60 protein-coding genes, 1 tRNA gene and 1 riboswitch are annotated in these 54812 nt (G+C 56.0%); of the genes, 26 read left to right on the forward strand and 35 right to left on the reverse strand.

Annotation, left to right across the window (positions count from 1 at the left end; genetic code table 11):
* Nucleotides 1-163: 163 nt before the first annotated feature.
* Entirely contained in the window at nt 164-952 is a 789-nt protein-coding gene (gene ygiD / locus ACNQ0W_RS18270; RefSeq protein WP_116329981.1) for a 4,5-DOPA dioxygenase extradiol, read from the reverse strand.
* A gap of 130 nt (nt 953-1082) precedes the next feature.
* Between ygiD and zupT the strand changes: the two genes are divergently transcribed.
* From zupT to ACNQ0W_RS18295, 5 genes are all read left to right on the forward strand, one after another.
* Nucleotides 1083-1856, forward strand: a complete 774-nt coding sequence (gene zupT / locus ACNQ0W_RS18275) for a zinc transporter ZupT (RefSeq protein WP_015571892.1) — start codon at nt 1083-1085, stop codon at nt 1854-1856.
* Between the two features lie 266 nt (nt 1857-2122).
* On the forward strand, nt 2123-2683 hold the full coding sequence (locus ACNQ0W_RS18280; RefSeq protein ID WP_062933639.1) for a fimbrial protein: 561 nt from the start codon (nt 2123-2125) through the stop codon (nt 2681-2683).
* 73 nt (nt 2684-2756) lie between these two features.
* Nucleotides 2757-5204, forward strand: a complete 2448-nt coding sequence (locus ACNQ0W_RS18285) for a fimbria/pilus outer membrane usher protein (protein ID WP_074135747.1) — start codon at nt 2757-2759, stop codon at nt 5202-5204.
* A gap of 9 nt (nt 5205-5213) precedes the next feature.
* A complete protein-coding gene (locus ACNQ0W_RS18290) occupies nt 5214-5975 on the forward strand; it encodes a molecular chaperone (RefSeq protein ID WP_062933641.1) in 762 nt (253 codons plus the stop codon).
* On the forward strand, nt 5959-7020 hold the full coding sequence (locus ACNQ0W_RS18295) for a fimbrial protein (RefSeq protein ID WP_062933642.1): 1062 nt from the start codon (nt 5959-5961) through the stop codon (nt 7018-7020). Before ACNQ0W_RS18290 ends, ACNQ0W_RS18295 begins: the two co-directional genes overlap by 17 nt.
* A gap of 44 nt (nt 7021-7064) precedes the next feature.
* On the opposite strand, the gene ribB is transcribed toward ACNQ0W_RS18295, so the two are convergent.
* A complete protein-coding gene (gene ribB / locus ACNQ0W_RS18300) occupies nt 7065-7718 on the reverse strand; it encodes a 3,4-dihydroxy-2-butanone-4-phosphate synthase (protein ID WP_015571897.1) in 654 nt (217 codons plus the stop codon).
* 105 nt (nt 7719-7823) lie between these two features.
* A riboswitch (FMN riboswitch) is annotated at nt 7824-7974 on the reverse strand.
* A 120-nt stretch (nt 7975-8094) separates the two neighbouring features.
* Between ribB and ubiK the strand changes: the two genes are divergently transcribed.
* Complete coding sequence (gene ubiK / locus ACNQ0W_RS18305) at nt 8095-8391, forward strand: ubiquinone biosynthesis accessory factor UbiK (protein ID WP_003862539.1); 297 nt, start codon at nt 8095-8097, stop codon at nt 8389-8391.
* A gap of 77 nt (nt 8392-8468) precedes the next feature.
* On the opposite strand, the gene hldE is transcribed toward ubiK, so the two are convergent.
* From hldE to ACNQ0W_RS18320, 3 genes are read right to left on the reverse strand one after another with little or no spacing between them, the layout of a single operon-like run.
* Entirely contained in the window at nt 8469-9899 is a 1431-nt protein-coding gene (gene hldE, locus ACNQ0W_RS18310) for a bifunctional D-glycero-beta-D-manno-heptose-7-phosphate kinase/D-glycero-beta-D-manno-heptose 1-phosphate adenylyltransferase HldE (RefSeq protein ID WP_032672014.1), read from the reverse strand.
* A gap of 40 nt (nt 9900-9939) precedes the next feature.
* Nucleotides 9940-12795 carry a bifunctional [glutamate--ammonia ligase]-adenylyl-L-tyrosine phosphorylase/[glutamate--ammonia-ligase] adenylyltransferase gene (glnE, locus tag ACNQ0W_RS18315; protein ID WP_062933643.1) on the reverse strand — a complete coding sequence of 952 codons (2856 nt, stop codon included), beginning with the start codon at nt 12793-12795 and terminating at the stop codon, nt 9940-9942.
* A gap of 21 nt (nt 12796-12816) precedes the next feature.
* Nucleotides 12817-14118, reverse strand: coding sequence for an inorganic triphosphatase (locus ACNQ0W_RS18320; RefSeq protein ID WP_039269735.1), 1302 nt, complete (start codon nt 14116-14118; stop codon nt 12817-12819).
* Nucleotides 14119-14355: 237 nt separating this feature from the next.
* Between ACNQ0W_RS18320 and ACNQ0W_RS18325 the strand changes: the two genes are divergently transcribed.
* Both ACNQ0W_RS18325 and ACNQ0W_RS18330 read left to right on the forward strand, forming a co-directional pair.
* Nucleotides 14356-14976: a TIGR04211 family SH3 domain-containing protein gene (locus ACNQ0W_RS18325; RefSeq protein WP_001303390.1), complete on the forward strand. Its 621-nt coding sequence runs from the start codon at nt 14356-14358 to the stop codon at nt 14974-14976.
* Between the two features lie 60 nt (nt 14977-15036).
* The gene (locus ACNQ0W_RS18330) at nt 15037-16278 is read left to right on the forward strand and encodes a multifunctional CCA addition/repair protein (RefSeq protein ID WP_062933644.1); all 1242 of its coding nucleotides are present in this window, start codon (nt 15037-15039) and stop codon (nt 16276-16278) included.
* 13 nt (nt 16279-16291) lie between these two features.
* Here the strand turns inward: ACNQ0W_RS18330 and bacA are convergent, their stop codons facing one another.
* Both bacA and folB read right to left on the reverse strand, forming a co-directional pair.
* Entirely contained in the window at nt 16292-17113 is an 822-nt protein-coding gene (gene bacA, locus ACNQ0W_RS18335) for an undecaprenyl-diphosphate phosphatase (protein WP_003862545.1), read from the reverse strand.
* A gap of 106 nt (nt 17114-17219) precedes the next feature.
* Nucleotides 17220-17588: a bifunctional dihydroneopterin aldolase/7,8-dihydroneopterin epimerase gene (folB, locus tag ACNQ0W_RS18340; RefSeq protein ID WP_003862547.1), complete on the reverse strand. Its 369-nt coding sequence runs from the start codon at nt 17586-17588 to the stop codon at nt 17220-17222.
* A 107-nt stretch (nt 17589-17695) separates the two neighbouring features.
* Here folB and plsY point away from each other — a divergent pair, with 107 nt between their 5' ends.
* The 10 genes from plsY (at nt 17696) to ureG (ending at nt 25512) form a co-directional block, all read left to right on the forward strand.
* Nucleotides 17696-18310, forward strand: coding sequence for a glycerol-3-phosphate 1-O-acyltransferase PlsY (plsY, locus tag ACNQ0W_RS18345; protein ID WP_003862548.1), 615 nt, complete (start codon nt 17696-17698; stop codon nt 18308-18310).
* Nucleotides 18311-18403: 93 nt separating this feature from the next.
* Nucleotides 18404-19870: an MFS transporter gene (locus ACNQ0W_RS18350; protein WP_062933645.1), complete on the forward strand. Its 1467-nt coding sequence runs from the start codon at nt 18404-18406 to the stop codon at nt 19868-19870.
* Nucleotides 19871-20026: 156 nt separating this feature from the next.
* Nucleotides 20027-20854 (forward strand): urease accessory protein UreD, encoded by an 828-nt coding sequence (locus tag ACNQ0W_RS18355; protein ID WP_062933646.1) that lies wholly within the window; start codon nt 20027-20029, stop codon nt 20852-20854.
* Nucleotides 20855-20864: 10 nt separating this feature from the next.
* Entirely contained in the window at nt 20865-21167 is a 303-nt protein-coding gene (locus ACNQ0W_RS18360) for an urease subunit gamma (RefSeq protein WP_003862556.1), read from the forward strand.
* Between the two features lie 10 nt (nt 21168-21177).
* Nucleotides 21178-21492, forward strand: a complete 315-nt coding sequence (locus ACNQ0W_RS18365) for an urease subunit beta (protein WP_116329980.1) — start codon at nt 21178-21180, stop codon at nt 21490-21492.
* Nucleotides 21485-23188 (forward strand): urease subunit alpha, encoded by a 1704-nt coding sequence (ureC, locus tag ACNQ0W_RS18370; protein ID WP_062933647.1) that lies wholly within the window; start codon nt 21485-21487, stop codon nt 23186-23188. The genes ACNQ0W_RS18365 and ureC overlap by 8 nt, the downstream gene beginning before the upstream one ends.
* A gap of 9 nt (nt 23189-23197) precedes the next feature.
* Nucleotides 23198-23662 (forward strand): urease accessory protein UreE, encoded by a 465-nt coding sequence (gene ureE / locus ACNQ0W_RS18375; RefSeq protein ID WP_062933648.1) that lies wholly within the window; start codon nt 23198-23200, stop codon nt 23660-23662.
* 9 nt (nt 23663-23671) lie between these two features.
* Entirely contained in the window at nt 23672-24211 is a 540-nt protein-coding gene (locus tag ACNQ0W_RS18380) for a HupE/UreJ family protein (RefSeq protein ID WP_062933649.1), read from the forward strand.
* Nucleotides 24211-24885, forward strand: coding sequence for an urease accessory protein UreF (locus ACNQ0W_RS18385; RefSeq protein ID WP_062933650.1), 675 nt, complete (start codon nt 24211-24213; stop codon nt 24883-24885). Before ACNQ0W_RS18380 ends, ACNQ0W_RS18385 begins: the two co-directional genes overlap by 1 nt.
* Nucleotides 24886-24894: 9 nt before the next feature.
* The gene (gene ureG, locus ACNQ0W_RS18390) at nt 24895-25512 is read left to right on the forward strand and encodes an urease accessory protein UreG (protein WP_014071813.1); all 618 of its coding nucleotides are present in this window, start codon (nt 24895-24897) and stop codon (nt 25510-25512) included.
* 72 nt (nt 25513-25584) lie between these two features.
* Here ureG and tsaD read toward each other — a convergent pair whose 3' ends face one another.
* Nucleotides 25585-26598, reverse strand: a complete 1014-nt coding sequence (tsaD, locus tag ACNQ0W_RS18395) for a tRNA (adenosine(37)-N6)-threonylcarbamoyltransferase complex transferase subunit TsaD (RefSeq protein WP_015571911.1) — start codon at nt 26596-26598, stop codon at nt 25585-25587.
* Nucleotides 26599-26834: 236 nt separating this feature from the next.
* Here tsaD and rpsU point away from each other — a divergent pair, with 236 nt between their 5' ends.
* The 3 genes from rpsU to rpoD all read left to right on the forward strand — a co-directional run bounded on the left by rpsU (nt 26835) and on the right by rpoD (nt 30908).
* Nucleotides 26835-27050, forward strand: coding sequence for a 30S ribosomal protein S21 (rpsU, locus tag ACNQ0W_RS18400; protein WP_001144069.1), 216 nt, complete (start codon nt 26835-26837; stop codon nt 27048-27050).
* A 115-nt stretch (nt 27051-27165) separates the two neighbouring features.
* Nucleotides 27166-28911: a DNA primase gene (gene dnaG, locus ACNQ0W_RS18405; RefSeq protein WP_003862574.1), complete on the forward strand. Its 1746-nt coding sequence runs from the start codon at nt 27166-27168 to the stop codon at nt 28909-28911.
* A 152-nt stretch (nt 28912-29063) separates the two neighbouring features.
* Nucleotides 29064-30908 carry an RNA polymerase sigma factor RpoD gene (rpoD, locus tag ACNQ0W_RS18410; protein WP_006812010.1) on the forward strand — a complete coding sequence of 615 codons (1845 nt, stop codon included), beginning with the start codon at nt 29064-29066 and terminating at the stop codon, nt 30906-30908.
* A 90-nt stretch (nt 30909-30998) separates the two neighbouring features.
* Here the strand turns inward: rpoD and mug are convergent, their stop codons facing one another.
* The gene (gene mug / locus ACNQ0W_RS18415; protein ID WP_032649590.1) at nt 30999-31505 is read right to left on the reverse strand and encodes a G/U mismatch-specific DNA glycosylase; all 507 of its coding nucleotides are present in this window, start codon (nt 31503-31505) and stop codon (nt 30999-31001) included.
* A 124-nt stretch (nt 31506-31629) separates the two neighbouring features.
* Here mug and ACNQ0W_RS18420 point away from each other — a divergent pair.
* A tRNA-Ile gene (locus ACNQ0W_RS18420) sits at nt 31630-31705 on the forward strand.
* A 136-nt stretch (nt 31706-31841) separates the two neighbouring features.
* Here the strand turns inward: ACNQ0W_RS18420 and ACNQ0W_RS18425 are convergent.
* From ACNQ0W_RS18425 to ACNQ0W_RS18490, 14 genes are all read right to left on the reverse strand, one after another.
* Entirely contained in the window at nt 31842-32060 is a 219-nt protein-coding gene (locus tag ACNQ0W_RS18425; RefSeq protein WP_015386379.1) for a DNA-binding transcriptional regulator, read from the reverse strand.
* A gap of 69 nt (nt 32061-32129) precedes the next feature.
* Nucleotides 32130-33230, reverse strand: coding sequence for a phage late control D family protein (locus tag ACNQ0W_RS18430; protein ID WP_116329978.1), 1101 nt, complete (start codon nt 33228-33230; stop codon nt 32130-32132).
* Nucleotides 33227-33712: a phage tail protein gene (locus ACNQ0W_RS18435; protein WP_116329977.1), complete on the reverse strand. Its 486-nt coding sequence runs from the start codon at nt 33710-33712 to the stop codon at nt 33227-33229. The genes ACNQ0W_RS18430 and ACNQ0W_RS18435 overlap by 4 nt, the downstream gene beginning before the upstream one ends.
* Complete coding sequence (locus ACNQ0W_RS18440) at nt 33712-37155, reverse strand: phage tail tape measure protein (protein WP_116329976.1); 3444 nt, start codon at nt 37153-37155, stop codon at nt 33712-33714. Before ACNQ0W_RS18440 ends, ACNQ0W_RS18435 begins: the two co-directional genes overlap by 1 nt.
* Nucleotides 37148-37267, reverse strand: a complete 120-nt coding sequence (locus ACNQ0W_RS18445; RefSeq protein ID WP_007848878.1) for a GpE family phage tail protein — start codon at nt 37265-37267, stop codon at nt 37148-37150. The genes ACNQ0W_RS18440 and ACNQ0W_RS18445 overlap by 8 nt, the downstream gene beginning before the upstream one ends.
* Nucleotides 37268-37281: 14 nt before the next feature.
* On the reverse strand, nt 37282-37584 hold the full coding sequence (locus ACNQ0W_RS18450; protein ID WP_014884889.1) for a phage tail assembly protein: 303 nt from the start codon (nt 37582-37584) through the stop codon (nt 37282-37284).
* Nucleotides 37585-37638: 54 nt separating this feature from the next.
* Entirely contained in the window at nt 37639-38154 is a 516-nt protein-coding gene (locus ACNQ0W_RS18455; protein ID WP_007848874.1) for a phage major tail tube protein, read from the reverse strand.
* Between the two features lie 9 nt (nt 38155-38163).
* Nucleotides 38164-39336: a phage tail sheath protein gene (locus tag ACNQ0W_RS18460; RefSeq protein WP_116329975.1), complete on the reverse strand. Its 1173-nt coding sequence runs from the start codon at nt 39334-39336 to the stop codon at nt 38164-38166.
* 133 nt (nt 39337-39469) lie between these two features.
* Nucleotides 39470-40066 carry a tail fiber assembly protein gene (locus ACNQ0W_RS18465; RefSeq protein WP_116329974.1) on the reverse strand — a complete coding sequence of 199 codons (597 nt, stop codon included), beginning with the start codon at nt 40064-40066 and terminating at the stop codon, nt 39470-39472.
* A complete protein-coding gene (locus ACNQ0W_RS18470; RefSeq protein WP_116329973.1) occupies nt 40066-41352 on the reverse strand; it encodes a phage tail protein in 1287 nt (428 codons plus the stop codon). Before ACNQ0W_RS18470 ends, ACNQ0W_RS18465 begins: the two co-directional genes overlap by 1 nt.
* Nucleotides 41349-41954: a phage tail protein I gene (locus ACNQ0W_RS18475; RefSeq protein WP_116329972.1), complete on the reverse strand. Its 606-nt coding sequence runs from the start codon at nt 41952-41954 to the stop codon at nt 41349-41351. Before ACNQ0W_RS18475 ends, ACNQ0W_RS18470 begins: the two co-directional genes overlap by 4 nt.
* Nucleotides 41947-42855 (reverse strand): baseplate assembly protein, encoded by a 909-nt coding sequence (locus tag ACNQ0W_RS18480; RefSeq protein ID WP_116329971.1) that lies wholly within the window; start codon nt 42853-42855, stop codon nt 41947-41949. The genes ACNQ0W_RS18475 and ACNQ0W_RS18480 overlap by 8 nt, the downstream gene beginning before the upstream one ends.
* Nucleotides 42842-43201, reverse strand: a complete 360-nt coding sequence (locus ACNQ0W_RS18485) for a GPW/gp25 family protein (protein ID WP_116329970.1) — start codon at nt 43199-43201, stop codon at nt 42842-42844. The genes ACNQ0W_RS18480 and ACNQ0W_RS18485 overlap by 14 nt, the downstream gene beginning before the upstream one ends.
* Complete coding sequence (locus ACNQ0W_RS18490; RefSeq protein WP_014884896.1) at nt 43198-43776, reverse strand: phage baseplate assembly protein V; 579 nt, start codon at nt 43774-43776, stop codon at nt 43198-43200. Before ACNQ0W_RS18490 ends, ACNQ0W_RS18485 begins: the two co-directional genes overlap by 4 nt.
* Nucleotides 43777-43858: 82 nt before the next feature.
* On the opposite strand from ACNQ0W_RS18490, the gene ACNQ0W_RS18495 reads away from it, so the two are divergent.
* Nucleotides 43859-45064, forward strand: a complete 1206-nt coding sequence (locus tag ACNQ0W_RS18495; RefSeq protein WP_116329969.1) for a hypothetical protein — start codon at nt 43859-43861, stop codon at nt 45062-45064.
* Between the two features lie 24 nt (nt 45065-45088).
* Here ACNQ0W_RS18495 and ACNQ0W_RS18500 read toward each other — a convergent pair whose 3' ends face one another.
* The 11 genes from ACNQ0W_RS18500 to ACNQ0W_RS18550 all read right to left on the reverse strand — a co-directional run bounded on the left by ACNQ0W_RS18500 (nt 45089) and on the right by ACNQ0W_RS18550 (nt 50612).
* Complete coding sequence (locus ACNQ0W_RS18500) at nt 45089-45535, reverse strand: phage virion morphogenesis protein (RefSeq protein WP_116329968.1); 447 nt, start codon at nt 45533-45535, stop codon at nt 45089-45091.
* On the reverse strand, nt 45528-45959 hold the full coding sequence (locus ACNQ0W_RS18505; RefSeq protein WP_063930717.1) for a phage tail protein: 432 nt from the start codon (nt 45957-45959) through the stop codon (nt 45528-45530). Before ACNQ0W_RS18505 ends, ACNQ0W_RS18500 begins: the two co-directional genes overlap by 8 nt.
* Complete coding sequence (lysC, locus tag ACNQ0W_RS18510; protein ID WP_240324870.1) at nt 45922-46170, reverse strand: Rz1-like lysis system protein LysC; 249 nt, start codon at nt 46168-46170, stop codon at nt 45922-45924. Before lysC ends, ACNQ0W_RS18505 begins: the two co-directional genes overlap by 38 nt.
* Complete coding sequence (gene lysB / locus ACNQ0W_RS18515) at nt 46055-46483, reverse strand: Rz-like lysis system protein LysB (RefSeq protein ID WP_116329966.1); 429 nt, start codon at nt 46481-46483, stop codon at nt 46055-46057. Before lysB ends, lysC begins: the two co-directional genes overlap by 116 nt.
* The gene (locus tag ACNQ0W_RS18520) at nt 46480-46995 is read right to left on the reverse strand and encodes a lysozyme (protein ID WP_116329965.1); all 516 of its coding nucleotides are present in this window, start codon (nt 46993-46995) and stop codon (nt 46480-46482) included. Before ACNQ0W_RS18520 ends, lysB begins: the two co-directional genes overlap by 4 nt.
* Nucleotides 46976-47191 (reverse strand): hypothetical protein, encoded by a 216-nt coding sequence (locus tag ACNQ0W_RS18525; protein WP_110108668.1) that lies wholly within the window; start codon nt 47189-47191, stop codon nt 46976-46978. Before ACNQ0W_RS18525 ends, ACNQ0W_RS18520 begins: the two co-directional genes overlap by 20 nt.
* A gap of 3 nt (nt 47192-47194) precedes the next feature.
* Nucleotides 47195-47398: a tail protein X gene (locus ACNQ0W_RS18530; RefSeq protein ID WP_000868184.1), complete on the reverse strand. Its 204-nt coding sequence runs from the start codon at nt 47396-47398 to the stop codon at nt 47195-47197.
* Nucleotides 47398-47865, reverse strand: coding sequence for a head completion/stabilization protein (locus ACNQ0W_RS18535; protein ID WP_116329964.1), 468 nt, complete (start codon nt 47863-47865; stop codon nt 47398-47400). The genes ACNQ0W_RS18530 and ACNQ0W_RS18535 overlap by 1 nt, the downstream gene beginning before the upstream one ends.
* A 98-nt stretch (nt 47866-47963) precedes the next feature.
* On the reverse strand, nt 47964-48617 hold the full coding sequence (gpM, locus tag ACNQ0W_RS18540; RefSeq protein ID WP_116329963.1) for a phage terminase small subunit: 654 nt from the start codon (nt 48615-48617) through the stop codon (nt 47964-47966).
* A gap of 3 nt (nt 48618-48620) precedes the next feature.
* Nucleotides 48621-49769: a phage major capsid protein, P2 family gene (locus ACNQ0W_RS18545; RefSeq protein ID WP_116329962.1), complete on the reverse strand. Its 1149-nt coding sequence runs from the start codon at nt 49767-49769 to the stop codon at nt 48621-48623.
* A gap of 15 nt (nt 49770-49784) precedes the next feature.
* Entirely contained in the window at nt 49785-50612 is an 828-nt protein-coding gene (locus ACNQ0W_RS18550; RefSeq protein ID WP_116329961.1) for a GPO family capsid scaffolding protein, read from the reverse strand.
* A 149-nt stretch (nt 50613-50761) separates the two neighbouring features.
* Here ACNQ0W_RS18550 and ACNQ0W_RS18555 point away from each other — a divergent pair, with 149 nt between their 5' ends.
* Both ACNQ0W_RS18555 and ACNQ0W_RS18560 read left to right on the forward strand, forming a co-directional pair.
* Complete coding sequence (locus ACNQ0W_RS18555; RefSeq protein ID WP_023307000.1) at nt 50762-52525, forward strand: terminase ATPase subunit family protein; 1764 nt, start codon at nt 50762-50764, stop codon at nt 52523-52525.
* Nucleotides 52525-53574, forward strand: coding sequence for a phage portal protein (locus tag ACNQ0W_RS18560; RefSeq protein WP_116329960.1), 1050 nt, complete (start codon nt 52525-52527; stop codon nt 53572-53574). The genes ACNQ0W_RS18555 and ACNQ0W_RS18560 overlap by 1 nt, the downstream gene beginning before the upstream one ends.
* Nucleotides 53575-53660: 86 nt before the next feature.
* Here ACNQ0W_RS18560 and ACNQ0W_RS18565 read toward each other — a convergent pair whose 3' ends face one another.
* A complete protein-coding gene (locus tag ACNQ0W_RS18565) occupies nt 53661-53948 on the reverse strand; it encodes a hypothetical protein (RefSeq protein WP_116329959.1) in 288 nt (95 codons plus the stop codon).
* Nucleotides 53949-54048: 100 nt separating this feature from the next.
* Between ACNQ0W_RS18565 and ACNQ0W_RS18570 the strand changes: the two genes are divergently transcribed.
* Nucleotides 54049-54812: SIR2 family protein (locus ACNQ0W_RS18570; RefSeq protein WP_417933224.1), on the forward strand; the 764-nt coding region annotated here is incomplete at its 3' end.

Genomic DNA, 54812 nt, shown 5'->3' on the forward strand with positions numbered 1-54812 from the left:
CTCAGTCCAGGGCATAGCGAGTCTCCTCTTCTATGCCAGTTATAACTGTTACCCATGTATCCGGTCTAAAGTGTTACCCATGTTTCCGGTTCATACCCTACGCTTACCGGGCCTACGCTCAATATGTAGGTCGGGTAAGGCGAAGCCGCCACCCGACATGTGTTTACCCCACCTGCACCGACAGCATACTCAAACTCCCCATCTCAATGCCGTCGACCGGGATTGTAATAACCTCCTGACCATCCCATGCGCCTAATACATACAGCAATGGCAAGAAGTGTTCCGGCGTCGGGTTAGAGAGCGAACCGCCGTCGTGATCCAGATAGTTCACCAAAGGGTGCCGTTCGACCGGCCCTTGCCAGGTCAGGTTGTCTTTTACATAGTCATTAAAAGCTGTTGCCCAGGGGTACGGCGTATTTTCACCGTGCCAGCGTACCGTACGCAGATTGTGTACCACGTTGCCACTGGCAATCAGCATGATGCCCTCATCACGAAGCGAAGCCAGCTTACGCCCCATCTCCATGTGCCAGGCAGCCGGTTTGGTACTGTCGATACTCAGTTGCACCATCGGAATATCGGCATCCGGATACATTTTGATCAACACCCCCCATGAGCCGTGGTCAAAGCCCCAGGCTTCTTTGTCCAGCGCAACCGGAACAGGGGCGAGCAGATCAACCAGCCGCTGCGCCAGCTCAGGGGAGCCCGGCGCAGGATAATGCGTGTCATACAGCGCCTGCGGAAAGCCGCCAAAATCATGAATCGTTTTTGGCGCTTCCATGACCGTCACGCCGGTACCCCGGGTAAACCAGTGCGCAGAGACCACCACAATTGCCTTCGGACGCGGTAACGTCTCACCCAGTTCACGCCAGGCGCGGGTATAGACGTTATCTTCCAGGACGTTCATTGGGCTGCCATGGCCTAAAAACAGTGCTGGCATACGAGAAGAAGACATGGTGATATCCTTAGAGGAGGTGTCAATGTGATGGGCCTACATTACGCGCATTCAGGTGAAGATGAACGCAGATAACCGTGAAGATCATCATCAGGAAATTTGAATGTCAGATATCGCTTAAGGAGAATGCATGTCAGTACCGTTGATTTTGACCTTACTTGCGGGCGCCGCGACCTTTATCGGTGCGTTCCTCGGGGTACTCGGGCAAAAACCCTCTAATCGCCTTCTGGCCTTCTCGCTGGGTTTCGCCGCCGGGATCATGCTGCTTATCTCGCTGATGGAGATGCTGCCCGCCGCGCTTCACACCGAAGGCATGTCGCCTGTTCTGGGCTATGGCATGTTTATCATTGGTCTGCTGGGTTATTTTGCGCTCGACCGTATTCTTCCTCACGCGCACCCGCAGGATTTAATGCAAAAAAGCGTTACTCCCATTCCGGGCAATATCAAACGCACGGCCATTCTGCTGACGCTGGGTATCAGCCTGCATAACTTTCCGGAAGGTATCGCTACCTATGTCACGGCCAGCAGCAACCTGGAAATGGGTTTTGGTGTAGCGCTGGCCGTGGCATTGCACAATATTCCTGAAGGACTTGCCGTTGCCGGACCCGTTTATGCCGCCACGGGCTCAAAACGTACGGCTGTCTTTTGGGCGGGTATCTCCGGGATGGCTGAAATTCTCGGCGGCGTGCTGGCGTGGCTGATCCTCGGTAGCCTCGTCTCCCCGATCGTGATGGCTGCGATTATGGCTGCCGTGGCCGGGATTATGGTCGCGCTCTCTGTCGATGAACTGATGCCGCTGGCGAAAGAGATCGATCCCAACAATAACCCCAGCTACGGCGTACTGTGTGGAATGTCAGTGATGGGGATGAGTCTGGTACTGCTGCAAACGGCAGGTATTGGCTAACAATTTATGCCTCCGTTTTATACGGAGGCTTTATATTATTCAAAAAAACAATCCTATATATTTCACCTATAATAACCCACAAAACTTAAACCTATTAAAATTTCGAAAAACAACGCCTCTTAAGATAGCCTGAAAATATTAATTAAACCCATCTAAAAATATATTTAAGTCACGTTAATCGCGTCACCCTTCCCCAATCCGTATACTTTGCGAGCATTCTGAAATTAATATTCACATTACGAATCACTCTGAAAAAGGATATTTTCATGTATATGGGTAAGAAATTATTGTTAGCGGCAGCTATGGCTGCCATTGTATCGGGTTCTGCGTTTGCTGATGATCAAGGCTCAGGCAAAATCAAATTCAAAGGCGTGGTTATTGACGCACCGTGCAGCATCGCTCCAGACAGCGTTGATAAAGAAGTCGACCTGGGTGAAGTGACTACGGCCGTTATCAACGCCAACAAAAAATCCACGCCAGTTCCGGTCGATATCAATCTGGAAAACTGCCAGCTTGACGATCCGGCAGACGAAACCGACACGCCAATTACCAAAGTGGATGTGACCTTCACCAGCGCAGCGACAGATGCGACGGATACCAGCCTGATGAGCAACACCTTTGCAAACGGTGCGCAGAACGTGGGCGTCCGTCTGCTGGATAACGCGGAAAGTAACATCACGCTTGGGCAGCAACAAGAGCTTGATCTGCTGGCGGGTTCAACCACCCAGACGCTGCATTTCAAAGCGGTTATGGAAGTCCCTACAGGTAAAACTGCGACGGCAGGCCAGGTTGAAGCCACGGCTAACTACGTCCTGATGTACAAATAATTCCGTTACGTCACGGTATCAGCCGACTGGCAATCCAAGCCGGTCGGCACTCTTTATTTATTCGAGTAACAGGATGATGACATACAAATTACAATGGATAATCATCATTGCGTCCCTGTTAATGACGAAAATTGCCTCTGCCACTGAATTTAATATAAACGCCATCGATAAAGATCAGCGCGGCAGCGTCGATTTATCACTTTTTAAAGATCAAATATCGGTTACGCCGGGGAGCTATTTCGTTACGGTTGCCGTCAATGATATTCCGCTGGCAAATGGCTGGCAGCTTCGCTGGCGAGAAATAAATAACGCAGTTCAGGTCTGTATTCCCCCCGAGCTGGCCGATACATTCGCATTGCAGGATGACGTTCGTCAGGCTTTGCCGGAAAAAGAGGGATGCGTTGATTTCGCCGCCAGACCCGACATCAAATTTACTTTTGAGCAAGGCAGCCAGACCCTGAAAGTAACGCTCCCCCAGGCGTGGCTGCAATACCGTGCGGTTGACTGGATGCCGTCATCCACCTGGGACAACGGCGTGCCGGGCGTGCTGCTGGATTACAATCTTTTTGCCAGCCATTATCAGCCCAATAGCGGCGGCAGCAATGACAACGCCAATACCTATGGCACCGCCGGTGCGAACATGGGCGCGTGGCGGCTACGCAGCGATTATCAGTACACGCAAAGCCATACGGACGCAGGCTCGGAGCATGATGGACGTTTTTCACGCGTGTATATGTTCCGCCCTCTGCCCTCGCTCGGTGCGAAACTGACGCTGGGTGAAACGGATTTCCAGTCCGCCATTTTTGACGCCTTCACATACACCGGCGCATCGCTCATCAGCGATGAACGTATGCTGCCATGGTCGCTGCGCGGCTATGCCCCGCAGATTACCGGGATAGCGCAAACCAACGCCACGGTGACCGTAAGCCTTGCCGAACGCGTGATTTACCAGAGTAAAGTGCCGCCAGGTCCTTTTGTTATTCAGGATCTTAACCAGTCGGTTCAGGGCACGCTGGACGTCAAAGTCACGGAAGAGGACGGACGCGTCAGCACCTTCCAGGTCTCGGCTGAATCCGTGCCGTTTTTAACGCGCAAGGGCCAGGTGCGCTACAAGCTCGCGGCGGGTAAAGCGCGCCAGGGCGCCTCCCATGACGTTGAAGACCACGCCTTCATGAGCGGCGAATTTTCCTGGGGCATGCTGTCGCACACCTCCCTGTATGGCGGCACGCTGGCCGATGGCGACCGCTATCGTTCCGTCGCTGCCGGGATCGGCCAGAATATGGCCTGGCTGGGGGCGCTCTCTTTTGACGTCACGCAGGCCACCAGCCAGCTGCCACACCAGCGCAGCCAGACGGGTTACAGCTATCGCATTAACTACAGCAAGCGTTTCGATACCACCGGCAGTCAGCTTACGCTCGCCAGCTACCGCTACTCAGACCCACAGTTTTTGAGCTACGCCCGCTACCTTGATTATGACGACGGTGACCTCCAGTCGGAAAAACAAACCCTGAGCGTGACGGCAAGCCAGTACATTTCGGCGTTATCCCTGAACCTGTACGTCAATATGCTGCGTCAGACATGGTGGAATGATTCACCCTCCACGACCGGCAGCATCACGGCGGGCTACAACTTTGATATGGGTCGCTGGAAGAACCTTGGCGTAACCCTGTCCTGGAGTAAAACGCATTACGACGAGGAAGACGAAAATGACGATACTCAGTTTTATCTCTCACTCAGCGTACCGCTCGATCCCGATCATCGACTTAACTATGACCTGCGTAACAGCGACACGCTGAGCCATAACGTGTCGTGGTATGACACGTCGGATCGCAATAATACCTGGGGCGTTTCCGCAGGCGCGGAGAGCGGGAAGCCAGACTCCGGCGCGCAGGTCAGCGGGAATTATCAGCATTATTCTGCGTACGGCGATCTCAATCTCTCCGGCAGCTATAAAGCTGACGAATATAGCTCCCTTAGCGCGAGCTGGAGCGGTTCCTTCACCTCAACGGCGAAAGGCGCCGCGCTGCACCGGCGCAGCTACGGTAATGAACCCCGCGTAATGGTCAGCACCGACGGGGTAGGCAATATCCCGCTGAACATGTCGCGCGATGAAACCAACCGTTTTGGCATCGGCGTTTTACCGTCATTTTCCAGCTATTCCCCCTCCAGCGTGCAGGTCAATATGAACAACCTTCCGGATGGCGTGGACGTGGACAGCCGCGTCGTGACCTCAACCTGGACTGAGGGGGCCATTGGTTATCGTCAGATTGCCACGCGCGCAGGTAAGGACGTGGCAGGCGTTCTGCGGATGCCATCAGGAACGCCACCGCTCGGGGCGATTGTTCGCCTGGAAGAAAGCGATTTGCAGGTTGGGATGGTGGCCGATGAAGGCCACGTCTGGCTCGGCGCCGTTGAGCCAGAACAGCAGTTTCGCGTGACATGGGGCGACAACCAACAGTGTCGCTTCTCGTTACCTTCTCACTTAGAAAACAGCATGCAGTTGATACTGCCGTGTCAGTAAGAAATCATCATGAAATTAACGCCGATTAAAAGCCTGTGCCTGATGCTAATCAGCACAGCATTTACCGCCCACGCGGCCATTAACCTGGACCGCACGCGCATTGTTTTTCCTGAAAGCGACAAGGCCAGTAGCCTGAGAGTGGACAATCAGAGCAAGGCGCTGCCTTATCTGGCGCTCTCCTGGATTGAAGATGAAAAGGGGCAAAAAGAAGATGCGCACTTTATGGCGCTTCCCCCCATTCAACGTATCGAAGCGGGCGCCTCGTCGCAGGTAAGAATTGTTAAACAAGCCGCTACCCGCCAGCTGCCAAAAGACAGGGAATCGCTGTTTTATTTCAACCTGCGTGAAGTACCGCCAAAAAGCACCAGCGCCAGCGAGGAGCGCAGCGTGATGCAGGTTGCCATGCAGAGCCGAATTAAGCTGTTCTGGCGTCCGGAAGCGATTCGCAAAAAATCTGGCGAACTGACTGAAATGCGAATGGAAATTACCGCCAGCGCGAAAGGACTCACGATCCACAACCCTACGCCGTACTACATCACGCTGGCGTGGCTGAGCAAAAATGCCAAAACCATGCTGCCGGGTTTCGACAGTCTGATGATTGCGCCTTTCGCCACGGCAACCGCCTCTACCGGCGATTACCACGGTAGTTATTACAGCATCGGCTATATCGACGATTACGGCGCCCTAAAAAAAGTCGACGTGCAGTGCACCGGAACGGCGCTATGTAAACTTACCGAACGGAAAATCGATAAAGATGCGAAAGCTCGCTAGTTTGCTGGTTACCCTGCTGCTTTCAGCGCTGCCTTTGAAAGACGCGCTGGCCCTCAACTGCTATCTGGGTGGATCTGGCGGCCCCGTCGAGGAGACAAAAACGATCACCCCTTTTGCCATACCCAGCAACGCTCAGGTTGGCCAAAAAATATGGGAGTCTGATGACATTAAAATTCCGGTGACCTGCGACAACAACGTCACGAGCAATTTTCAGCCGGAAGATGTCTTTGCGTGGGTAAACCCTTATCCTGCCGCAACCGATCCCTATTATGAACTGGGCGTCACCTATGAAGGCATAGATTACGATGCCACGGGCCAGCCCAACGGCGTGGATACCCGCCAGTGCCTGGACAACGATAACATCAACATTTACACCCCGGATCAAATCCGCCAGATGGGTTGGGAAAATCGTATCTGCTCCGGCAATCCGGATGATATCCACATTACGCGCACGTTCGTTGCCCGGTTGCGTCTTTTCGTGAGAATTAAGGCTATGCCGCCGCATGGTTATGTCAGCTCGCTCAGCGATTACATCGTTGTGCAGTTTGACGGTAAGGGCGGCGTTAATCAGATGGCCGACGCGAAGAACCTCAAGTATCACATCAACGGGCTGCAAAACATTACCGTGCTTGATTGCGGGGCGACGTTTAGCATTTTCCCTGAAAATCAGGAGATCGACTTCGGCACCTTCAGCGCGCGCGACATTGTGAATCAGCAGACGCGTATGCGCACGTTTTCAATACGAACCACCAAAGTGCAGGATGCCCAGTGCTCGGACGGATTTAAGATGGACTCGTCGTTTTACACAACCGAAACGCTCAGTGCAGACGACACCGCAGTACTGATAGGGAATGGGTTAAAGCTGCGTATTCTTAACGGAACGGAGCCTTACACCTTTAACCAGTACAAGGAGTACGCCGATTTTACGGGCGATACTATGAATGTTGAGCAAAACTACACGGCTGAGCTTTCACGGGAGGAAGGGAAAGCGATTCAGTCCGGGCCGTTTGAAACCGTGGTACTGTTCAAAATTAACTACCACTAGAAACAACAAAGCCGGGTTTCCCCGGCTTTTTCACATCAGCATGTTCAGCTGGCTTTGCGCTCGTGCGCGCGGCGGTACTCAACCAGATCTTCAATCGTCACCACTGGCATATTGTGCAGACGCGCAAAGGTGATGCACTCCGGCGCGCGCGCCATGGTGCCATCATCGTTGGTCAGTTCGCACAGCACGCCTGCGGGTTTGAAGCCAGCCAGCGTCACCAGATCGATGGTCGCTTCGGTATGACCACCACGGGTCAGCACGCCGCCCGGCTGCGCGCGCAGCGGGAAGACGTGACCAGGGCGGTGCAGATCGGATGGTTTCGCACCATCAGCAATCGCTGCACGCACGGTAGTCAAGCGGTCAGCCGCCGACACACCGGTGGTTACGCCATGCGCCGCTTCAATGGTCACGGTGAAGCCGGTACCAAAGGCGCTGGTGTTGTTTTCAACCATCATCGGCAGATCAAGCTGCTTGCGACGGTCTTCGGTGATGCACAGGCATACGATGCCGCTACCGTGACGGATGGTCAGCGCCATCTGCTCAACGGTCATGTTCTCGGCGGCAAAAATCATGTCGCCTTCGTTTTCACGGTTTTCATCGTCAAGCACCATCACACCGCGGCCTTCGCGCAGTGCATCCAGTGCATGTTCAACACGTTGAGTTGAAGTGCCAAAAGAGGAAAGTAGCGTCTGATTCATGGTAAAAAAACCTCATTAACTTTATGGTTACCAGAATCAGGGCAGTCTTAGGAGCGCCGTACTAGCGGCAAAAAAATAACGTGAGCGGGCCATGCCCGACTGGATCGTTACTCTCTCCCATCCGGACTCTAACCGTCGGCCCCGGAATTACACCGGATCTGCTGACCTTTGAGAATTCACCCAAAGCGCTCGCGGGCTTTCAGCGTTATGCTGATTTACCGCCGGTGGGGAATTTCGCCCCGCCCTGAGAATAAGCGAGATAACTATAACGCTATTGATTACCCTGGGCAATGCATAAGCTTCAAACAATTTTGTTTAACCCGCGGCATGACACGCTACAATAGGCACTAACACCTTTTCATCAAGGGAAACGACAATGATTGACCCAAAGAAAATTGAGCAGATCGCGCGTCAGGTTCATGAGTCCATGCCGAAAGGTATTCGTGAGTTTGGTGATGACGTTGAGAAGAAAATCCGCCAGACGTTGCAGGCACAGTTGGTTCGCCTTGATTTAGTCAGCCGCGAAGAGTTTGACGTGCAGACGCAGGTGCTGCTGCGCACCCGCGAGAAGCTGGCGCTGCTGGAGCAACGTTTGACCGAGCTGGAAAACCGCAATGCGCCGGAAGAAGTGAAGCCAGCGCCAGCTATTCCACCGGTGGATGACCAGGCATAAGTGCGGCCTGATGCCCTCACCCCAGCCCTCTCCCACAGGGAGAGGGTGAAAAACGAACGGGCCAACAGGCCCGTTTTTTACTGACTGTCTTTCTGGATCTTCTTAATGATGTTGGTGGTTGAACACCCGTCCTCAAAGTTGAGCACCATCACTTCACCGCCATTCGCCCAGACCTCTTCGCTACCTGCGATTTGCTCTGGTTTGTAATCGCCGCCCTTCACCAGCAGGTCAGGCAGAATTCCGGCAATCAGGCGCTGCGGGGTGTCTTCTTCAAATGAGACCACCCAGTCCACCGCTTCCAGCGCGCCGAGCACGATCATGCGCTGCTCCAGCGGGTTCACCGGACGCGTTTCACCCTTCAGACGTTTGGTTGAGGCATCGCTGTTGACCGCCACAATCAGGCGATCGCCCAGCTTGCGCGCGTTCGCCAGATACGAGACATGACCCGCATGCAGGATGTCGAACACGCCGTTGGTCATCACCACTTTTTCACCGCGTTTGCGCGCGGCGGCGACGGCCACTTTCAGCTCCTCTTCGGTCATGACGCCAAAGCCGGTATCCGCACGCCCGCGCACCGCGTTTTCCAGCTCGATTGGCGAAACGGTGGAGGTCCCGAGTTTACCAACGACCACGCCCGCCGCGGCGTTTGCGAAGTAGCACGCTTCTTCCAGGGAATTCCCCGCCGCCAGCGTCGCCGCCAGCACGCCAATCACCGTATCACCGGCACCGGTCACGTCGTACACTTCCTGCGCCTGAGTTGGCATATGCAGCGGCGCCTTGCCCGGTTGCAGCAGCGTCATGCCCTGCTCGGAACGGGTCACCAGCAGCGCAGACAGCTCGAAATCAGCGATGATTTTCATGCCGCGCTCAACCAGCTCTTCTTCAGTTTTGCACTTGCCCGCCACCGCTTCGAACTCAGAGAGGTTTGGCGTCAGCAGGGTTGCGCCGCGATAGCGCTCGAAATCGGTGCCTTTCGGATCGATCAGCACCGGTACGCTGGCTTTACGCGCCAGCTGGATCATGGTCTGCACGCTCGCCAGCGCGCCTTTGGCATAATCAGACAGCACCAGCGCGCCGATATTGCCCAGCGCCTGGCTAATACGCTCGTGCAGCGGCTCAGGATCAACGCCTTCGAATCCTTCTTCGAAATCGAGGCGGATCAGCTGCTGGTTACGCGACAGGACGCGCAGCTTGGTGATGGTTGGGTGGGTCGGAACAGAAACGAAGTCGCACTTCACGTTCACGTCCGCCAGCGACTGACTCAGGGCACGCGCCGCATCGTCAATGCCGGTCAGGCCCACCAGACGCGAATGCGCGCCCAGCGAGGCTATGTTCATCGCCACGTTTGCCGCGCCGCCTGGACGCTCTTCAATGGTGTCGACCTTAACTACCGGCACCGGCGCTTCCGGAGAGATACGGCTGGTCGGCCCATACCAGTAGCGATCCAGCATCACATCACCGACAACCATAACTCCAGCACGTTCAAACTCTGGCAGTGTTACTTTCATTCCTGACTCCAGAAAGATTCACAATTTGCGCGCGATAATATCACACTTGTTTTGTTACGCACGGTTCCACCAGCCACTTCTGCCAGCTTGTGGTCACTTGCGCGCGTTCATCGATGAAACAGTCCAGCGCCACATGGCCCGGCTGTTCCTGTAAGGCCAGATGGTGCAACTCATCACGCAGCGTGGTGTAGGCGCGAGTTAATGCCTGCGCCTCCTGCTCGTCCATAATGTCGTTCTGCGCCAGCAGTTCGAGTATGCGCACGTTATCCGACCAGCGGGTCAGCTTCGGCTTATCGTGTGCGTGCAGCAGCACCAGGTACTGAGTGATAAACTCAATATCGGTAATGCCGCCTTCATCGGCTTTGATATCAAAGCGATCGCGATGTTTGTTGCCAAGGTGCGCGCGCATTTTTTCCCGCATTTCCCGCACTTCGGTTTGCAGCGTACTGCCTTCGCGCGGGGTCGTCATGACCGCCTTGCGGATCGCATCGAACTGCGTTTTGAGCTGCGGATCGCCATACACCACGCGGGCGCGCACCAGCGCCTGATGCTCCCACGTCCAGGCTTCGTTCTTCTGATAGTCGGCGAAAGCCTCCGTGGAGGTGACCAGCATGCCTGCCGCACCGGACGGGCGCAGACGCGCATCCACTTCATACAGAATGCCGGATGAGGTGCGGGTGCTGAACAGGTGCATGATGCGCTGGGCCAGGCGCAGGTAGAACTGCCGCCCGTCAATTTCACGCTCGCCGTCGGTCATGACGTCTGCCGGACAGTCGTGGAGGAAAATCAGATCCAGATCGGAGCTGTAGCCCAGCTCCCAGCCGCCCAGCTTGCCGTACCCCACCACCGCGAAACCGCGCCCTTCGCGTTCTGCAAGGTGTTTCGGCTGCCCGTAGCGGGCCACCATCTGCACCCACGCCTGATGGACAACCGCGTCGATGATCGCTTCCGCCAGCCAGGTTAAGTGATCGCTCACTTTCATTACCGGCAGGGTACCGGCGATATCTGCCGCCGCCACGCGCAGCATCTGCGCCTGCTTAAACTGACGCAGCGCCTCAAGCTGTTGCTCTTCGTCCTCTTCCGGTACGCGCAGCAGATACTGACGCAGCTCGTCACGGTAGGCATCCGTCGCCGTCGGCTGATAGAGCGTGTTCGGGTCGAGTAGTTCGTCCAGCAGCAGTGGGTATCGCGCCAGCTTGTTGGCTACCATCGGCGACGCGGCGCAGAGGGAAATCAGGTGCTTCAGCGCGCCGGGAAACTCGCTTAACAGCTCAAGGTAAGTAGTACGCGTGACGATCCCGCTCAGCAGCGGCATCATGCGCGACAGCGGCACCGGCGCATCCTCGCGGGAGCAGACATCGCTCAGCAGATGCGGCATCAGATGATCCAGCACCTGACGACCACGTGGGCCAATGGCGCGTTTGTTCAGTTCGAAGCGGAAATCGGCAATCAGCGCCACCACGCGATGGCGGGCATCGTCGCTTAAGTGCGCCAGCACCGGCGTGGTGTCATCTTCCTGGAGCGCGTCCTGCCACAGCTCGCGCCAGTGCTCGGAGAGCGCATCGTCCTGCGATTCGCTTTCGTCGTCGCCGATCAGATCGTTAAAGATGCGGCGCACGCCCGCCATATGCGCTTCCAGCCGTTGCGTCAGCGCCGCCCAGTCATCCACCCGCATCCCCCAGGCCAGACGCGCCCGGTTCAGCTCATCGCCCGGTAACGTCTGGGTCTGTTCGTCGTTGATACTTTGCAGCAAATTTTCCAGACGACGCAGGAAAAGATAAGAGTCACGCAGCGTTTGCGCATCGCCTTCCGGCAGCAGATGCAGCTGCTCGATAGCACTCAGCGTCGGCAGCAGCGAGCGGGATTGCAGAGAAGGTTCACGCCCGCCGCGTATCAGCTGGAAGACCTGGACGATAAATTCGATCTCACGAATACCGCCCGCGCCGAGCTTGATGTTGTCCTTCAGGCCACGGCGACGCACCTCACGGGCAATCATCCCTTTCATATTTCGCAGGGACTGGATCACGCTGAAGTCGATGTAGCGGCGGAACACGAACGGGCGCAGCATGGCGCGCAGCTCGTTGGCCCAGGCATCGTCGCTGTCACCCATGATCCGCGCTTTGACCATCGCGTAACGCTCCCAGTCGCGACCCTGCTCCTGGTAATAATCTTCCAGCGCGGCAAAGCTCAGCACCAGCGGACCGCTGTCGCCAAACGGACGCAAACGCATGTCCACGCGGTAGACAAAACCATCCTGGGTGGGCTGATCCAGCGCCTTAATCAGCCGCTGCCCCAGGCGCGTAAAGAACTGTGCGTTGTCCAGCTCGCGACGACCGCCGCGCGTGGAGCCGTTCTCCGGCCAGGCAAAAATCAGATCGATGTCTGAGGAGAAATTAAGCTCGCAGCCGCCCAGCTTGCCCATCCCCAGAATCAACAGCGGTTGCGGAACCCCTTCGTCGTTGCACGGCGTGCCCCACTCTTTACAGCAGGCGGCGTAGAGCCAGTCCCGCGCGGCGACAATCAGCGTCTGCGCCAGTTCGCTCAACTGCTGCAAGGTGCTCTCTTCGCTCACCAGCTCCAGCGCCTGCGCCCAGGCAATGCGTACCATCACCCGGCGGCGGAACTGACGCAGAACGCGCATCAGCGTGGCTTCGTCTGCCACCTCTGCCAGCGCGGTTTGCAGCCAGCCAGCATAATGCCGCCACTCGTCAGCCTGCGGCGGCGCGCTTTCCAGCTCTGCCAGCCAGTCCGGGTTGGCGCTGACGCTCTCCTGCACAAAATCACTGAACGTGAGCACGCTTTTCGCCTGCTCGCTTAACGATGACGCGGGTAACGACTCAGGCAGGCGTTCGCAAACGGTCTGCCAGTGCTGCTGTAACTGCGAAGAAAGCGGCATATCAGGGGTTCCTTGCCAGAATTAACGTTTTCCGCTGTGCAGCCAGTACGGATCCTGCGAAATGGCCTCGTTGCGGAAATGCTCGATCTCGATCTGCTGACGGGTCTCGATGGCATGCTTCAGCCCCTGCCAGTTCTCCAGCCAGGCCTGGGCCTTCACGCCCTCATACGCACCCGACAGCAGCAACATGCTGTCGATGTTACGCGCCAGGCGGGGAAGCTGATCGCCATACTGGTCGCCCAGCGGATGCGCAAAGGTGGTTCTCAGCTCGGCCGCGTGACGGGAGAGGTGGATATCCGCAAAACGTTTGAAGTTTTCCGCGATTTTGGTCTGCCCTTTCGCATCGAGGAAAATACGCCAGCCGCGCGTCACCAGAAACTCGGTCAGCGCCAGTTTCGCGCTGGCGTTTTGCGGGCTGTAGATCGCCGTTTGTGCCGACACGTCGGAAAGCATCAGCGTTTCGGTTTGAGTGAGCAAATCACGTAAGTGAGTGCTGGCTTTACGCGGTACAATGCCGCCAAAGAGCGTCAGGGTATGACGCACCAGCCCCATAGCGGCCAGCACCTGTTTTTTGGCATTTTTCACGTTACGCGCCCACAGCTCCTCGTGGTACTGCCACTGAGAGAGCGCCAGCTCCAGCGCCGCTTCCATGCCCTGCTCAACGGAGGCTTTCGGCACAACGCGCAGAATCGGGGTTTCTCGCAGCACGCGCGGCGCATTCCCGGCGGCCAGGTGATAGCCGCGCGCCGCTTTACTCAGGCTGCCCTGACGCAGGCCAGGCTGGTTCACCAGCTTGTGCGCCAGCTTCAGCACGTCGCTCGCCTCGCCTTCCAGCAGTTCGAGTTCCAGTTCGCAGATCGGCTCCTGCTCTTCACCCGCCTTAATTTCACCCCGATCAAAGGCGATCTCAATGCGGCTCTTGCCTTCCGTCACCAGCCATTTTTCGCGCCAGAAATCGGTGCTGAACAGCGGTTGCGCCTCTGCCGACAGCGTTGCGGGCAGCGTCCCTTCCGGCCACACTTCCGCCGGAAAACGATCCAGCTCAAGTTCTGGCTTACTGATGTCGATATTGTATTCCGGACGCTGGTGCAAACCGCCCACCACGCGACCGGCGATTTTCATCGTCATCTCGTAGCGCCCGTTCGCACCCCGGATGCGCAGACCCATATCGTGGTTGCGCAGCCAGTTGTCCGGCGTTTCGTAATAGATGTTGAGCAGCTGTACGGGTTCATGGTGCTCGCCGGACAGCGTATTCAGATGCTGGCGGAGCGCGTCAGCGCTGTCTTTTTCGACGATAAACTTTAATTCGATCTCTTGTGCCATAGCCTTGTACTTTTGCGTGCGTCACAGACGCGTCGATGAAGGCGAACTTCCTCGCCATTTGTTTGTCAGTACATAGTATTTTGCGCCAAATTGCCACGCAATGAGCAATTTGACGGGCGTAAAAGTTTAAAGCGGTGGAAATCATGACACAGATGATTCCGATTGATGATGAATCCTTTGCGTAGCGACACTGATACCACTACTATCGTTCCACTTTTTATGAAAATAACGACTGATATGCTTAAATTACGCCTGATTGGACTTACTTTACTCGCTTTTAGCGCCGCAACCGCGGTCCACGCTGAAGAGAAACGTTACGTTTCTGATGAACTGAATACCTGGGTACGCAGCGGCCCTGGAGACAATTATCGCCTCGTGGGTACGGTAAATGCCGGCGAGGAAGTGACTCTGCTGCAAACCAATGCAGACACCAATTACGGTCAGGTTCGTGACAGCTCTGGCCGCACCTCATGGATCCCGCTGAAAGAGCTGAGCACGGTGCCAAGCCTGCGCACCCGCGTGCCGGATCTGGAAAATCAGGTGAAAACCCTGACCGACAAGCTGAACAACATTGACGGCACCTGGAACCAGCGCACCGCAGAGATGCAGCAGAAAGTGGCGCAAAGCGACAGCGTGATCGCCGGTCTGAAAGATGAAAATCAGAAGCTGAAAAATGAGCTCATCGTCGCGCAGAAGAAAGTGAACGCCGCGAATCTCCAGCTGGATGACAAACAACGCACCATCATCATGCAGTGGTTTATGTATGGCGGCGGGGTGCTGGGCGTTGGTCTGGTGCTGGGTCTGGTGCTTCCTCACCTTATCCCAAGCCGTAAACGTAAAGACCGCTGGATGAACTAACTCGTCTTCTCTGCCACACTTACGTATCATCTTGCGAAAAGAGAAAACGGGAGTGTTGGCGTGAAGAGTTATCTGGTCGGTGGTGCGGTACGTGATGCGTTATTAGGTCTGCCGGTCAAAGATAAAGACTGGGTCGTGGTCGGTGCCACGCCCGAAGCGATGATTGACGCGGGCTACCAGCAGGTAGGCCGCGATTTTCCTGTGTTCCTCCATCCGAAAAGCCGGGAAGAGTACGCCCTGGCGCGTACCGAACGGAAATCCGGTTCCGGTTATACCGGCTTCACCTGCTATGCCGCGCCGGATGTGACGCTGGAGCAGGACTTACTGCGCCGCGATCTCACCATTAATGCCCTGGCGCAGGACGAAAACGGCCATATTATCGACGTCTACGGCGGCCAGAACGATCTGCGTGACCGTCTTTTACGCCATATCTCCCCCGCCTTTTCTGAAGATCCGTTACGCGTACTGCGCGTGGCGCGTTTTGCCGCCCGTTATGCCCATCTCAGCTTCCGCATTGCCGACGAGACGATGGCGCTGATGACCGCCATGACCGACGCGGGCGAGCTGGAACACCTGACGCCAGAACGCGTCTGGAAAGAGACCGAAAACGCCCTGACTACCCGTAATCCGCAGATCTTTTTCCAGGTACTGCGCGACTGCGGGGCGCTGAAAGTGCTGTTCCCGGAAATAGATGCGTTGTTTGGTGTGCCCGCCCCGGCGAAATGGCACCCGGAAATTGATACCGGCATTCACACCCTGATGACGCTGAGCATGGCCGCCATGCTCAGCCCGGAGGTGGACGTGCGCTTTTCCACCCTCTGCCATGACCTCGGCAAGGGGTTAACGCCAAAGGCGTTGTGGCCACGCCACCACGGGCACGGTCCGGCTGGCGTGAAGCTGGTTGAAGGGCTTTGCCAGCGCCTGCGCGTGCCGAATGACATTCGCGATCTGGCAAAACTGGTGGCCGAGTTCCACGACCTGATCCACACCTTCCCGATCCTGAAACCCGCCACCATCGTCAGGCTGTTCGATAACATCGACGCCTGGCGCAAGCCGCAGCGTGTGGAGCAAATTGCGCTGACCAGCGAAGCCGACGTGCGCGGCCGCACCGGGTTTGAAGCGTCCGATTATCCGCAGGGGCGTTTGCTGCGTGAGGCGTGGGACGTGGCGAAAGCGGTGCCAACGAAAGAGGTGGTGGAAGCAGGGTTTAAAGGCCCGGCGATCCGCGAAGAGCTGACGAAGCGGCGGATTGATGCAGTTGCAGCCTGGAAGGAAAAACGTTGCCCTCAGCCGAAAGACTGAGGGCGGTCGGTCATCAGAAGAAGACCACGTACACGGCAGCCGCGACGATAAAGCGGTAAATCGCGAACGGAATAAACGAGATACGCTTAATCAGTTGCAGGAAGGTTTTGATGGCGATCAGCGCCACAATAAAGGCGGTGATAAAGCCCACGGCGAACATCGGAATGTCGCCGACGGTCAGGAAGCCGATGCTTTTGTAGAGATCCAGCGCGGTGGCGCCCATCATCATCGGCACCGCCAGCAGGAACGAGAACTCAGACGCCGCGTAACGGCTCACGCCCATCAGCATCCCGCCGGAAATGGTTGCCCCTGAACGGGAGAAGCCCGGCCACAGCGCCAGACACTGGAAGCAGCCAATCATAAACGCCTGGCGATACGTCATATCGTCCAGACCTTCCGCACGCGGGGTTTTTGGCTTCAGCACTTCGGCGGCAATCAGCAGGAAGCCGCCGACAACCAGCGCGTACATCACGTTAATCGGGTTGAAGAGCGATTTAATGGTGTCGTGGAACACCAGCCCCAGCACCACTGCCGGGATCATCCCCAGCAGAATATGAATCAGCGTCAGGCGCCCTTTGCCCTCTCCTTCACGCTGCGGCAAACGCCCGAAGTGGATACCGATCAGACCAAACAGACGACGCCAGAACATCACGACCACCGCCAGGATAGAGCCCAACTGAATAACCACCTCAAACGTCTTTGCGGTATCGCCTTCAAAGCCTAGGAGATGGCCAACGATAATCATATGGCCCGTACTGGACACCGGCAAAAACTCCGTCAATCCTTCGACCACACCCAGTATTGCCGCCACCAGCAGCGAGTGCATATCGCTCATCTATAAACCCCTAAAAAGATATAAAAAAACGGTGTCCCACGCGGACAACCGTGAAAGATACAGCTTTAAGACCGATATAACCTAAAATGGTTTAGCTATTATGACGTTAAATCTTTCCTTTCAGATTTGTGCCACGCTCGATAATCACGCCCACATTGGCGGCGCGCGCCACCGCTCCCGGCTTGCTTAGCTTAATGCGCACCCACGGGGAGTTAAATTTGCTCAGCAGCAGGTCTGCCACCTCTTCCGCCACGCGTTCTACCAGCGCAAATCGTTGCCCTTCCACATGGCCGATGACCGTTTCACTGATGTCGGCGTAGCTCAGACAGTCATTCACATCATCGCTTTTCGCTGACTTGCGGTTATCCCAGCCCATTTCGATATCGAACACCAGTTTCTGCTCGATGGTCTGTTCCCAGTCGTAAACACCAATTGTGGTGATTACCGAAAGTTGCTCTATAAATACAATATCCATCACGACCTGCCTGCTTTTTGGCTAAACCGGATACCACTTCCGGCGAATTATGCGTATTATCCACAGATGCTGAGAATACAGATACATTTTCAAAACGGAACAGCGTTATGAGTGCAATCGCGCCTGGAATGATTATCCTCGCCTACCTTTGCGGCTCAATCTCCAGCGCCATTCTGGTCTGCCGCATCGCCGGGTTGCCTGACCCGCGTGAAAGTGGTTCCGGGAATCCGGGGGCGACCAATGTACTACGAATTGGCGGCAAGGGAGCAGCCGTAGCGGTTTTGATTTTTGATGTTCTGAAAGGAATGCTTCCCGTCTGGGGCGCGTATGCGCTCGGCGTCACCCCCTTCTGGCTGGGGCTGATTGCCATCGCCGCCTGCGTCGGCCACATCTGGCCTGTTTTCTTTGGGTTTAAAGGCGGTAAAGGCGTGGCCACCGCGTTTGGCGCGATTGCGCCGATCGGCTGGGATCTCACCGGCGTGATGGCGGGCACCTGGCTGCTGACCATCCTGCTGAGCGGTTATTCGTCGCTGGGCGCCATCGTCAGCGCGCTGATCGCCCCGTTCTATGTCTGGTGGTTTAAACCGCAGTTTACCTTCCCGGTGTCGATGCTCTCGTGTCTGATCCTGTTGCGCCACCACGACAACATTCAGCGCCTGTGGCGTCGTCAGGAAACGAAGATCTGGACGAAGCTCAGGCGTAAAAAGAAAGACGCTCAGTAAACCGTTCGTTATGCCTTATAACCAAATGTGATTTTTGTCACCTTCTGCCTGTGGTAACTGTTAGAGACACAACACAACCACACAAAAAAGAAAATGGCAGAAATCACAGATTCAACTCCCCTTCCAACGGCAGGAAATACCCCGGATGGCGACATCAGGTGGGTTCGCAGCGCATCGGACGTTTCACGTCTCGTTAATGACGGCTCTCAGGGCCGGGCCAATGCCCGCATCGTGGTCGGTATCGCGCTCGGGGGAATTTTCCTCGATGCCTACGATCTCGGCGCGCTGGCATTCGGCATCAAAGACATCACCCGCGAATTTAACCTGACGCCCGCCGGTACCGGCATGGTGGCCTCGGCGATTACCTTTGGTGCCATTGTCGGGGCGCTGCTCGGCGGCTATCTTACGGATAAAATCGGGCGCTACCGCGTCTTTATGGCCGACATGGTGTTCTTTGTCGTTGCCGCCATCGCCTGTGCGCTGGCCCCGAACGAATATGTGCTGGCGGGCGCGCGCTTTGTGATGGGTCTTGGCGTGGGGATCGACCTTCCCGTGGCGATGGCATTTCTCAGCGAGTTCGCCAGGCTGAAAGGCCCGGGGAATAAAGCCTCCAGCGTCGCAATGTGGTGCCCCACATGGTATGCAGCCATCAGCATCTCTTATCTTCTGGTGCTCTTCTTTTACGCCGTGCTGCCGGCAAGCCACAGCGACTGGCTCTGGCGCCTGATCCTTGGCTTCGGTGCGGTACCCGCGCTGGTGATTATCGCCATCCGCAGCCGCTATATGAGCGAATCCCCGGTCTGGGCGGCGAATCAGGGCAATCTGAAGGAGGCGGCGTCCATCCTGCGGCAGTCTTACAACATTAATGCCCACGTACCGCAGGATGCGCTCGACCAGCCCGCGCCTGTCGTGAACAAGGCAAAATGGTCGAACTACCTGAACCTGTTCCGCGGTATCTATCTGCGGCGTACCACGCTCGCCACGCTGCTGTCAGTGGTTTCCTCGTTCGCCTATAACGCCGTAGCCTTTGGCCTGCCGGTGATCATCTCCAGCTTCTTTGTGCAGTCGATGCTGACCACCATTCTGATCTCGCTGGCGCTTAATCTGCTGTTCGCGTTTGTCGGCGGGCTGCTGGCGGTGCGCTATGTTCCGCGCTTCGGCGCATGGCGGATGTCACTGGCGGGTTATGCGTGCCAGCTGGCGGCGCTGCTCGGCCTGGCGCTGATTGGCCGCCCTGACGGGGCTACGGAAGGCGTGGTCGCCGTCGCGATGCTGGCGCTGTTCCTGTTTGGTCAGGGTTTTGGTCCAGGTGCGCACACCATGACGTTTGCCTCCCTGAGCTACCCGACCTCGCTGCGCGGCGTGGGTGTGGGGCTTAACCAGACGCTGATGCGCAGCAGTTCAACGCTGTCACTGTTTCTGTTCCCGCTGCTGGTCGCCTCGCTGGATACCGCCGTGTTCTGGGTGATTGCGCTGGCGCCGTTTATTGGTCTGGCGTCGCTGCTGGCGATCCGCTGGGAGCCGTCGGGGTATGATGTGGATGCAGAGGATTATCGATAGCCTTTCTTGCCGGGTGGCGCTGCGCTTACCCGGCCTGCATTACTGAAACCGGCTCACATGAGCCGGTTTTTTTATCCATAAGCGACTCATATGACAGCCTTCATTTCCGCCAGGGCATACTGAAACGTATCCCGATAGTGTGGAAATGGAAGCACCATGTTAGCAACTCAGGTCACTGATAATTCGTACAAAGGCTGGCAGGCCTCGCTTGCCCTCCAGTTTTGTCATACCCCTGAGAAAACCCTCCTCCATTCCGCGCGTCACAGCGGGCCACTTACCGTTCAGCGTCCATTTTATCCCGAAGGGGAAACCTGCCACCTTTACCTGCTGCACCCGCCAGGCGGAATTGTGGGCGGGGATACGCTGGATATTTCCGTGCGGCTCGACGCCAAAAGCCATGCCCTCATCACCATGCCCGGCGCCAGTAAGTTCTATCGCAGCAGCGGCCCGCTGGCCTGCCTCAGTCAGCATTTTTATCTCGACGAAGAGGCCACGCTGGAGTGGCTGCCGCAGGACACCATTATTTTCCCCGGCGCTAACGCCGCGCTGCGTTCCGTCTTTCACCTGCACGCCACCAGCACGCTGCTGGCGTGGGAGCTGTACTGTCTGGGCCGTCCGGTGATAAACGAAGCCTTCAGCCACGGCACGCTGGAGAGCCGCCTTGAGGTGTGGGTGGATGGCGAGCCGCGTCTGATTGAGCGACTGCATCTTAGCGGTGGTGATCTGACGCCCGTCGCGGACCATCCGTGGGTCGGCACGCTGCTGTTCTATCCGGCCCGGGAAGCACATCTCGACGCGGTGCGTGCGCTTCTCGCCCCGCTGGATACTTTTGCGGGCGCCACGCTCACCGACGATCTGCTGTCGGTGCGTTTTCTCTCCCACGATAACCTGATTTGTCAGCGGGTGATGCGCGATATCTGGCAGTCGCTTCGCCCACTTTTAACCCCCAAAACCGCCTGTTCGCCGCGCATCTGGCAGACATAAGAGAAACGCTATGGAACTGACTCCCAGAGAAAAAGACAAGCTGTTGCTGTTCACCGCCGCGCTGGTTGCCGAGCGCCGCCTCGCGCGCGGGGTAAAGCTCAACTACCCGGAATCGGTCGCGCTGATCAGCGCCTTTATTATGGAAGGCGCGCGCGATGGCGAAACCGTCGCCTCGCTGATGGAAGCTGGCCGCCACGTCCTGACGCGCGATCAGGTGATGGAGGGCGTGCCGGAGATGATCCCGGATATCCAGGTGGAAGCCACCTTCCCGGACGGATCCAAGCTCGTCACCGTCCACAACCCGATCGTGTAAGGAGCGCGTGATGATCCCAGGGGAATACCGGATCCAGTCCGGCAACATTGCTCTCAACGTCGGACGCGAAACCCGAAGTGTGATAGTGGAAAACCACGGCGACAGGCCGATCCAGGTGGGATCGCACTACCACTTTTACGAGGTCAACCCGGCGCTGAAGTTCGATCGCGAGGCCACCCGAGGCTACCGGCTGAACATCCCGGCGGGCACCGCTGTGCGCTTCGAGCCCGGCCAGAAGCGGGAAGTGACGCTGGTGCAGGTGACAGGCGCGCAGCGCATTTTCGGTTTTCGCGGCGAGATCATGGGTGAGCTGAAACATGGCTGAGATTTCACGCCGGGCGTATGCCGATATGTTCGGCCCCACTACCGGGGATAAAGTGCGGCTGGCCGACAGCGAGCTGTGGATCGAAGTGGAAGACGATCTCACGATCTACGGCGAAGAGGTTAAATTCGGCGGCGGAAAAGTGATCCGCGACGGTATGGGACAGGGGCAGATGACCGCCGACGACTGCGTGGATCTGGTGCTCACCAACGCGCTGATCGTCGATCACTGGGGGATCGTGAAGGCCGATATCGGCGTAAAAGATGGGCGGATCTTCGCCGTTGGCAAAGCCGGAAACCCGGACATTCAGCCCGGCGTGACGATCCCGATTGGCGCGGCAACGGAGGTGATCGCCGCCGAAGGGAAGATTGTCACCGCCGGCGGGATCGACACCCACATCCACTGGATCTGTCCGCAGCAGGCGGAAGAGGCGCTGGTGTCCGGCGTCACCACCATGATCGGCGGCGGCACCGGGCCTGCGGCAGGCACAAACGCCACCACCTGCACGCCGGGGCCGTGGTATATCGCCCGCATGTTGCAGGCCGCCGATACGCTACCGGTGAATATTGGCCTGCTGGGTAAAGGGAACGGCTCCAACCCGGACGCGCTGCGCGAGCAGATCGCGGCTGGTGCCATCGGGCTTAAGATCCACGAAGACTGGGGCGCGACGCCTGCGGCCATCAACTGCTCGCTGGAGGTCGCTGAAGAGATGGATATTCAGGTGGCGCTGCACAGCGACACGCTGAACGAGTCCGGTTTTGTCGAAGACACGCTGGCCGCCATCGCCGGGCGCACCATCCACACCTTCCACACCGAAGGGGCGGGCGGCGGCCATGCGCCGGATATCATCACCGCCTGCGCGCACCCGAATATTCTGCCCTCCTCCACCAACCCGACGCTGCCCTACACGGTTAACACCATCGACGAGCACCTGGACATGCTGATGGTTTGCCATCACCTCGACCCGGATATCGCCGAGGACGTGGCATTTGCCGAATCCCGCATTCGCCGGGAGACCATCGCCGCCGAAGACGTGCTGCACGATATCGGCGCGTTCTCGCTCACCTCGTCAGATTCACAGGCAATGGGCCGCGTGGGGGAAGTGATTATCCGCACCTGGCAGGTGGCGCACCGCATGAAGGTGCAGCGCGGCGCACTGCCGGAAGAGACCGGCGATAACGATAACTTCCGCGTGAAACGCTATGTCGCCAAATACACCATCAACCCGGCACTGACCCACGGCATCGCCCATGAAGTGGGATCGATTGAGGCGGGCAAGCTGGCGGATCTGGTGGTCTGGTCCCCCGCCTTCTTTGGCGTCAAACCCGCCACCATCGTCAAAGGCGGGATGATCGCCTGCGCGCCGATGGGCGACATCAACGCCTCGATCCCCACGCCGCAGCCGGTGCATTACCGTCCGATGTTTGGATCGCTGGGTGCCGCACGCCACGCCACGCGGCTGACGTTTGTCTCCCAGGCTGCTGATGCCAGCGGCATTCCGCAGCGGCTCGGGCTGCAAAGCGCCACCGCGGTGGTGAGAGGCTGCCGGTCGGTGAAAAAGGCCGACATGATCCACAACGATTTACAGCCGAATATCACCGTTGACGCGCAAACCTATGAGGTACGCGTCGACGGCGAATTGATCACCAGCGAACCGGCAGAGGTTTTGCCGATGGCGCAACGCTATTTTCTGTTTTGAGGAGTGATAATGATCTATTTAACCCAACGCCTGGACCACGCGCATCCGATTACCGCCAGCGCCACGCTGCCGATTGACGTGCGGGTAAAAAGCCGCGCCCGCGTGGCGCTGAACGACGGCCGCGAAGCCGGGCTAATGCTGCCGCGCGGCCTGCTGCTGCGCGGGGGCGACCTGCTGACTACCGACGATGGCAGCGAAGTGATCGAAGTGATCGCCGCCCCGGAGTCGGTTTCCGTGGTGCGCTGCGCCGACCCGTTCCTGCTCGCCCGCGCCTGTTATCACCTTGGCAACCGCCACGTACCGCTGCAAATCATGCCTGGCGAACTGCGCTACCATCACGACCACGTCCTCGACGACATGCTGCGTCAGTTCGGTCTGGAGGTAACCTTCGCCAGCCTGCCGTTTGAACCGGAAGCGGGCGCTTACACCAGCGATGCCCACAGCCATAGCCACTCCCACGCTCATTCACATTAAGGACTCATCATGCGCAAGTATTTACCGCTGTTTCTGCTGGCCTTTTCCGTTCCGGCGCTTGCCCATCCCGGCCACGGGACCGACAGCTTCCAGGCCGGATTTCTCCATCCGCTGACCGGGCTGGATCACCTGCTGATGCTGACGGGGGCTGGCGTGCTCTCCGCCCTGAGCGGCCGCAAGCTGCTGCTGCCGTTAGCGACGCTCGGCATGATGCTTGCTGGCGCCGTTGCGGGCAGCCTGCTCGGCGGCTTTAGCGGCATGGAGATGCTGATTATCGTCTCGCTGGCGGTCTGCGGCGTGATGATGTTTAAGACGGAAAATCGCCTGCTGCTGGCGGTGCCAGCCCTGGCGATGTTCCACGGCTGGGCGCACGGCGTGGAGATGTCCGGCCACAGCTTCTGGCTCTTTACAAGCGGGTTTATGTTAGCCAGCGCCACGGTGCTGTGCGCCAGCTTCGCGGCAGGGCTGCTGCTGCGCCGTCACGACGGCCTGCGTAAAACCTTCGGCGGCGGGCTGATCGTCTCCGCCCTGCTGGCGCTGATGAGCTGATGGAGCACGCCCGCCAGCGGCTGCGCCTGATGCAGCTCTCCAGCAGTAGCCTGCCTGTCGGATCGTTTACCTGGTCGCAGGGGCTGGAGTGGGCTGTCGAGGCCGGGTGGGTCACGGACGCTGAGGCCTTCAGGCGCTGGCAGATCCAGCAGATGGAGCAGAGCTTTTTCTGCGTCGACCTGCCGCTGTTTATCCGCCTGTATCGTGCCTGCGAGAAGCAGGACGTCGCGGCAGCAAAACGCTGGACGGCATACCTGCTCGCCTGCCGGGAAACGCGCGAGCTGCGCGATGAAGAACGCAACCGTGGCGCGGCCTTTACGCGCCTGGTTAAAAGCTGGGAACCCGCCTGCCCGCCAGCGTGGTTGCCGCTGTTGATGCGAAGCCAGCTCGGCGGCATGGCGTGGCTCGGCGTGCGCTGGGGCATTAGCGCGCACGAGCTGGCGCTGAGTCTGGGCTACAGCTGGATAGAGAGCGCGGTGATGGCGGGCGTCAAGCTGGTGCCGTTTGGGCAGCAGGCCGCACAACAGCTGATTATCGACCTGAGCGACCATTTTGCCGCCGGGTTTGAACAGGCATTTTTACGTGGCGACGACGCGCTGGGGGCCGCTACGCCGCTGTCCGCCATCGCCTCCGCGCGCCACGAAACCCAATATTCACGACTATTCCGTTCCTGAGGAGTCAACATGGCTGATTACAAACATCCCCTGCGCGTGGGCGTAGGCGGCCCGGTAGGGTCGGGCAAAACCGCCCTGCTGGAAGCGCTCTGCAAGGCGATGCGCGACACGTACCATCTGGCGGTGGTCACTAACGATATCTACACCAAAGAGGATCAGCGCATCCTGACCGAGGCGGGTGCGCTGGAGCCAGAGCGCATCGTGGGGGTGGAAACGGGCGGCTGTCCGCACACCGCCATCCGCGAAGATGCTTCAATGAACCTGGCGGCGGTGGAAGCACTCAGCGAGAAGTTCGGCAATCTGGATCTGATCTTCGTGGAAAGCGGCGGGGATAACCTGAGCGCGACCTTCAGCCCGGAGCTGGCGGACCTCACCATCTACGTCATCGACGTGGCCGAAGGGGAAAAAATCCCGCGCAAGGGCGGGCCGGGGATCACCAAATCCGATTTTCTGGTGATCAACAAAACCGACCTCGCGCCGTACGTGGGGGCGTCGCTGGAGGTAATGGAGCGTGACACTAATCGCATGCGCGGCGAGCGTCCGTGGACGTTTACCAACCTGAAAGCGGGTGACGGTTTAGCGACGATTATTGCGTTTCTGGAAGAGAAAGGAATGTTGCGGGTGTAGGGTGGTTTATTGCACGTTAGCACACGTGGATCTTGTAGGCCCGGTAAGCGCAGCGCCACCGGGCAAAGAAACTCACGCCTCAGGCAGTTCCGCCAGCGGCCAGCGCGGACGCACAGACACGCTCAGGTCAGCCGTTGCGCCGGCGTTCAGACGCACCATCCCGGCGTAGGCGATCATCGCCCCGTTATCGGTGCAAAATTCAGGACGCGCGTAGAACACTTCCCCGCGACGCTTTTGCATCATCTCAGCAAGCTTCGCACGCAGCGTACGGTTAGCGCTCACGCCGCCCGCCATCACCAGACGCTTAAAGCCGGTCTGATCCAGCGCGCGCTTGCACTTGATCATCAGCGTATCCACCACCGCGTCTTCGAACGCACGGGCGATATCGGCGCGGGTCTGCTCGCTGTCATCGTTATTACGGATCGTATTCGCCGCGAAAGTTTTCAGGCCAGAGAAGCTGAAATCCAGCCCCGGACGGTCGGTCATCGGCCGCGGGAAGACAAAGCGCCCTTCCGTTCCCTGCGACGCCATTTTCGACAGCATCGGGCCACCCGGGTAATCCAGCCCCAGCAGCTTGGCGGTTTTATCGAAGGCTTCACCGGCAGCATCGTCGATCGACTCGCCCAGCAGCGCGTACTTGCCAATGCCCGTTACGCTAATCAGTTGGGTATGCCCACCGGAAACCAGCAGCGCCACAAACGGGAACTCTGGCGGATTGTCTTCCAGCATCGGCGCCAGAAGATGCCCTTCCATATGGTGAACCGGAATGGCCGGAACATCCCACGCGAAGGCCAGCGAACGCCCTACCGTTGCGCCGACCAGCAGCGCGCCGACCAGGCCCGGCCCTGCGGTATAGGCCACGGCATCAATATCTTTTGCACTCAACCCGGCCTCTTTAAGCGCCGCCTGAATCAGGGGAACCGTTTTACGCACGTGGTCACGAGAGGCCAGTTCAGGCACGACGCCGCCGTAATCAGCGTGCAATTTCACCTGACTATACAGCTGGTTGGCCAGAAGCCCTTTTTCGTCGTCGTAAATCGCGATGCCGGTTTCATCGCAGGATGTTTCAATACCCAGTACACGCATGACTTGTTTTACCTCGTTTCAATACCGCGCAGTGTAGAGCCTGGGCGGATTGTTGTAAAACTTTGTTCGCCCCAGGAAGAAGCCTCGTGTATACTCCTCACCCTTATTAAAGTCCCTTTCAAAATCGCATCGGTGCTTTACAAAGCAGCAGCATTTGCAGTAAAATTCCGCACCATTTTGAAATAAGCTGGCGTTGATGCCAGCGGCAAACCGAATTTATTAAAGGTGAGAGTTACATGCCGGTAATTAAAGTACGTGAAAACGAGCCGTTCGACGTAGCACTGCGTCGCTTCAAACGTTCATGCGAGAAAGCAGGTGTTCTGGCTGAAGTTCGTCGTCGTGAGTTTTATGAAAAACCAACGACCGAACGTAAGCGCGCTAAAGCTTCCGCTGTGAAACGTCACGCGAAGAAACTGGCTCGCGAAAACGCACGCCGTACTCGTCTGTACTAATCTGTTGAGGGCCACAGCCCTCAATTGACAGACAGAGTTGTAGTCGTAAGGCCGTGCTTCCGGAAGGAATGCGCGGCTTGTTTTCGTTTATAAGTCGCTTAAATTTTTGGGGCATATGGCCGGAAGAATCCCACGCGTTTTCATCAATGACCTGCTTGCCAGAACCGACATCGTCGATCTCATCGACGCGCGGGTGAAGCTAAAAAAGCAGGGCAAGAACTACCATGCGTGCTGTCCGTTCCATAACGAAAAAACCCCCTCTTTCACCGTAAACGGTGAAAAACAGTTCTACCATTGCTTCGGCTGTGGCGCACACGGTAATGCCGTCGATTTTTTGATGAACTACGACAAGCTCGAGTTCGTTGAAACCGTCGAAGAGCTGGCGGCGATGCATAACCTTGAAGTGCCGTATGAAGCAGGCAGTGGGCCAAGTCAGATCGAGCGCCATCAGCGGCAAACGCTGTACCAACTGATGGATGGCCTGAATTCGTTTTACCAACAGTCTCTTAAGCACTCTGCGGCTGAGCCTGCGCGTCAGTATCTGAACAAGCGCGGACTGAGTGACGATGTGATTGCGCGTTTCGCTATTGGTTACGCCCCGCCCGGCTGGGACAACGTGTTAAAGCGTTTTGGCGGCAATAGCGAAGATCGTAAATCCCTCATCGACGCAGGCATGCTGGTCACCAACGACCAGGGACGAAGCTACGACCGCTTCCGTGAACGGGTGATGTTCCCGATCCGCGACAAGCGTGGCCGGGTGATAGGTTTTGGTGGTCGCGTGCTGGGCGATGCCCTACCGAAATACCTTAACTCCCCGGAAACCGATATTTTCCATAAGGGCCGCCAGCTTTACGGTCTTTATGAGGCACAGCAGGATAATGCGGAACCTCCGCGTCTTCTGGTCGTCGAAGGCTATATGGATGTTGTTGCGCTGGCGCAGTACGACATTAACTATGCCGTTGCGTCGCTGGGAACGTCCACCACGGCGGACCATATCCAGCTGCTGTTCCGCGTCACAAACAACGTGATTTGCTGTTACGACGGTGACCGCGCAGGACGCGACGCCGCCTGGCGAGCGCTGGAAACCGCGTTGCCGTATATGACCGACGGGCGTCAGCTACGCTTTATGTTCCTGCCCGACGGTGAAGACCCGGATACGCTGGTGCGTAAAGAGGGCAAAGCGGCGTTTGAAGCGCGGATGGAGCAGGCTCAGCCGCTCTCCACGTTTCTGTTTAACAGCCTGATGCCGCAGGTTGATTTGAGTACCCCTGACGGGCGCGCGCAGCTCAGCACGCTGGCGCTGCCGTTAATCAGCCAGGTGCCCGGCGAAACGCTGCGCATCTATCTGCGTCAGGAGTTAGGCAACAAGCTCGGCATTCTGGATGACAGCCAGCTTGAACGTTTAATGCCGAAACAGGCTGAAAACGGCACGGTACGCCCCGCGCCTCAGCTAAAACGCACAACCATGCGTATACTGATAGGGTTGCTGGTGCAAAACCCCGAACTTGCTCCGCAAGTGCCGTCGCTGGCGGGTTTGAACCACGAAAAATTGCCCGGGCTTGGCTTATTTTCAGAATTGGTCAACACTTGTTTGTCTCAGCCAGGTCTGACCACCGGACAACTTTTAGAGCATTATCGCGGCACAAAAGAGGCCGCTACCCTTGAAAAACTGTCGATGTGGGACGATATAGCAGATAAGGATATCGCAGAAAAAACGTTCACCGACTCGCTCAACCATATGTTTGATTCGATGCTTGAGTTGCGCCAGGAAGAGTTGATAGCTCGCGAGCGCACCCATGGCCTGAGCAGCGAAGAACGCCGGGAGCTCTGGATGATTAACCAGGAACTGGCGAAGAAATAAAAAATTTAACGGCTTAAGTGCCGAATATCGATCGGGAAGCCCCCGGCAGCCGCACTGAGAGGCAGCGGCAAAAATATAAGTACGCCCTCGCTTTAAAGGTTGGCAGCCCATCGCCGACACCAATCAAACGAATTAAGTGTGGATACCGTCTTATGGAGCAAAACCCGCAGTCACAGCTGAAACTTCTTGTCCAACGCGGTAAGGAGCAAGGCTATCTGACCTATGCCGAGGTCAATGACCATCTGCCGGAAGATATCGTCGATTCAGATCAGATCGAAGATATCATCCAAATGATCAATGACATGGGCATTCAGGTGATGGAAGAAGCACCGGATGCCGATGATCTGTTGCTGGCTGAAACCTCCAACAACACTGACGAAGATGCGGAAGAAGCTGCTGCACAGGTCCTGTCCAGCGTGGAATCTGAAATCGGGCGTACCACTGACCCGGTCCGCATGTACATGCGCGAAATGGGTACCGTTGAACTGTTGACCCGCGAAGGCGAAATTGACATCGCAAAACGCATCGAAGACGGGATCAACCAGGTTCAGTGCTCTGTTGCCGAATACCCGGAAGCGATTACCTATCTGCTGGAGCAGTACGATCGCGTCGAAGCGGAAGAAGCGCGTCTGTCCGATCTGATCACTGGCTTTGTCGACCCGAACGCTGAAGAAGATATGGCGCCAACCGCCACTCACGTCGGTTCTGAGCTGTCTCAGGAAGAGATGGATGACGACGAAGACGAAGATGAAGAAGAAGACGACGACAGCAGCGATGACGACAACAGCATCGACCCTGAACTGGCGCGTGAGAAGTTTGCCGAGCTGCGTACCCAGTACGAAGTGACGCGTGACACCATCAAAGCGAAAGGCCGCAGCCATGCCGCCGCTCAGGAAGAGATCCTGAAGCTGTCTGAAGTGTTCAAACAGTTCCGCCTGGTGCCAAAACAGTTCGACTACCTGGTGAACAGCATGCGCGTGATGATGGATCGCGTACGTACCCAGGAACGTATCATCATGAAGCTGTGCGTTGAACAGTGCAAAATGCCGAAGAAGAACTTCATCACCCTCTTCACCGGCAACGAAACCAGCGAAACCTGGTTCAACGCCGCTATCGCGATGAACAAGCCGTGGTCTGAAAAGCTGCACGACGTGAAAGAAGACGTACAGCGCGGCCTGCAAAAACTGCATCAGATTGAAGAAGAGACCGGCCTGACCATCGAGCAGGTGAAAGACATCAACCGTCGTATGTCCATCGGTGAAGCGAAAGCCCGCCGTGCGAAGAAAGAGATGGTTGAAGCGAACTTACGTCTGGTTATCTCTATCGCCAAGAAATACACCAACCGTGGCCTGCAATTCCTGGATCTGATTCAGGAAGGCAACATCGGTCTGATGAAAGCGGTAGATAAGTTTGAATACCGTCGTGGTTACAAGTTCTCCACCTATGCTACCTGGTGGATCCGTCAGGCGATCACCCGCTCTATCGCAGACCAGGCGCGCACCATCCGTATTCCGGTGCATATGATTGAGACCATCAACAAACTCAACCGTATCTCTCGCCAGATGTTGCAGGAGATGGGTCGCGAGCCGACGCCGGAAGAGCTGGCTGAACGCATGCTGATGCCGGAAGACAAGATCCGTAAAGTGCTGAAAATCGCTAAAGAGCCTATCTCCATGGAAACGCCAATCGGTGATGATGAAGATTCGCATCTGGGTGATTTCATCGAGGATACCACCCTCGAGCTGCCGCTGGACTCTGCCACCACCGAGAGCCTGCGTGCCGCTACGCACGACGTGCTGGCTGGCCTGACCGCCCGTGAAGCCAAAGTGCTGCGTATGCGTTTCGGTATCGACATGAATACCGACCACACGCTGGAAGAAGTGGGTAAACAGTTTGACGTTACCCGCGAACGTATCCGTCAGATCGAAGCGAAGGCGCTGCGTAAGCTGCGTCACCCAAGCCGCTCTGAAGTACTGCGAAGCTTCCTGGACGATTAATCGGTCCTGAAATGAAAAAGCTCCCAATCGGGAGCTTTTTTTTTGTTTATGCCCTCTCTCTGTAGGTGAGGGCATCAGGCCGCAGAGGAGCTAAAGCCCCCTCACCACCAGTGCCTCATCAAGTTCCCGATACGCCTCCACCAGCTTGTCCAGCGTCGCCCTGTTCAGCCCGCTCGGGTTCGGCAGCACCCACACCTGCGTTACGCCAATGGTAATGTTCTGCTTACCCCACCTGGCGCCGCGCTGGCTGAACGCCTGCTCGTAGGCCTGCTTGCCGAGGATCGCCAGCGCAGCGGGCTGATAGTCTTCAATTTTCGCGATCAGCTCACGCCCGCCAGCGCGCAGCTCATGCAGATTCACTTCGCTCGCCTGCACCGTGGGTCGCTCGACCAGCATGGTGATGCCACAGCGCGTATCCAGCAGCTGCTGCTCTTCTTCCGGCTTAAGCTGTTTGTCGGTAAAACCGGCCTGGTGGATCACCTTCCAGAAGCGATTTCCCGGATGAGCAAAGTGAAAACCGGTGTGCGCCGATGACTTGCCCGGATTGATACCGCAGAACACCACCCGCAGGCCAGGGGCCAGAATATCGTTGATCATCTCTACTCCTGTCTATGCATCTTAAGGTAAGTATAAAGGATTGATTATGCGTTGTTTATAAAAACAGCAGGCAGGTGTGAATGGCTGGATTGCTGAGGGGAGTTACTTTATAATTCACCGCCACGGCCCCTTAGCTCAGTGGTTAGAGCAGGCGACTCATAATCGCTTGGTCGCTGGTTCAAGTCCAGCAGGGGCCACCAAATTTTAGCTTTATAATCATATAATTAAGCCACTCTAGCGAGTGGCTTTTTTGTTTATGGTTTCATTGTTGGCAGCAAAATGGCAGCAGAAAATAAGCTGCCACCAATAAAAAACCCGCCGAAGCGGGTTAGGTTGTCAAAAATTCATATGTCCCTGACCACTGTTTAAAGGGTGCGGAGGCACATGATCGACCTGTCCGGGTGTTACGATAAAGCGCACTACGGTTTCATGAGTAACAAAAGTGGTTCCACAGTTAATGTTTTGGCACTGGCAATAACGCTCTTTCGTATTATCTGATACACGAAAGCTACTGCGAGTATGTGCCGCGTGTCCGCATTTCGGACAATTCATCATATCCGTTTCTCCCCAAGTCATTACCCGCAATCCCATAATGATACACGAACATCCGTTTTGTGAACATTGTCATTCCATTTCTAAATCATCTATCTTTACCTCAAGCTCCAGAGTCGTAGTGAAACCATTATCTGCACTGACACTATGCGTCAGCGTGGTAATGGTCCATTCGGCATCATCAATGGGCTGTTTAAAGCCGCTCACCTTCACCGGCATTTCGGTATACAGATCAGCCCTTCCCTCTGCGAGCTGCAGGGAGAATGTTGCAACCCCGCGCTGCAGACGCTCCCACTGCATCTTTGCCGCACGCGCTGCGTTGCTGCGGTTTGCATAAGTTCTGTTGAGTACCAGCACGTTTTCATCCGTTCCAACCAGGTAATCACCCTGTTTTGCTTCCGGCTCCTTTGCCGCGGTGGTTTTCTTTCGACGGCGCTTAACCTTTGCTGTCTCTTTTTTCTTTGGCTCACGGGTATGGAGCCAGCTGGCAATCACCCCCGTATAGGCATCGCGGTCGGCCAGGGTAAAACGATGACCGTCACCGGCCTGGCGGGTTATGGTGATAACCGGCAGCGGCTTACCGCTTGCCGTTCTGCCCTGCCCCTGGCGGATAAACAACAGATTGCCGTCCTTAACTGAGGCTATCGCCCCATACTGCCGCGCCAGCTTCATCAAAAAGCTGGCGTCGCTTTCATTAGTCTGGTCAAGATGATCAACAGGTTTGTCCATCAGGTCCTGCCCCAGCGCCATTTTTAATTTATGCCTGGCGGCGATTTCCTTCACGACTTCGCCCACCGTTGTCTGATGCCAGGACTTTTCACGCCGCGTATTAAGGGTTTCACGGAAATCTGCACTACGCGCGCGAATTGTGAGACGGTCAGGCGCGCCGCTGTGCTCAATCTCATCGACAGTAAAGGCCCCTTTCGGAAAAAGCGGCTGACCTTTCCACCCCAGCGCAAACTGAATAATGGCTCCCCGACGCGGCAGAACGATTTGACCGTCCGAGTCGTCCAGTTCCAGATCAAGCTGGTCCGCTTCAAAGCCCCGGTTATCCGTCAGCGTCAGACTCATCAGGCGCGCATCCAGCACGGTAGTCACATCTTTACCTTCAATAGTGATGCTGAAACCGGGGGTTTTGCTGTTCAGATTCAGAAGATCAGAGCTAAAATTCACTGCAGTAACCCCCCAACCGTATTTTTCATATTACCTATCGCAGCGGTGGCGGAGTCCTGCAAATTACTGAGCTGATCGCTGAGGCTGCCAAACATATCAGACAGCGATTCATCCACCCGTTTCAGGCTCAGCGAAAATTCGATGCGCCGGGGCATACCGCTCTCAAAAAATTCTGTTTTTGTCTGGCTCAGACTCTCGATCACAAACATGCCGTAAATCGTCCCGCTCCCCTCAATCAAAGGCCAGGCTTTCCCCAGCTCCGCCATCTGCTCCAGTGCCAGCAAAGACAACCTGCCGCCGGTAATCTCCGGCAGCAGGACGCCGGACAGAGTAAGCGAATCGTTATCCGGCCCAAGAAACTGCGTTGTCGGGCGCCGGTTTACCCGGCTGTTAGCAGCGTGCCGCCAGCTGCGCTGATACTGCAGCTCCTGATAGGGTACGGTGCGCAGCATGAATACGTACAACCCCAGCACCATCATCATTATTCGTAACCCCCTCGATCACTGAAATTACTGCGTGTTTTTGCCCTGGCCCGGCGCTCACGCTCATCAAGCTGCCGGGCCACCTCGCGGGCGATATCCTGTGCGCTTTGCCCTGGCTGGGCGACAATATGAATTGGCGCACTTATCTCGTACTTAATTACCTGTGGCTGTCTCTCTGCCTTTGCCGACGGCGCCGGTTGCGTCCTGACAGGTACACTGTACGGATGAATTGGCGCGGCTTCTGCCGGGGCAGCCGCCAGGCCCATTACGCCAGCGACCACGGAAGCGAACACCTTCTGGCGCATAGCCATCGGGTCAGCCCTCTTATCCGTGATTTCCGTAACTGCCGGTGCTGGCATGACAGCCGCAGCGATATCAGCCAGCTCCGCAGCACGATCCCGACCAGGACGGTTTACCGGGGCGTTAACAATCTCAGGCGGCAGTATTAACCTGCTTTCAGGCCGTTGCACCGGGCTGGCTGTTACATCACGAACCGGGCTTACCGTTGCCGCCAGTTTCACCAGCTCAGTAGTACGATTGATTACCGGAAGATTTGCCGGACCGTTCACACTATCAGGCGGCAGAACTATCGCGCGTTCAGGATATTGTTTAGCGCTGGCCGGTTCCGTCCGGGAAGGATTGAGCGTTGCCGCCACCCTTGCCAGATCAGCAGTCCGTTTCCTGCCGGTGACACTGGCGGGCCCGTTAACGATCTCTGGGCCATTCTCACCCACGATGCCGAACTGGCCGCGCGGAATGGTACCGCCGCTGTCGTACATGCCAGCAAAACCCATCGGCGGGAATCCGCCAGGCGGCAGCACCACTTTACCGTCTGTGTTTACCGTGGCTGGTTGCTGCCGCGTGACCTGCTCAGGAAGCTTCGCTTTGGCCGCTTCCTTGCTGACAATGCCAAGTTTTTCAAGCAGCCAGGACACGCCCGATTTAAGCGAATCCAGCGGGTGCATGACCATGTTCAGCCCTGCCGCCAGCGCCTCCCCAAACTGCCGCCCCATCGACGCCGCGCTTTGCAGCTCTGCAGAGGTGGATTTAACCGGCGTCAGCAGATCAGTAAACCAGCCCCACAATGCCTGGACCTTGTCACCTATCCACTGGAAAACAGGCTGCAGTGGCTCAAACGCCGCACTGATAGGCGCAGCTGCAGCTTTGAATCCTTCAACCACTCCGCCTAAAAATGCGCTTATCGGCTGCCAGTATTTCCAGACAACCAGCGCCACGCCAGCCAGCGCCGCCACAACGAGCCCTATCGGACTAAGCAGGGCGCCCAGCAATCCAGAAATCCCGTACAGCGCAACGCGAAGGAGAGCCAGCGGGCCGGACGCCAGAAAACGCAGCACGCCACCGGCTGCGGATAATCCCCCACGCAACGCGGCCAGCGGATTCATTACCATGCCGATAATGTTGCGAATACCAGACATTCCGCCGCGAAGGACAGCAAGCGGCGCACCGGCCAGCGCTTTCAGCGCGTTGCCAGCCAGCCCGGCAGAACGGCGCAGGGAGTTAAGGGGAGACGCCAGCAATCCGGCGCTGCTGCCGGATGCAGCCAGGCCACGGCGCAACAGGGAAAGCGGCGCATTTGCCAGCCAGGACAGCGCGCCGCCGGTGCGGGTCACTGCAGACATAACGGAGGGGAGTGTTTTTACACCCAACACGGACAGGCCAAAACGGATCACCGCCAGCGGCCCCAGCAAGGCAGCCACGGCCACCGCCAGCGTGCCGAGCACAACTGTGATCGCAGCTGTGGCTGCAGCCACTTTCATCAGCGTGCCCGCCAGCTGCGGGTTAGCCTCAACCCATCGACGCAGTGCCCCGGTAACGTTTTTGACGTACCCCATGATATCCATCAGCGGCTGGCGCAGGGTTTCACCCAGGCTACTGAAAGCGTTCTGCGCGCCCGTTTTAACAAGCAACCACTGCGCGGAAAGTGAATCCTTATTGATATCGGATTCTTTCTGCATGGAGCCGTAAGCCTCAGTGCCTGAGGTGAGTTTCAGCTGTCGCTGCAGCTCCGGCAGGTTGTTTGCAAGCTTCGCCGCATCGTCGCCAAACTCCTTGCCAAATATCATCGTCATGGCGGACAGGCGTTTATCCTGCGGCAGCTTGTTGACCTTCTCCAGCACGCGCTGAATGGTCCCCATTGCGTCCTTTGTCATCTGCTTTTCAATCTCTTCTGGATTGAGTTTCAGCAGATCCATACCCTCCATGAACCGCTTGCTCTGCATGGTTGCAATCGACAGTTCGCGCACCATCGCATTTGATGCGCTGGCGGCAATTTCGGGCGCGGCGCCCAGAGACAGGAAGGTGGAACCCAGCGCGGCCGCCTTTCGGAAATCAAGCCGGTCGGCCACTCCCCCCATGCGCTGCAGCACATTGATGATATCGCCGCCCTTAGACATGGCGTTATCGTCCAGGTAGTTCAGGGCATCGCCAAGCTGTTCAATATTGCGGGTCGGCACTTTATAGAGCTGCGCGATTTTCCCCAGCCCCTCCGCCAGCTCATCAGCGGGCAGCTCGAATGCCGTTGCGGCCTTTGCTGCAGTGGATGCAAAGGCCAGCAGGTCACGCTTCTGGTCTTCGTAAGAATCATTCTGGTTTGTCACGCCCATGCGGGCGCCACCTTCAACCAGCGCGGCATAGTCGATGGCGCCATTCTCCATCGGCAGCTGTTCACTGGCGGCCTTGATGGCATCCTGCATGTCGTAAAACTGTTTTGTGCGGTTGCCGTTGTCGTCCCGCAGCCCGTTAACCTGCTTTGCCACGCCTTTCATCGCATCTTCCATGCTGGCATAGCTTTTAACGGCAGCCATCACCGGCGCGCCCATCGCCAGCCCGGCGGCAGTAGTCGTTGCTCCGGCGCCCGCAATACGATCCCGCACCTCAAGGCGCCGCGAATACTGATCGCGGACGGCGTTCATACGGGCCTGCTGCGCGCCCAGGCGTTTAAGGGATTTCTGCTGTCGGTCCAGCGCCTGCCGGGTTTCGTCGGCATTCTGCCGCAGCTCACGCTGCGCACTGCTCAGCTTTTTGGTGTCCAGCCCGGCCTCATTGAGCGCAAGACGCTGACGCTGCACCGACTGTCGCAGGCCGTTGTATTTGCTCTGCAGCTCGTTAACGCGGTTTTTTGCCTGCTCAAGCAGACGAGCCTGCGCCGCCGTCGGGCGGTTTGTGGCCGAGAACTGCGTGGCAAGCTTCGCCGCTTCTTCGCGTGCGGCTTTCAGACTGTTGCCGGTGACGGCCAGCTGCGCGCTTGCCTTGCGGAAACCGTCAATACGGCCCGCCTGGGCGTCCAGTTCTTTTAATCTTGCGCGGCTTTGCTGAATGGCGGTAGCCAGCTCTTTAGAGCTGGCCTGCGCTGATCGGAATGGGCGGGTGAGCCTATCAACCGCATTAAGAATTACCTGCAAACGCAGATTAGTGTCACTCATCGCTGGCCCCGCTTCTCTGAATCGCTTTATGCCGCCACTCCAGCACTTCGGTCAGCGGCATAACGTCAGTGACGGACGGCGGCCAGTGAAAAATGGTGGCGATATCAGCCACCAGGTCTTCTAGCGTCAGGCTGTCGGCAAACCGGCAAGCACCGATTTCTTCAACAAAAAAGTGACCACCTCAACCGACAGCGCGGTGAGATCTGCGGGGTCCATTTCAGCCATTTCCTGAGCGGTCAGCGCGGGCGTAGAGATGCGGGGAATAATCGTCATCATCGCGCCGACGTCCATATCCATGATCGCCTGCAGACGGGTGCCACGCAGCGCGCCGGACTGCGGCTTGCGCAGCACAATTTCGGCAATTTCGGTTTTGCCGCGTTTGATTGGGGTGTCCAGCTGTACGGTTTTTTCAGTCTGTTGTTCGCTCATTGTCATTTCCTGTTAATAAGGTACTGGCGCGGCTGCCCGCGCCTTTAAAGTAGATCAGAGGCCCAGGGCGTTGCGGTGTTCTTCCATCAGGTCCACGCCATCAACGATTTCAATCATGTTGATCACATCAACCTCATAGAGCACCTCGCCGTTGATGGTCAGCTTCGCGTAGCTGTTGGTGCTGCTGACTTTTGTGGTGTTGCTCTCCCCGGTTTTCCATTCGCCGGAATCGACTTCTTTATGTCGCCCGCGCACAACCAGCTCAACGGCCTGCACTTCGCCGGTATCGTCACGCTGAATGGAGCCGGTGAAACGCAGCTGGATACCGTCAACGGTGGCTTTACCCATCTGCTTGAATAACAGCAGTTCGGTGCCACCGATTGAAAATTCCGTGTCCAGCGCGCCATCATCCAGCCCCAGATCAACATCAGCCGAACCGGGCATACCGCCGCCGCGATACTTTTCAAACTTGCGGCCGAATTTAGGCAGGGTCAGGGACTCAACGATCCCCTGATAGTTATTCCCGTCGTTAAACAGGTTCAGGTGTTTTAACTTGCGTGGTAAAGCCATATTGTCCCCTTACGCGCTGACCTGGCTGGAGAAATCCAGCAGATACTGATCGGTGATGCGCTGGCGTAGCATCAGGTTTTCCAGAGGCGGTACCGGCGTATAGTCGTAATCGATAGTGAGCTTCCCGGCTTTCAGAGAATCTTTATCGTTTACGGACTCATCCAGCCAGCAGTCGGCGCCGATGATGTAGCCCTGCGTTTTCAGGTTGCGCAGTTTGGCGCGAATACCTTCGATAATGTCGCGGGCCAGCGACGGGTTAAGCACGCCATCAACCGCCCACATGTGCGCTTCGGCGATGGTGTCAGCCAGTACCTGCGCGGTGCGGGTGTAGTTTTCAAAGGCAAACAGAGGATCGTCACTGAGGCAGCGGGAGCCCCAGAAACGGAAACCGTCTTTGCGGATCAGCGTGGTGACATCGTTCTGGTTCAGCAGCCCCGCATCGGTTGCCGGGTCCTGCAAATCCCAGAACACATCCGCAGAAATGCCGGTGACGCCGTTCACGCCCACGTTGGACAGGGATTTGTGCCAGCCGGTCTGCTCGTCAATTTTGGCACGCAGACCAAGCGCACGGGCTGAGGCGTAAGCTGTTGCGTCACCATTCAGCACGGTGTCAAAGCTGATGAAATCAGGCCAGATCAGCATCCCCTCGCGCTGGCTGAAATTAGCGCGGTAGGCAATGGCTTCCTCTACCGTTTTGCATCCATAGGCGGACAGATAAGCAAACCCGCGCAGACTCTGCGCCACGCTCAGCAGTTCAGTGGCAACCGCCTGCGTGTCGTGCCCCGGCACGCCCAGAATGCGCGGCTTAACGCCGAGCTGGGACTGCGCAGATAACAGCGCTTTCATGCCCGTTTTTTTACCGTCAGCTGTCACGCCGCCGATAATGTTAGAGGTTGTCTCCGCTTCGGTTTCACCCTGTGCAACGCGCACAACGACGGTCACGGGTTTAGCCTGGTCGGCAATTGCATCCAGCGAGCGGGCCAGCGTGCCGGACTCGCCTGCTTTACCGCTGGCGGTCAGCACATCGGTCAGCAAGACCGGCTTATTGAGGGGAAACATGGACGCATCAGCATCATCGCCGGTGCAGACCATGCCCACGATGGCGGTGCTCACCGTGGTAATGGATCGGGTGCCCTCGTTGATTTCAACAACGCGCACCCCGTGGTGGTAATCCTGAGCCATAAGGCAGTCTCTCCGGTTTACAGGGGGTGTGCCTATGTTCTGGTTGATATGCACGCGGCGCACGCGGCGGGCTATGTATGGTGAATGGCACAATGGAAAGGGCAAAAAAATCCCCGCAGGCGCGGGGACGGAATTAATCTTTGGGTGGTTCAGGCCAGTCAATATCCGGTGCCAGCGATGTATCCACGCGCGTCAGCAACACGCGGTATTTTCGCCAGGCATCATAACTACTCTTTTCTTGATCGGTTGCCATATCCAGCTCAACGGCATCCTGCAGCGGCTCTATTTTCTCAGCGGCACTTTTGATAAGTGCTGCTTTTGTTGCTGTCGCTTCAGCAATGTCTGCCGCTGCTTTCTCCGCTTCATCTGTCACCCAGCGTTCACCATTCCATTTATCATACGGTGTCGATGGAGGGTAGATAGTAGTATCAGCAGGGTAATCGCCCGGCACGGTAATTTGCTGTTCTGCCCCGGTTCTGATATTCCAGACCGTTTCACCGCGATGATCAGCCAGATATTCCCATCCGGTCAGTTGACTGTTCCGGCAGACAACATAACCTTTTTTTGCTGCCAGTGGCTTGTCCGTACAGGCATTTGCCGGAATGCTGACGCCCACCGGAATAAACTCCGTTGTTTGTGACAAATAAACCCGCGTCAGGCTGTCATAATTAAAAACCACAACCTCACCAGCCACGACGGCAAAACCATTTTCTATAACTGCACTTTGCATTATGCGGCCCTCACGATGTAGTTGAATGCGATGTTACGCGGTCGGGTTTCTGCCGATGTTCGGGCCACACGGGAAGCATCAAAGGAATAGTTTGCCTGTTTGTAATTTCCACCCGTAGGCGTTGAAGAAAGGTTTGGTGTCAGTGTATTAACACTGAATGCTCCCGATACGGCGTTATTTGGACCGACAGAAATATCCAGAAGCGTACCGGTAATATTCTGCAGAGCATCATACTGCCCGGAAAGCAGCACACGCCCGGAATCAACGCCTCGCCCGTCATCCCAGCCTCTCAGAAACTCACCACGTAAATCTGGCAGCGTCAGTCCAGGATATACCTGCGCAAGTTTCGGGTACTGTGCAGCAGTGAAAGCGGCTCCATTGCACTTCAACCAGCCAGCGGGGGCTGCCGCAAGAGGCCAGGGTACAGGAATACCAACTGGCAGAGCAGATCCTGCCCCCAGACCAAGATTATTCAGAAACGCGGAAATATCGGCAATATCAGCGCCGTTAGCTGATTTATCCATTTTCCCGGCAAGCGCATTGGTCATGGTGGTGGCAAAGTTCGGATCGTTGCCTAATGCTTTAGCCAGTTCGTTGAGCGTATCAAGTGCGCCCGGCGATGAATCAACCAGTGCCGCAATCGCTACCTGCACAAAGGCCGTGGTTGCGAGCTGCGTAGAATTATTGCCAGCCGCCGCCGTCGGCGCTTTTGGCGTGCCGGTGAATGTCGGACTGGCTTTCGGCGCATACTGCGTATGGGGATCGTTAGCGGCAATATGTTTTGCCATCAGGTCATCCACATACACCTTCAACTCCAGCACCTTGTCATCCACATACTTGCGGGTTGCCAGCACTACTGCTGGGTCAATTTTCAGGGTGATATTGTCTGTGCTGCTGGTAATCAACACCATTCGCACGGTCTGCGTGCGCCCGCTCCCCTCCGCCAGCTGCGGCTTGTAGCTCTCCGGGCAGTTGCCCACGGCAATCAGCGCGCCGGTATCATCGAACAGACCGACTTCACGAATCCACCAACCACCCTCAGTTTCGGGGATCACCTGCTCAGCAATAATCTGACTGCTGTTCTGCGGATCGATATACAGCATATTGAGAGCAGCGCGCCGCTTCTCAGCAACCAGCTTTGTCTGTTGTGCGCTTGGCGTCGGCAGCACGCCGCCACCGTCGCCTACTGCCATCTGGGTAATTTTCAACGGGACACCGAGCGCGGCTGCGCTTGCCAGTTTCGCCGCGCCGATATCCGTCAGCAGGGTATAAAATTTTGCGCTCATGGATTCACTCTCATTGTGTCAATAACATGGACCGCCCCGCCCTCATATGCGGTTCCGCCGGAAATAATGGTTTCGTTGATATACGGGTAGATCGTTATTTCTTCGCCAGTGTAGATGGCTGCGCCAACAAAACATGGCCCGCTCGTCTGCAGGTTTATAGACATGCCGATCAAATGCCTGCTGCAGGGTTTGGCGTCACCGATGAGGCGCTCCAGCTCCAGATAGGTTTCCTCTGTTATGCCCTGGTCCTGCACCCCAATATCCAGGCGAAACGTGCCCGGTGCCTCACCTGTCTGCCACCATTCAATGATGCGGATCAGAAAGCCGAACGGCTCCACAACACGCCGCACAGCGCTGGTTGTGCCCTTGTGCTGATGGATATAGAACGCATCCTGCACCACGCGGCGCTTCACGCTCTCCGCCCATCCTTCGTCCCAGCGATCCACCGAAAAGGCCCACGCCAGATACGGCAGAAACTTGACCGGGCATGTTGCCGGGTTCCATAAATCGCGCAGCGGCACCTGCAGATCGGAAATTCCGCTGCAGGTCTGCGCCAGGCGGCGCTCAAGCGGCGATGAACCAGGAGGAAGCAGACTATTCATCCGTTCCCCCGTTGGTTACGCTCCATTCCGTACATGAAGCGGCTTGTGTCTTATCCAGCACCACATCAGCGAGCGGCGAGGCCAGCTCAACACGCTGCACACCTTCAACATGCAGCGCGGCATAAATAGCACTGCGGCGAATATCGCGCCCCAGCCTCGTCTGGCTGGCGATATATTTCTGCAGGCTGGCCTTTGCCGCCTCCATCACTGGCTCAGCTTCTGGCCCCGGGTAAAGAAAGATCGTTGCATCCACGCTGTACGGAATAATTTCAGCGCTGCGCACCGTCAGACGGTCAGCAACCGGCCGCACGTTCTCACTGTTAAGTGCCTGTTCAACCACCGCCAGCAGGTCCGCCGCTGCCGTTCCGTCGCCCTCACGGCTCAGTACGGTAAGCACCACCTCCGCCGGTGCCGGGCTAGTTGCGCTGGCGTCAGCGACGCGCCCGTCCGTGCTTTTAGCGTGAAACTCATAAGCCGCCGTTGGTCCCGCAACGGAAAGCCCCTCAAATGCAGCAGGAACACGCAGGCGCAACGCCTCGTCACTTTCCATTACCGCTGCGACCGGCGGCACCGCGTCGTTATCTGCAGGTGTAACCGTCAACCGCTTCACGTTGTAGTTGGCCGCCATCTGATCGAGATCGCCGCCCATGGCATAAGCCACCATGACCGCCTGCGCTGCCTCGTTGATACGCTGGCGCAGCAGGATTTCCCGGTACGTGTTTTCCTGCAGTTGTTTGGTGATGGGTTCAGATTCCAGCTCAAGCGTGCGCCGCACCGCGTCCTGTTCGTCTGCCGGATACAGGGCCACAAAGGCGGCCTTACGCTCAGCCAGCAGGAATTCAAACTCCGGCACGTCAACGATTTGCGGCGCGGGGAGCTGGGAAAGGTCAATGAGTGCCATTGTCTGCTCCTGTTGATACCGAAAGAGATACAGGCGCTCCGTTATTGCGCTTCCCGGTTAGCTCAACCACCATGGAGCCGTCAAAGCTGCTGTTGATGGTGATGGAATCCAGCACAAGCCGAGGCTCCCAGCGACTCAGCGATACGTAAACAACCGCCATAATCTGCAGGCGCAGCGCCGGGTTCTGGGGCTGGTCAATCAATGCTGACAGCAGGGAACCATATTCCCGGCGGGCTATACGGCTTCCCTGGGGAGTCAGCAGAATATCCCTGACCGACTGCCGCAAATGGTCCGCATCAGAAATGGCTTTGCCATTGTCCTGATTCATACCGATATACAGCGTCATACAGGACCTCCCGATGTATCGCCGCCGGACTTAACGCCGGTATGACCGTGTTTATCGACTACGATCCCGTTAGAACTCATGGCGCCGCCGCCCTGGGTGACGCCACCATTGATCACCACCTCGCTGTTTATGCGCGTGTTGCTTGCTTCCACCACAAATTCCCCCGTTTTCAGGGTTATGTTATCTGCCGCCTCGATCACCATGGATTTGATACCCCGCACATGCCAGCGGCCGGTCGCGGGTTCATATTCAAACCATCCACCGTCCGGGTATTCCGTTACGCAGCCGTCCACTGAGTCCGACGGCGGCGCGAACTGGTTGGAATAGATCGCAGGTAAGGCAAAAGCGGTTTCCAGATTGCCGCCCATACTCAGCACCACCACCTGCTCATCCGGCGACGGGCACCACCATGTACGGGCACCGCCTGCGCGCAGTGTCAGCCAGTTAATCCAGTTGGTTTCAAGCTCACCCACTTTCACCCGGCACAGCCAGTTTTCCCGGTCCACTTCGGTTACGGTGCCGGTGCGGATCAGGTTGGTGATAAGGCGCATGATTTCTGTCAGTTGTGCATTCATATCTTTAGCTTGCCATCGCACACATTTGATATGCAGTGTGGTAATTTGTGTCATTAACTACACAATGGTGATGAGGGTTCGCATGCAATCCAAACGAGATCTAAATGGCGCTATATTTAATACGGAGTTAGACAGCTTTTGTAGGAAGTATCTTATTAAAAGAAGCATCCCCCTTAGCAACAAGGAAATCAACGAAGCGCCTAAATATTACGAAGAAATAAAACTATCACTATTTGAAAGTTTTACCCTCCACAATGAAGTTAATTTCAAAGTTGATGGCGAGAACATTCCTTTAACTATTTTAATAAATGAAATAGGATTAAGGGGAGTTGAAGAATTAATAGATGATGGAGCACTTAGCTTTACCGTGTGGTCTCCTCTCGTTCTATATATGAATGATAACCAATATGGTGTAGACCCTTTATGCGCGGGCCGTCGAAATGAATCCGTATTTTTCGACCCAGAAGAGTCAATTCGTACAGGACTTAATTTCATGAGGAGTCCATTAAGAAAAGGGGAAGTTAGAGCTTTAACACGAAAAGTACGTGACCTTTATTTTTCAGTCCCTAAAGGTATGGAGAATGACAGCGTTAGTGTAACTATGTCTGCTCTCGAAAGTGGAAAACTTGAGAGGCTGGGGCTAAGCCTTAAAAATAAAGATAAAAATAATCTTAATGAATCTGAAAAACAGCAATTGATTTCCTGTGCCTCTGATTTATTGGGTTACAAATATCTTATGCAAAAACGCGCTCAGGTTAGCCCAACAAGCAATATAAGCACTCTCCTTGAAGACTCAATGCAAAAAGCCACAAACCTATCTAAAGATGAAATTTTTTCAGCGATTGTTCAATTCGAAAACATGCCTGATATTAAAACATCTTTCAGAGATATGGGCATGCCTATGGACGAACTCGTTAAATTCAGAAAAAACAAGAGTACAAAAAAATTCAGAAAATGGATGTCAGATTTAAACGAAATATCATCACCTATTGAGGCCCAAAGATTTTATTCAGAAAGCAATGCATCTCCACGTGGATTTTTCGAAACATTCTGGGGTAAGTCCACTAAAAGTGTAACAATGATGATGATCGGTGCTTATGCTGGTTCTTTTGCTGACACTAAAATTGGCACAATGCTTGGTTTGTTCGGTGGATTAGTCGCTAATAATGCAACAGGTTATATCTTAGATATGGCCGATGAATATCTTCTATCAGAGTTAACAAAAGGTTGGACGCCTAAATTATTTATTTCTGAGCTTAAATCACTTAACAATAAGTATTCACTATAAGAATTTACGACCTGTTTGAATTTATCAAATGCTTAGCCATTTGATAAAGGTTTCTTTTATTAAATCTTCAATATATCCATTTTTACCTAGCAAGCGACGCGCTGGGTACCGGACCTCCGGGCCATTGCGTCTGACTCGATCACGCAGACCATAATGGTGAACACGGGCTATGTGCTGGACTTTCCCATCAAACAGCACGCTGGCAGAGTTCGCAGTGGCTGCGGTCTTCAGGTATTTAGTAGTGCGCAATTTGGCGAACATCTGGCGCTTGATGCGCCCCTTTTTACTTCTGGCCGTCACCCGGCGCGCCTCAAAGGCGGTGCCGTCTGGATTGCGCTGCAGCCTGATGTTTTGCTGTTGCGACCGGCGCAGCTCCTGCGCCAGTTGTCGCATCATACGGTTGCGGGCTGCCGGTTCCAGATTCGCCAGCAGGGCCGCCAGCCAGTCATCCACCCTCTGCAGGTCATCCACGTTTCACCGTCCACATTTCTTCGGGTACGTCGGGTTCCGGCACCGCTTCAACGCTCGATACGGTGCCGTCTGTGCTGACAATCACGCGCTCCGTGAGCTGCAGATTGAGGCTGATATCACACAGATCGTTGCTCAGGATATCGACGTCAAAAGTAAAAAGTTTTTCGCGCAGCTCCGGGTTGTTAATAGCGTCCGGTTGATTGGTCATTAACCAGAGCAGCACGGGCGCCATCACTAAATTCTGGTCGCCGCTAAAGTCTTCAATCACCACGTTCAGGGTGTAGCGATATTCCCATGACATTGAACGGGCGCCGGTTGCGACCAGCGAACCGTTATCAACAAAAAGGTGCAGTTTGTCCGGGTTGTCACGGACATACGCCACCGATTTATTCAGGGCGTTGCGTAAGGACTGCGGCTTGTTCACTGTCTAGCTCCTGACACGCTATGATCGTGTCCACTTTGTCGGCACATGCAGCCCAGGCGGCCTCAGTCTCATCCAGCACCTGGTTCAAATCCCCATTACTTCGCGGCGCTGACCTGTCCAGGCGGCACTGCGTCACTTTTGGACAACCACTCACGGTAAGCTGCACCTCCGGCGAGGGGCGGGCGGTCCCGCAGCCTGATAATGTCAGCAGGCAAAGGAGTGTCAGCCCAGCGGCGTAAATCCTCGTTTTCACGTTTTAGCTCCTCGATCCGGCGCTGGCGACTCCGCAACAGCGCGGAAGTCTCCTCTGCTGCAGCATAAAGTTGCGTCTGCGCCCGGCTGTTGGTTTCGGTAAGAATGGACAGGCTGATAAGCTGGCTGTTTTTCTTCGCCAGCTCCTGCTTGTTATTTTTAAGCGCCCAAGCCTGCGTCGCGATGGTGTGACCGGCATTGTTGAGCCGCCATGACTGCCAGCCCAGCAACGCCAGCACCAGAGCCAGGATCACCGCCAGCGCGCGCGTCATGCCCCCGCCCCTTTAAGGCACCAGGCAAGCTCACGGTCGCGCCTGTTTTCCAGCCCTTTATTCCGTTGACCATTTACATAAATCCAGCGGGGGAGCTGGTTGCACGCCTGCCACCATTGCTGGCGATTGATGTAAGAAACCATTGTTGATCGGCAGATTGCCCCCGTTCCGACATTAAAGCCGATACTGATCAGGGCATCGTAAACATGCTGAGGTGGCTTAACCTGCAGGCAGGCTTCAATCCTTTTTTCCGTCAGCAACACGTTATTAATCAGCCCCTGCGCGGCCTGTCGCTCCGTTATGGTTTTACCCGGTACTACCCCGGACGTATTGCCGATCCCGTCAGTCCAGACCCCGGCACTGCACTGGTATGGCTGGAGGCGACACCCTTCGAAATCAGCAATCAGCTTCAGCCCCTCGACGGAGGTATGAAGCGACTGAAAGCCCGGCAACGTGGCGGCAATCGCCAGCACCGCGCCGACCAGGCAACGCTTAACGATTGAAGGACTCATATTCCCCCCTGGATATTCTGCCGTCCCGCAGCAGCTGGTAGGCTTTCCAGCGTAAATAACAGGTCACCGCCGCAGTAATAATCCCCAGCGCAAGACCGGTGATGGTCGATACATCTTTAAGAGACAAATCGCCGAGCCATGCCAGAAGCAGGGCAACGCAGTAAGTGATAAAGGCGCTGAGTCGTTCAAGCGTCATAGTTCAGTCCCATAACTGGACAGTCTGCGCAGTGGTTGACGCCGTGATATCCGGCAGCTCCACCTGCAGCCCGTGCGGTAAAAAGGGGCCATATTCAGCCAGCCCCGGATTCGCCTGCAGCACCTGTTCAGTGACTCCCTGCGTGCGCCCGTAATGGCGCCAGCAGAGTGCGTCCACCGTGTCATACTGATGCGCACGCACTTTCATCAAATCAGCTCCACCGTCATATGCGGCATATCGCGCAGGCGGGACTCCGCCCAGCGCACATCGCGCCACAGCTCGCCTAAGGTTGTTTCGATATCTTCGGCTTTCTTGCTTCCGTCGCCGGTTGCGTCAAAATCGCGATAGCGCTCAACCAGATTTGCTTTTGCCCAGCAAAACACCGCACGGCGATACAGCATGAGCCGCTGGCTTTCGCCGTCGATCACATCAGCAGGGACGTCGGTCAGGCTCGCATACCCCTGCGCCCGTTGTTTCTCGCGGAACTCATAAAGATCGGCGTTAACTTCAGCAATTGCTGTCAGCAACGCCAGACGCAGGCGTGGATCGGTGACACTCCCATCCATGCGCATATCACGGCGAAACTCTGAAACCCTGACATCAGGCCAGAAACTGGTGTTTTTAATAACGTCCTGGGTACTTTCCCCGGCCTGTTCCGGCGAAACGAATTGCATATTTCTGGCACTCCCAAATAGTTGGGCGGTGGACGGGGTTTTGACGCGGCATAAAGCCTGTCGCCACCCCGTGCCGCCCCGCGCGTTGGCACGATTCGTTAAGCCGACATTGCCTGTCGCAATCGGCTTTCAAGCTTGTTGATTTCGGTTTTGACGCCAGAACTGTTATCCAGCTGCAGGGCACGCTTCAGATGGTTAAGTGCCGCCACTGCCTGATCGTTATCCCGCAGTGCGTAGCCCATCGCCTTATGAAGTCGGGCACGGGACTGATCCGGCATATCCTGACCTTCAACGATATCGAGCACCTGGGTAAGAATGGCGGCACTGAATGATTCACCGGCAGAAAAAGCACGCATTGCCGCGTCGGCAAACTCTTCCGCAACAGCGGTCCCGCAGGTCCGGTTGAAGCGCTGCGGCAGGATCCAGCCGTGTTTAATGGCATGACGGGCAATGTCCAGCGCGCCGGTATAGTCTCCGGCATCAATGCGCCAGATCATGACGTACATCGCCACGTCGTCCTGGCCTGACGCGTCAGCATCCAGTAAACCGGCAATCCATGAGGCATAAGCGGGAAGAAACTCACGTTTGAGCTGAGCCTTGCGCTCATTTGACTGGACGGTTTTAAGACGCCTGCGGTGTTCTGTCAGCTGTAACAGCATCTGGTTGTAGCCCGTCAGGCTGGCATTACTGCCGCCCTGCCGGGCGGCATCCTGTGCCTGTACATACTGAGTGTGAGCACGGAACGGATTCATTTATCACGCTCCGGCGCCAGCACCGCCAGCTGCCTGCGCATCAAGCGCGCCTTTCACCGCTGCCGTGACGATTTCCTGGATGGTTTCAGTTGTCAGCGCTGGGCTGGCATTGCCACCTGCCTGTACGGGCAACAGTTCGATGTTCTCAACCAGGCAAACGCCGTCGTAATCTTCGACAACATACGCCTCGTTAACGGACTCGAAGTTCTCCACGCGGTCACGCTTCGGATTGTCGATGACCGAACGGCGGCGGGAGCCTGATTGCCAGTAAATAGACAGGTTATCCAGGCGGGTGATCAGCATGGCATTCGCCGGGAAGAACGGCGCACGAACGGCCGGGAGGTTGCCGATACGCTTCTGGCTGACGATAAGATCTGCCGCCAGTGTTTCGCTGTTTGGCTGGTCACGGTTGACGATCGGGAAATATTTATCCGCCAGCAACTGGCGCCCGACGATAACCACAAGCTCCGTATCTTCCTGATACCACGGCGCGATTTTCTCATTCACGGCGCCCATAACCAGCGCGTCCAGATTCAGGAAATCACCGCCTTTACCAACACGGATAGTCTGAGAAATCACCTCGCCTTCGGACACGATCTTATCCATTACCTGAACGGGTTTCTCCTGACGGATTTTCTCCAGCCAGCCGATATTCACATCCTGCAGCAGTGGATAGGTCGCGCGGTCTGACGTTTTCTCACGCTTCACGCCGTTGAAGCCGATCATGATGCGGTCAAGCGCCTGGCGGGTAATGATGGCGTCACGGATACGCGTCTGGAAGTCCTGGAATTTGGCCCATAAATCCAGCTTCGCATAAGGCAGCGCCGTATCAGAGTTAGTCTGGGTACACTTGTACCCTTCACCGTCGATGTAAGTCGGATCAACGGGCTCACGGTCTTTCTGGGTGGTATCAGTATTTCCGGCAATACTGGAACCAATACCCAGCCCCAGACGCTCGCCGGACTGCTCATCAACCGGGATAATGTTGATTTTCTGCAGGAACGAGGAAGACTCCTGGATTTTCGTTTCCAGCGTCTGCGCCACTGACGGCTCAGCCGTATATTTCGAGGCGATATCGCTCACAGATACGCCGTTGAGTTTGGCGAGCTGCGTCAGATAGCCGTTGTATTTAAAACGTGTCTCTTTTTTCATTGTGCTTTTGCTCCGTCAGCAATCGGTGGTTTGTTCTGCGCCGTTATTGCCGGTCGCATTAGGGCGGCGTTCGCTGCGGCTGTCCTGGGTGGAAAGCTGCTCACGAAGGGTGGAGAGTGCGCTGGTTGTCTCATCAACAACCTTTTGCATATCGCTCAGCTTGTTGCTGAAATCGGCCTGATGGGTGCTGACCTGCTCCGCCAGCGTCTGATGCTCACGCGCGATGGTTTCAACAGCCTGATTAACATCAGCAAAGCGCGCGTTATCATCGGCGCCTTTGCGGGACAGCAGCTCTTTCACGCGGGTAAACAGGCTGGTTTTTTCCGGCACGTCTTCAAACTCGATCAGCGTTTCAAGAGCAGCGGTAAACAGGTTGTCTTTGTCCAGCTTGCGGCGCGCCAGGGGGTTATGTTCTGCGCTGGCGCTGAACTGCAGCATTTCAGTGCCGAGGCTTGCCGGATCGTCAGTAACCGCCAGACCAACCAGATAAGCGGAGCCGGTATCGGCAAAGCTGGTGTTAACTTCCATTGAGGTGAAAAGCTTCTGCCAGTTACCGGTCATGGTGACCAGCTCGTCCGTCGGGGCAATCCAGCCATACAGCGCCATCTTCCCGGACAAAGCCCCTTCGGTGATTTCTTCCGCTTCCAGTTTTTCCACCATGCCAAAACGACGGAAAGGCCCATCAGGGGTAAAACCCTTGATGTGTTCCATATTGATCAGCGCGGTGTATACCTGCGGGTTATAGCTCGCCGCCATCTGGGTGATCCAGTCACGTTCAATAACGCGCCCGTCAGTGGTGGCCCCTTCGACCCCAATACGAAAACGCTTAGATTTTTTTGCCATCGGTCCGGCTCCGGTTAGTTAGTTCGTAACACGTTCAGAGCCTTATGTTTGCGGTGATAGGCGCGTGTAAACAACGCGTTGGGCTTGTGCGAACTCCCACACAATGCGAAGCCGGGGAAAGTGCTGATTTGAGGCCGTATGTTTGTGCCATGACAACACTGACCCCCGCAGACCTCGATCCCCGTCGTCAGGCAATGCTGATGTACTTTCAGGGATACCGCGTAGCCCGCATTGCTGAAATGCTGGGCGAGAAAGTTGCAACCGTTCATAGCTGGAAAAAACGCGATAAGTGGGGCGAATATGGCCCACTGGATCAGATGCAGCTCACCACCGCCGCACGTTATTGCCAGCTCGTCATGAAGGAGCAGAAGGAAGGAAAGGATTTTAAAGAAATTGACCTGCTGGCGCGTCAGTCCGAACGACAGGCCAGGATCGGTAAATTTAACAATGGCGGGAATGAAGCAGACCTGAACCCCAACGTGGCCAACCGCAATAAAGGCCCGCGCAAACCGCCGGAAAAAAACCTGTTTACCGACGAACAGGTCGAAAAGCTGGAAGAGATTTTCCGCGCCGGTATGTTCGAGTACCAGCGCCACTGGTGGGACGCTGGTATCAAACACCGTATCCGCAACCTCTTAAAGTCACGCCAGATCGGTGCAACCTACTATTTCGCCCGTGAAGCGTTAATAGATGCCCTGACCACGGGGCGAAATCAAATCTTTCTGTCAGCGAGTAAAGCGCAGGCGCACGTTTTTAAACAGTACATCATCGACTTCGCAAAAGAGGTGGACGTTGAGCTGAAAGGCGATCCGATGGTGCTGCCTAACGGCGCCTGTCTTTACTTCCTCGGTACAAATGCCCGTACCGCGCAGAGCTATCACGGCAATCTGTATCTTGATGAGTATTTCTGGATACCGAAATTCCAGGAGCTGCGCAAGGTAGCCTCCGGTATGGCGCTGCACAAAAAATGGCGTCAGACCTATTTCTCTACACCTTCCAGCCTGACGCACAGCGCCTACCCGTTCTGGTCCGGCGCCCTGTTCAATAAAGGGCGCCCGAAAGCCGACAGGGTAGAGTTTGACCTTTCTCACAGTAGCCTGGCGCACGGCGTTTTATGCCCTGACGGCCAGTACCGCCAGATAGTCACCATTGAGGATGCCGTAAACGGCGGGTGTAACCTTTTCGACCTGGACCAGCTGCGCCTGGAGTACAGCCCGGACGAATATAACAACCTGCTGATGTGTCAGTTTGTTGACGATCTGGCGTCCGTGTTCCCGCTGGCGTTGCTGCAGTCCTGCATGGTTGACAGCTGGGATGTATGGGACGATTTCGAACCGCTTTTACTGCGTCCGTTTGCATACCACCCTGTCTGGATCGGCTATGACCCGGCAAAAGGAACGCAGAACGGTGACAGCGCCGGTTGCGTGGTCATCGCGCCTCCCGTCGTCCCCGGCGGTAAATTCCGTATCCTTGAGCGTCACCAGTGGCGCGGGATGGACTTTCGCGCCCAGGCCTCAGCGATTGAGGAAATCACCAGACGCTACAACGTGACCTACATCGGCATTGACTCGACCGGCGTTGGCGATGGCGTTTACAAAACGGTTAAGCAGTTTTTCCCTGCCGCGCGTGAGTTTGTCTACAACCCGACCGTAAAAAATGCCCTGGTGCTTAAAGCCTACGACATCATCAGCGGGCGCCGTCTGGAGTTTGACGCGGGGATGCTGGATATAGCGCAGTCCTTTATGTCCATTCGCCGCTCAACCACCGCCAGCGGCAACCGGCCAACCTACGAAGCAGCCCGCACAGAGGAAGCCAGCCACGCGGATTTAGCCTGGGCAACCATGCACGCACTTTATAACGAACCACTGGCAGGAGCTTCCGCCAGTACCAGCAACATCGTGGAGATTTTTTAATGGCTAACCGCAAAAACCGCAGCAAGGCACCGCGCGGCCAGACCGCCACCGATACGGCCAACATGGTCAGTAATGCACATGCGGAGGCGTTTACGTTTGGCGATCCGATCCCCGTGATGGACCGCCGGGAGTTATTTGATTACCTGGAGTGCGTGCAGGTAGACCGCTGGTACGAACCACCGATCAGCATGGATGGCCTGGCGCGAACTTACCGCGCCGCCGTGCATCACTCCAGCGCTATTCAGGTAAAACGCAATATTCTTACCAGTACCTTCATCCCTCACCGCTGGCTGTCTAAACAAGCCTTTTCCCGGTTCGCCCAGGACTTTCTGGTATTCGGTAATGCCTACCTTGAAAAACGCATGAACCGGTTAGGGCAGATCATGGAGCTGAGCGCCTCGCTTGCCAAATATACCCGTCGTGGCATTGACCCGGACACCTACTGGTTTGCACAGTATGGCTACAACTCGCAGCCCTATCAGTTTGATGAGGGAGGCGTGTTTCACCTGATGGAACCCGACGTTAACCAGGAGCTTTACGGGATGCCGGAATACCTCTCCGCCATTCCCTCCGCCCTGCTGAATGAATCGGCCACGCTGTTTCGCCGTAAGTATTACCTAAACGGTAGCCATGCTGGTTTTATCATGTACATGAGCGACCCCGCCGCCGATCAGAAAGACGTGGACAACATACGCGAAGCGCTGAAAAAATCGAAAGGGCCAGGCAACTTCCGCAACCTGTTTATGTACAGCCCGAACGGCAAGAAAGACGGCATTCAGATCATCCCGTTGTCAGAAGTCGCAGCGAAAGATGAGTTTCTAAACATCAAGAATGTGAGCCGTGATGACATGCTGGCAGCTCACCGCGTGCCGCCGCAGCTGATGGGGATTATTCCAACGAATACCGGCGGGTTTGGCGATGTGGAAAAAGCGGCGCGCGTTTTCGTTCGCAACGAACTTACTCCCCTGCAGGGCCGCATCAAAGAAGTTAACGAGTGGCTGGGTGATGAGGTGATACGCTTTGACCCCTACCTGACCGATGAAGACTGACACTCTCCCGGCCAGCCTTTGATATCAACCGCCCTCCTCCGGGCGGTTTTTTTATTCCCTTGCGCCTATCACACTATCAGAGCGCCTCAGCGCCTCGCTGAGCGGTCCTGCGCTTTCGCCACCTGGCAGCTCACGACGAAACGCAGCGCCTCACCACGACGCAGGCGCGCACGACCAGCCCCCAAAAAATGACCATGCCCGCCCAACATTGAGGCGCCAAAACCGCGATTAACCCCAAAACCGCGCGCTCGTAGCCCCGCCACGCCTGCCCGCTTTACGCAGTGGTTTTCATGCACCTGCACGATATAAGCAAAAGCCTGCCAGAACTGGCGGGCGCCATCTAAAACGATCCTCAAACGATCATGCGGATTCATGCGGCATAGCCATGCAAGCTTATACGCTCATTTTTTTTCTAGAGATTACGCTCAAAAATAAGCAGAATGATTAAGGATCAATCAACAAGCTGGGGGTCACATGGGGGTTCTATTTTTATTTGGCGCTGGTGCAAGTTACGGTAGTGGTCCATGCCTACCAGCTAACCCACCTTTAGGTAGAGATTTGCTTTTACGGATGAAAGAGGAAGGTGGCATCGCCTCAACGATTGAAGGAGACTTATTGGATTGTTTCATTAATGACCCTGAGAAAGGCATGGTCAAGTTCTTTGAAGAAAGAAATAGAGATACCACTGAATTACTTAAACAAATGTGTGCTTACCTTGCAAGATTCAGAATTAATGATGGAAATACTTATGTAAAATTATTTAACATATTAAAAAAAAGAAAAAGCATCTGTATTGCTACGACAAATTATGATCTACTTATTGAACAAGCCATTTCATCTGTCGGTTGTTTTACTCAATACTACTCATCAGAACGAGTCCCGAACAATATTCCAGTTCTAAAAATACATGGTTCTATCAATTTCATACCCTTAGCCAACATCTTTAACATTGGATTTGAAATCCTTCCTGATAGCAACAGCGCAATAATTGATGGCCCAATTGAAATCTATGATAACGCTGAAAAAATAATAGAATACTGCAAAAGTGACACAGCGCTATCACCAGCAGTCGCAATGTATCACCCTAACAAAACTGTTCTGCACTGCCCTTCATTAGTTGCAAAACAGCAAAAAGATTTCCATTCAGAAATTTCAAAATCATCGAAAATATTCATAGTTGGACTTAAAATAAACCCTGATGACAAACATATATGGTCAAAAATAGAAAATACAAAATC

It is taken from the genome of Enterobacter cloacae complex sp. 6730903 (assembly GCF_048283985.1).
Taxonomy (GTDB): Bacteria; Pseudomonadota; Gammaproteobacteria; order Enterobacterales; family Enterobacteriaceae; genus Enterobacter; species Enterobacter hormaechei_C.

Excerpts from the sequence above, each read along its gene's own strand:
- ygiD (WP_116329981.1), bottom strand. The coding sequence starts at position 952 with ATGTCTTCTTCTCGTATGCCAGCACTGTTTTTAGGCCATGGCAGCCCA.
- zupT (WP_015571892.1), top strand. The coding sequence starts at position 1,083 with ATGTCAGTACCGTTGATTTTGACCTTACTTGCGGGCGCCGCGACCTTT.
- ACNQ0W_RS18280 (WP_062933639.1), top strand. The coding sequence starts at position 2,123 with ATGTATATGGGTAAGAAATTATTGTTAGCGGCAGCTATGGCTGCCATT.
- ACNQ0W_RS18285 (WP_074135747.1), top strand. The coding sequence starts at position 2,757 with ATGATGACATACAAATTACAATGGATAATCATCATTGCGTCCCTGTTA.
- ACNQ0W_RS18290 (WP_062933641.1), top strand. The coding sequence starts at position 5,214 with ATGAAATTAACGCCGATTAAAAGCCTGTGCCTGATGCTAATCAGCACA.
- ACNQ0W_RS18295 (WP_062933642.1), top strand. The coding sequence starts at position 5,959 with ATGCGAAAGCTCGCTAGTTTGCTGGTTACCCTGCTGCTTTCAGCGCTG.
- ribB (WP_015571897.1), bottom strand. The coding sequence starts at position 7,718 with ATGAATCAGACGCTACTTTCCTCTTTTGGCACTTCAACTCAACGTGTT.
- ubiK (WP_003862539.1), top strand. The coding sequence starts at position 8,095 with ATGATTGACCCAAAGAAAATTGAGCAGATCGCGCGTCAGGTTCATGAG.
- hldE (WP_032672014.1), bottom strand. The coding sequence starts at position 9,899 with ATGAAAGTAACACTGCCAGAGTTTGAACGTGCTGGAGTTATGGTTGTC.
- glnE (WP_062933643.1), bottom strand. The coding sequence starts at position 12,795 with ATGCCGCTTTCTTCGCAGTTACAGCAGCACTGGCAGACCGTTTGCGAA.
- ACNQ0W_RS18320 (WP_039269735.1), bottom strand. The coding sequence starts at position 14,118 with ATGGCACAAGAGATCGAATTAAAGTTTATCGTCGAAAAAGACAGCGCT.
- ACNQ0W_RS18325 (WP_001303390.1), top strand. The coding sequence starts at position 14,356 with ATGCTTAAATTACGCCTGATTGGACTTACTTTACTCGCTTTTAGCGCC.
- bacA (WP_003862545.1), bottom strand. The coding sequence starts at position 17,113 with ATGAGCGATATGCACTCGCTGCTGGTGGCGGCAATACTGGGTGTGGTC.
- folB (WP_003862547.1), bottom strand. The coding sequence starts at position 17,588 with ATGGATATTGTATTTATAGAGCAACTTTCGGTAATCACCACAATTGGT.
- plsY (WP_003862548.1), top strand. The coding sequence starts at position 17,696 with ATGAGTGCAATCGCGCCTGGAATGATTATCCTCGCCTACCTTTGCGGC.
- ACNQ0W_RS18350 (WP_062933645.1), top strand. The coding sequence starts at position 18,404 with ATGGCAGAAATCACAGATTCAACTCCCCTTCCAACGGCAGGAAATACC.
- ACNQ0W_RS18355 (WP_062933646.1), top strand. The coding sequence starts at position 20,027 with ATGTTAGCAACTCAGGTCACTGATAATTCGTACAAAGGCTGGCAGGCC.
- ACNQ0W_RS18360 (WP_003862556.1), top strand. The coding sequence starts at position 20,865 with ATGGAACTGACTCCCAGAGAAAAAGACAAGCTGTTGCTGTTCACCGCC.
- ACNQ0W_RS18365 (WP_116329980.1), top strand. The coding sequence starts at position 21,178 with ATGATCCCAGGGGAATACCGGATCCAGTCCGGCAACATTGCTCTCAAC.
- ureC (WP_062933647.1), top strand. The coding sequence starts at position 21,485 with ATGGCTGAGATTTCACGCCGGGCGTATGCCGATATGTTCGGCCCCACT.
- ureE (WP_062933648.1), top strand. The coding sequence starts at position 23,198 with ATGATCTATTTAACCCAACGCCTGGACCACGCGCATCCGATTACCGCC.
- ACNQ0W_RS18380 (WP_062933649.1), top strand. The coding sequence starts at position 23,672 with ATGCGCAAGTATTTACCGCTGTTTCTGCTGGCCTTTTCCGTTCCGGCG.
- ACNQ0W_RS18385 (WP_062933650.1), top strand. The coding sequence starts at position 24,211 with ATGGAGCACGCCCGCCAGCGGCTGCGCCTGATGCAGCTCTCCAGCAGT.
- ureG (WP_014071813.1), top strand. The coding sequence starts at position 24,895 with ATGGCTGATTACAAACATCCCCTGCGCGTGGGCGTAGGCGGCCCGGTA.
- tsaD (WP_015571911.1), bottom strand. The coding sequence starts at position 26,598 with ATGCGTGTACTGGGTATTGAAACATCCTGCGATGAAACCGGCATCGCG.
- rpsU (WP_001144069.1), top strand. The coding sequence starts at position 26,835 with ATGCCGGTAATTAAAGTACGTGAAAACGAGCCGTTCGACGTAGCACTG.
- dnaG (WP_003862574.1), top strand. The coding sequence starts at position 27,166 with ATGGCCGGAAGAATCCCACGCGTTTTCATCAATGACCTGCTTGCCAGA.
- rpoD (WP_006812010.1), top strand. The coding sequence starts at position 29,064 with ATGGAGCAAAACCCGCAGTCACAGCTGAAACTTCTTGTCCAACGCGGT.
- mug (WP_032649590.1), bottom strand. The coding sequence starts at position 31,505 with ATGATCAACGATATTCTGGCCCCTGGCCTGCGGGTGGTGTTCTGCGGT.
- ACNQ0W_RS18425 (WP_015386379.1), bottom strand. The coding sequence starts at position 32,060 with ATGATGAATTGTCCGAAATGCGGACACGCGGCACATACTCGCAGTAGC.
- ACNQ0W_RS18435 (WP_116329977.1), bottom strand. The coding sequence starts at position 33,712 with ATGATGATGGTGCTGGGGTTGTACGTATTCATGCTGCGCACCGTACCC.
- ACNQ0W_RS18440 (WP_116329976.1), bottom strand. The coding sequence starts at position 37,155 with ATGAGTGACACTAATCTGCGTTTGCAGGTAATTCTTAATGCGGTTGAT.
- ACNQ0W_RS18450 (WP_014884889.1), bottom strand. The coding sequence starts at position 37,584 with ATGAGCGAACAACAGACTGAAAAAACCGTACAGCTGGACACCCCAATC.
- ACNQ0W_RS18455 (WP_007848874.1), bottom strand. The coding sequence starts at position 38,154 with ATGGCTTTACCACGCAAGTTAAAACACCTGAACCTGTTTAACGACGGG.
- ACNQ0W_RS18460 (WP_116329975.1), bottom strand. The coding sequence starts at position 39,336 with ATGGCTCAGGATTACCACCACGGGGTGCGCGTTGTTGAAATCAACGAG.
- ACNQ0W_RS18465 (WP_116329974.1), bottom strand. The coding sequence starts at position 40,066 with ATGCAAAGTGCAGTTATAGAAAATGGTTTTGCCGTCGTGGCTGGTGAG.
- ACNQ0W_RS18470 (WP_116329973.1), bottom strand. The coding sequence starts at position 41,352 with ATGAGCGCAAAATTTTATACCCTGCTGACGGATATCGGCGCGGCGAAA.
- ACNQ0W_RS18475 (WP_116329972.1), bottom strand. The coding sequence starts at position 41,954 with ATGAATAGTCTGCTTCCTCCTGGTTCATCGCCGCTTGAGCGCCGCCTG.
- ACNQ0W_RS18480 (WP_116329971.1), bottom strand. The coding sequence starts at position 42,855 with ATGGCACTCATTGACCTTTCCCAGCTCCCCGCGCCGCAAATCGTTGAC.
- ACNQ0W_RS18485 (WP_116329970.1), bottom strand. The coding sequence starts at position 43,201 with ATGACGCTGTATATCGGTATGAATCAGGACAATGGCAAAGCCATTTCT.
- ACNQ0W_RS18490 (WP_014884896.1), bottom strand. The coding sequence starts at position 43,776 with ATGAATGCACAACTGACAGAAATCATGCGCCTTATCACCAACCTGATC.
- ACNQ0W_RS18495 (WP_116329969.1), top strand. The coding sequence starts at position 43,859 with ATGCAATCCAAACGAGATCTAAATGGCGCTATATTTAATACGGAGTTA.
- lysB (WP_116329966.1), bottom strand. The coding sequence starts at position 46,483 with ATGACGCGCGCGCTGGCGGTGATCCTGGCTCTGGTGCTGGCGTTGCTG.
- ACNQ0W_RS18520 (WP_116329965.1), bottom strand. The coding sequence starts at position 46,995 with ATGAGTCCTTCAATCGTTAAGCGTTGCCTGGTCGGCGCGGTGCTGGCG.
- ACNQ0W_RS18525 (WP_110108668.1), bottom strand. The coding sequence starts at position 47,191 with ATGACGCTTGAACGACTCAGCGCCTTTATCACTTACTGCGTTGCCCTG.
- ACNQ0W_RS18530 (WP_000868184.1), bottom strand. The coding sequence starts at position 47,398 with ATGAAAGTGCGTGCGCATCAGTATGACACGGTGGACGCACTCTGCTGG.
- ACNQ0W_RS18535 (WP_116329964.1), bottom strand. The coding sequence starts at position 47,865 with ATGCAATTCGTTTCGCCGGAACAGGCCGGGGAAAGTACCCAGGACGTT.
- gpM (WP_116329963.1), bottom strand. The coding sequence starts at position 48,617 with ATGAATCCGTTCCGTGCTCACACTCAGTATGTACAGGCACAGGATGCC.
- ACNQ0W_RS18545 (WP_116329962.1), bottom strand. The coding sequence starts at position 49,769 with ATGAAAAAAGAGACACGTTTTAAATACAACGGCTATCTGACGCAGCTC.
- ACNQ0W_RS18550 (WP_116329961.1), bottom strand. The coding sequence starts at position 50,612 with ATGGCAAAAAAATCTAAGCGTTTTCGTATTGGGGTCGAAGGGGCCACC.
- ACNQ0W_RS18555 (WP_023307000.1), top strand. The coding sequence starts at position 50,762 with ATGACAACACTGACCCCCGCAGACCTCGATCCCCGTCGTCAGGCAATG.
- ACNQ0W_RS18560 (WP_116329960.1), top strand. The coding sequence starts at position 52,525 with ATGGCTAACCGCAAAAACCGCAGCAAGGCACCGCGCGGCCAGACCGCC.
- ACNQ0W_RS18565 (WP_116329959.1), bottom strand. The coding sequence starts at position 53,948 with ATGAATCCGCATGATCGTTTGAGGATCGTTTTAGATGGCGCCCGCCAG.